The 54,266-nt window shown below is 62.2% G+C and carries 59 protein-coding genes and 1 pseudogene (2 of these 60 running past the window's edge); 35 read left to right on the plus strand and 25 right to left on the minus strand.

Going from position 1 to position 54,266, the window contains the following annotated elements; all coding sequences use genetic code 11:
• Positions 1-330, minus strand: partial view of an outer membrane protein gene (locus AB4Z43_RS15190; protein WP_441938155.1) — the beginning only. 336 nt of this gene lie to the left of the window's left edge; only the first 330 of its 666 coding nucleotides appear in the window; the start codon lies at positions 328-330; its stop codon lies off the left edge, out of view.
• Positions 331-523: 193 nt separating this feature from the next.
• Between AB4Z43_RS15190 and AB4Z43_RS15195 the strand changes: the two genes are divergently transcribed.
• Both AB4Z43_RS15195 and ade read left to right on the plus strand, forming a co-directional pair.
• Complete coding sequence (locus tag AB4Z43_RS15195) at positions 524-910, plus strand: SecDF P1 head subdomain-containing protein (protein WP_069092023.1); 387 nt, start codon at positions 524-526, stop codon at positions 908-910.
• Positions 911-991: 81 nt separating this feature from the next.
• Complete coding sequence (gene ade, locus AB4Z43_RS15200; protein ID WP_441938157.1) at positions 992-2,809, plus strand: adenine deaminase; 1,818 nt, start codon at positions 992-994, stop codon at positions 2,807-2,809.
• Between the two features lie 25 nt (positions 2,810-2,834).
• Here ade and AB4Z43_RS15205 read toward each other — a convergent pair whose 3' ends face one another.
• The 3 genes from AB4Z43_RS15205 to AB4Z43_RS15215 all read right to left on the minus strand — a co-directional run bounded on the left by AB4Z43_RS15205 (position 2,835) and on the right by AB4Z43_RS15215 (position 6,719).
• Positions 2,835-3,998: an alpha/beta hydrolase gene (locus AB4Z43_RS15205; RefSeq protein WP_202360071.1), complete on the minus strand. Its 1,164-nt coding sequence runs from the start codon at positions 3,996-3,998 to the stop codon at positions 2,835-2,837.
• Between the two features lie 142 nt (positions 3,999-4,140).
• Complete coding sequence (locus AB4Z43_RS15210; protein ID WP_019857868.1) at positions 4,141-5,247, minus strand: alpha/beta hydrolase; 1,107 nt, start codon at positions 5,245-5,247, stop codon at positions 4,141-4,143.
• 68 nt (positions 5,248-5,315) lie between these two features.
• A complete protein-coding gene (locus AB4Z43_RS15215) occupies positions 5,316-6,719 on the minus strand; it encodes an aminopeptidase P family N-terminal domain-containing protein (RefSeq protein ID WP_441938160.1) in 1,404 nt (467 codons plus the stop codon).
• Positions 6,720-6,904: 185 nt separating this feature from the next.
• Here AB4Z43_RS15215 and ilvA point away from each other — a divergent pair, with 185 nt between their 5' ends.
• Both ilvA and AB4Z43_RS15225 read left to right on the plus strand, forming a co-directional pair.
• A complete protein-coding gene (gene ilvA / locus AB4Z43_RS15220) occupies positions 6,905-8,161 on the plus strand; it encodes a threonine ammonia-lyase IlvA (RefSeq protein WP_441938162.1) in 1,257 nt (418 codons plus the stop codon).
• Positions 8,158-8,715 (plus strand): DUF1697 domain-containing protein, encoded by a 558-nt coding sequence (locus AB4Z43_RS15225; RefSeq protein ID WP_038646544.1) that lies wholly within the window; start codon positions 8,158-8,160, stop codon positions 8,713-8,715. The genes ilvA and AB4Z43_RS15225 overlap by 4 nt, the downstream gene beginning before the upstream one ends.
• Positions 8,716-8,766: 51 nt before the next feature.
• Here AB4Z43_RS15225 and AB4Z43_RS15230 read toward each other — a convergent pair whose 3' ends face one another.
• Positions 8,767-9,063, minus strand: a complete 297-nt coding sequence (locus AB4Z43_RS15230; RefSeq protein ID WP_064982826.1) for a DUF2218 domain-containing protein — start codon at positions 9,061-9,063, stop codon at positions 8,767-8,769.
• 132 nt (positions 9,064-9,195) lie between these two features.
• On the minus strand, positions 9,196-9,636 hold the full coding sequence (gloA, locus tag AB4Z43_RS15235; RefSeq protein WP_010909179.1) for a lactoylglutathione lyase: 441 nt from the start codon (positions 9,634-9,636) through the stop codon (positions 9,196-9,198).
• A gap of 216 nt (positions 9,637-9,852) precedes the next feature.
• Between gloA and AB4Z43_RS15240 the strand changes: the two genes are divergently transcribed.
• Genes AB4Z43_RS15240 through AB4Z43_RS15250 form a run of 3 tightly spaced genes read left to right on the plus strand, consistent with a single transcriptional unit; the run spans position 9,853 to position 11,821 of the window.
• Positions 9,853-10,449 (plus strand): cold-shock protein, encoded by a 597-nt coding sequence (locus tag AB4Z43_RS15240; RefSeq protein WP_032920553.1) that lies wholly within the window; start codon positions 9,853-9,855, stop codon positions 10,447-10,449.
• A 24-nt stretch (positions 10,450-10,473) separates the two neighbouring features.
• Positions 10,474-11,034, plus strand: a complete 561-nt coding sequence (locus AB4Z43_RS15245; RefSeq protein WP_038646547.1) for a DUF192 domain-containing protein — start codon at positions 10,474-10,476, stop codon at positions 11,032-11,034.
• A 19-nt stretch (positions 11,035-11,053) separates the two neighbouring features.
• A complete protein-coding gene (locus tag AB4Z43_RS15250) occupies positions 11,054-11,821 on the plus strand; it encodes an alpha/beta fold hydrolase (protein ID WP_038652582.1) in 768 nt (255 codons plus the stop codon).
• A gap of 185 nt (positions 11,822-12,006) precedes the next feature.
• Here AB4Z43_RS15250 and AB4Z43_RS15255 read toward each other — a convergent pair whose 3' ends face one another.
• Entirely contained in the window at positions 12,007-12,609 is a 603-nt protein-coding gene (locus AB4Z43_RS15255; RefSeq protein ID WP_083246966.1) for an HD domain-containing protein, read from the minus strand.
• Between the two features lie 120 nt (positions 12,610-12,729).
• Between AB4Z43_RS15255 and AB4Z43_RS15260 the strand changes: the two genes are divergently transcribed.
• From AB4Z43_RS15260 to AB4Z43_RS15270, 3 genes are all read left to right on the plus strand, one after another.
• Positions 12,730-13,374, plus strand: coding sequence for a VOC family protein (locus tag AB4Z43_RS15260; protein ID WP_064983528.1), 645 nt, complete (start codon positions 12,730-12,732; stop codon positions 13,372-13,374).
• A 259-nt stretch (positions 13,375-13,633) separates the two neighbouring features.
• The gene (cysE, locus tag AB4Z43_RS15265; protein ID WP_038652588.1) at positions 13,634-14,482 is read left to right on the plus strand and encodes a serine O-acetyltransferase; all 849 of its coding nucleotides are present in this window, start codon (positions 13,634-13,636) and stop codon (positions 14,480-14,482) included.
• 153 nt (positions 14,483-14,635) lie between these two features.
• On the plus strand, positions 14,636-14,839 hold the full coding sequence (locus AB4Z43_RS15270; protein ID WP_019857879.1) for a DUF3126 family protein: 204 nt from the start codon (positions 14,636-14,638) through the stop codon (positions 14,837-14,839).
• A gap of 48 nt (positions 14,840-14,887) precedes the next feature.
• Here AB4Z43_RS15270 and AB4Z43_RS15275 read toward each other — a convergent pair whose 3' ends face one another.
• Positions 14,888-15,619, minus strand: coding sequence for a hypothetical protein (locus AB4Z43_RS15275; protein WP_202360065.1), 732 nt, complete (start codon positions 15,617-15,619; stop codon positions 14,888-14,890).
• 117 nt (positions 15,620-15,736) lie between these two features.
• Here AB4Z43_RS15275 and AB4Z43_RS15280 point away from each other — a divergent pair, with 117 nt between their 5' ends.
• Positions 15,737-16,072, plus strand: a complete 336-nt coding sequence (locus AB4Z43_RS15280; protein WP_038646551.1) for a DUF6949 family protein — start codon at positions 15,737-15,739, stop codon at positions 16,070-16,072.
• Between the two features lie 19 nt (positions 16,073-16,091).
• Positions 16,092-16,619, plus strand: coding sequence for a gamma carbonic anhydrase family protein (locus AB4Z43_RS15285; RefSeq protein ID WP_441938168.1), 528 nt, complete (start codon positions 16,092-16,094; stop codon positions 16,617-16,619).
• 52 nt (positions 16,620-16,671) lie between these two features.
• Here the strand turns inward: AB4Z43_RS15285 and AB4Z43_RS15290 are convergent, their stop codons facing one another.
• The 4 genes from AB4Z43_RS15290 to AB4Z43_RS15305 all read right to left on the minus strand — a co-directional run bounded on the left by AB4Z43_RS15290 (position 16,672) and on the right by AB4Z43_RS15305 (position 19,718).
• Positions 16,672-17,229, minus strand: a complete 558-nt coding sequence (locus AB4Z43_RS15290; RefSeq protein WP_441938170.1) for an ankyrin repeat domain-containing protein — start codon at positions 17,227-17,229, stop codon at positions 16,672-16,674.
• Between the two features lie 216 nt (positions 17,230-17,445).
• Complete coding sequence (locus AB4Z43_RS15295) at positions 17,446-18,054, minus strand: transglutaminase-like cysteine peptidase (protein WP_019857886.1); 609 nt, start codon at positions 18,052-18,054, stop codon at positions 17,446-17,448.
• Positions 18,055-18,348: 294 nt separating this feature from the next.
• Entirely contained in the window at positions 18,349-18,966 is a 618-nt protein-coding gene (locus AB4Z43_RS15300) for a PilZ domain-containing protein (protein ID WP_010909193.1), read from the minus strand.
• Positions 18,967-19,085: 119 nt separating this feature from the next.
• A complete protein-coding gene (locus AB4Z43_RS15305) occupies positions 19,086-19,718 on the minus strand; it encodes a PAS domain-containing protein (RefSeq protein WP_027046791.1) in 633 nt (210 codons plus the stop codon).
• Positions 19,719-20,107: 389 nt separating this feature from the next.
• On the opposite strand from AB4Z43_RS15305, the gene AB4Z43_RS15310 reads away from it, so the two are divergent.
• Together AB4Z43_RS15310 and AB4Z43_RS15315 are read left to right on the plus strand one after the other, a co-directional pair.
• Complete coding sequence (locus tag AB4Z43_RS15310; RefSeq protein ID WP_019857888.1) at positions 20,108-20,866, plus strand: rhomboid family intramembrane serine protease; 759 nt, start codon at positions 20,108-20,110, stop codon at positions 20,864-20,866.
• 88 nt (positions 20,867-20,954) lie between these two features.
• Positions 20,955-21,386, plus strand: a complete 432-nt coding sequence (locus tag AB4Z43_RS15315; protein WP_010909196.1) for a CBS domain-containing protein — start codon at positions 20,955-20,957, stop codon at positions 21,384-21,386.
• Between the two features lie 48 nt (positions 21,387-21,434).
• On the opposite strand, the gene AB4Z43_RS15320 is transcribed toward AB4Z43_RS15315, so the two are convergent.
• Complete coding sequence (locus tag AB4Z43_RS15320; protein WP_013895772.1) at positions 21,435-21,692, minus strand: YjhX family toxin; 258 nt, start codon at positions 21,690-21,692, stop codon at positions 21,435-21,437.
• A gap of 283 nt (positions 21,693-21,975) precedes the next feature.
• On the opposite strand from AB4Z43_RS15320, the gene gatB reads away from it, so the two are divergent.
• The 4 genes from gatB to AB4Z43_RS15340 all read left to right on the plus strand — a co-directional run bounded on the left by gatB (position 21,976) and on the right by AB4Z43_RS15340 (position 25,336).
• Positions 21,976-23,475: an Asp-tRNA(Asn)/Glu-tRNA(Gln) amidotransferase subunit GatB gene (gene gatB, locus AB4Z43_RS15325; RefSeq protein WP_019857890.1), complete on the plus strand. Its 1,500-nt coding sequence runs from the start codon at positions 21,976-21,978 to the stop codon at positions 23,473-23,475.
• Positions 23,476-23,479: 4 nt separating this feature from the next.
• Positions 23,480-23,971 (plus strand): GNAT family N-acetyltransferase, encoded by a 492-nt coding sequence (locus AB4Z43_RS15330; protein WP_019857891.1) that lies wholly within the window; start codon positions 23,480-23,482, stop codon positions 23,969-23,971.
• Between the two features lie 157 nt (positions 23,972-24,128).
• A complete protein-coding gene (locus AB4Z43_RS15335) occupies positions 24,129-24,827 on the plus strand; it encodes an AIM24 family protein (RefSeq protein ID WP_019857892.1) in 699 nt (232 codons plus the stop codon).
• 164 nt (positions 24,828-24,991) lie between these two features.
• The gene (locus AB4Z43_RS15340) at positions 24,992-25,336 is read left to right on the plus strand and encodes a hypothetical protein (RefSeq protein ID WP_019857893.1); all 345 of its coding nucleotides are present in this window, start codon (positions 24,992-24,994) and stop codon (positions 25,334-25,336) included.
• An 89-nt stretch (positions 25,337-25,425) separates the two neighbouring features.
• Here the strand turns inward: AB4Z43_RS15340 and panC are convergent, their stop codons facing one another.
• Entirely contained in the window at positions 25,426-26,277 is an 852-nt protein-coding gene (panC, locus tag AB4Z43_RS15345; RefSeq protein ID WP_019857894.1) for a pantoate--beta-alanine ligase, read from the minus strand.
• Complete coding sequence (panB, locus tag AB4Z43_RS15350) at positions 26,274-27,134, minus strand: 3-methyl-2-oxobutanoate hydroxymethyltransferase (protein ID WP_019857895.1); 861 nt, start codon at positions 27,132-27,134, stop codon at positions 26,274-26,276. The genes panC and panB overlap by 4 nt, the downstream gene beginning before the upstream one ends.
• Before the next feature lie 229 nt (positions 27,135-27,363).
• Between panB and AB4Z43_RS15355 the strand changes: the two genes are divergently transcribed.
• From AB4Z43_RS15355 to AB4Z43_RS15365, 3 genes are all read left to right on the plus strand, one after another.
• Positions 27,364-27,762: an NADH:ubiquinone oxidoreductase subunit NDUFA12 gene (locus tag AB4Z43_RS15355; RefSeq protein WP_010909204.1), complete on the plus strand. Its 399-nt coding sequence runs from the start codon at positions 27,364-27,366 to the stop codon at positions 27,760-27,762.
• A gap of 159 nt (positions 27,763-27,921) precedes the next feature.
• Positions 27,922-28,518 (plus strand): DUF2155 domain-containing protein, encoded by a 597-nt coding sequence (locus tag AB4Z43_RS15360; RefSeq protein WP_441938177.1) that lies wholly within the window; start codon positions 27,922-27,924, stop codon positions 28,516-28,518.
• A gap of 75 nt (positions 28,519-28,593) precedes the next feature.
• Complete coding sequence (locus AB4Z43_RS15365) at positions 28,594-28,980, plus strand: hypothetical protein (RefSeq protein WP_441938179.1); 387 nt, start codon at positions 28,594-28,596, stop codon at positions 28,978-28,980.
• 24 nt (positions 28,981-29,004) lie between these two features.
• On the opposite strand, the gene AB4Z43_RS15370 is transcribed toward AB4Z43_RS15365, so the two are convergent.
• The 7 genes from AB4Z43_RS15370 to AB4Z43_RS15400 all read right to left on the minus strand — a co-directional run bounded on the left by AB4Z43_RS15370 (position 29,005) and on the right by AB4Z43_RS15400 (position 34,506).
• Entirely contained in the window at positions 29,005-29,187 is a 183-nt protein-coding gene (locus tag AB4Z43_RS15370) for an RNA polymerase sigma factor region1.1 domain-containing protein (RefSeq protein ID WP_019857899.1), read from the minus strand.
• Positions 29,188-29,200: 13 nt separating this feature from the next.
• On the minus strand, positions 29,201-29,818 hold the full coding sequence (gene aat / locus AB4Z43_RS15375; protein ID WP_038646560.1) for a leucyl/phenylalanyl-tRNA--protein transferase: 618 nt from the start codon (positions 29,816-29,818) through the stop codon (positions 29,201-29,203).
• 12 nt (positions 29,819-29,830) lie between these two features.
• On the minus strand, positions 29,831-31,174 hold the full coding sequence (accC, locus tag AB4Z43_RS15380) for an acetyl-CoA carboxylase biotin carboxylase subunit (RefSeq protein WP_019857901.1): 1,344 nt from the start codon (positions 31,172-31,174) through the stop codon (positions 29,831-29,833).
• Positions 31,175-31,184: 10 nt separating this feature from the next.
• Entirely contained in the window at positions 31,185-31,643 is a 459-nt protein-coding gene (gene accB / locus AB4Z43_RS15385) for an acetyl-CoA carboxylase biotin carboxyl carrier protein (RefSeq protein WP_441938182.1), read from the minus strand.
• A 26-nt stretch (positions 31,644-31,669) separates the two neighbouring features.
• On the minus strand, positions 31,670-32,104 hold the full coding sequence (aroQ, locus tag AB4Z43_RS15390; protein WP_019857903.1) for a type II 3-dehydroquinate dehydratase: 435 nt from the start codon (positions 32,102-32,104) through the stop codon (positions 31,670-31,672).
• A gap of 145 nt (positions 32,105-32,249) precedes the next feature.
• On the minus strand, positions 32,250-33,050 hold the full coding sequence (locus AB4Z43_RS15395) for a DsbA family protein (RefSeq protein ID WP_019857905.1): 801 nt from the start codon (positions 33,048-33,050) through the stop codon (positions 32,250-32,252).
• A 64-nt stretch (positions 33,051-33,114) separates the two neighbouring features.
• Positions 33,115-34,506 carry a tetratricopeptide repeat protein gene (locus AB4Z43_RS15400; RefSeq protein ID WP_027046793.1) on the minus strand — a complete coding sequence of 464 codons (1,392 nt, stop codon included), beginning with the start codon at positions 34,504-34,506 and terminating at the stop codon, positions 33,115-33,117.
• A 147-nt stretch (positions 34,507-34,653) separates the two neighbouring features.
• Here AB4Z43_RS15400 and AB4Z43_RS15405 point away from each other — a divergent pair, with 147 nt between their 5' ends.
• A complete protein-coding gene (locus tag AB4Z43_RS15405; RefSeq protein ID WP_038646566.1) occupies positions 34,654-35,802 on the plus strand; it encodes a pyridoxal phosphate-dependent aminotransferase in 1,149 nt (382 codons plus the stop codon).
• Positions 35,803-35,807: 5 nt separating this feature from the next.
• Positions 35,808-36,755, plus strand: a complete 948-nt coding sequence (locus AB4Z43_RS15410) for a glutaminase (RefSeq protein ID WP_038646568.1) — start codon at positions 35,808-35,810, stop codon at positions 36,753-36,755.
• 107 nt (positions 36,756-36,862) lie between these two features.
• On the opposite strand, the gene AB4Z43_RS15415 is transcribed toward AB4Z43_RS15410, so the two are convergent.
• Positions 36,863-39,817: an Rne/Rng family ribonuclease gene (locus tag AB4Z43_RS15415; protein WP_441938185.1), complete on the minus strand. Its 2,955-nt coding sequence runs from the start codon at positions 39,815-39,817 to the stop codon at positions 36,863-36,865.
• 651 nt (positions 39,818-40,468) lie between these two features.
• On the opposite strand from AB4Z43_RS15415, the gene AB4Z43_RS15420 reads away from it, so the two are divergent.
• From AB4Z43_RS15420 to AB4Z43_RS15455, 8 genes and pseudogenes are all read left to right on the plus strand, one after another.
• Positions 40,469-41,731: an N-acetylmuramoyl-L-alanine amidase gene (locus AB4Z43_RS15420; protein WP_019857911.1), complete on the plus strand. Its 1,263-nt coding sequence runs from the start codon at positions 40,469-40,471 to the stop codon at positions 41,729-41,731.
• Between the two features lie 213 nt (positions 41,732-41,944).
• The gene (locus AB4Z43_RS15425; protein ID WP_019857912.1) at positions 41,945-44,401 is read left to right on the plus strand and encodes a penicillin-binding protein 1A; all 2,457 of its coding nucleotides are present in this window, start codon (positions 41,945-41,947) and stop codon (positions 44,399-44,401) included.
• Between the two features lie 127 nt (positions 44,402-44,528).
• Positions 44,529-45,660, plus strand: a protein-coding gene (gene prfB, locus AB4Z43_RS15430) for a peptide chain release factor 2 (protein ID WP_141700923.1) whose coding sequence is annotated in 2 segments (ribosomal slippage) — positions 44,529-44,594 and positions 44,596-45,660 — 1,131 coding nt in all. Because the reading frame shifts where the segments join, the coding sequence is not laid out codon by codon here.
• Positions 45,661-46,071: 411 nt separating this feature from the next.
• A complete protein-coding gene (locus AB4Z43_RS15435) occupies positions 46,072-46,344 on the plus strand; it encodes a hypothetical protein (RefSeq protein ID WP_441938234.1) in 273 nt (90 codons plus the stop codon).
• Between the two features lie 108 nt (positions 46,345-46,452).
• A complete protein-coding gene (locus AB4Z43_RS15440) occupies positions 46,453-46,821 on the plus strand; it encodes a GFA family protein (protein ID WP_027046796.1) in 369 nt (122 codons plus the stop codon).
• A gap of 127 nt (positions 46,822-46,948) precedes the next feature.
• Positions 46,949-47,599, plus strand: coding sequence for an OmpA family protein (locus tag AB4Z43_RS15445; protein ID WP_441938188.1), 651 nt, complete (start codon positions 46,949-46,951; stop codon positions 47,597-47,599).
• Positions 47,600-47,844: 245 nt separating this feature from the next.
• A complete protein-coding gene (locus tag AB4Z43_RS15450; protein WP_027046797.1) occupies positions 47,845-48,453 on the plus strand; it encodes a hypothetical protein in 609 nt (202 codons plus the stop codon).
• A 16-nt stretch (positions 48,454-48,469) separates the two neighbouring features.
• Positions 48,470-48,625: pseudogene (locus AB4Z43_RS15455) on the plus strand (OmpA family protein); the annotation flags it as partial.
• Between the two features lie 60 nt (positions 48,626-48,685).
• Here the strand turns inward: AB4Z43_RS15455 and AB4Z43_RS15460 are convergent.
• Positions 48,686-49,813 carry a DegT/DnrJ/EryC1/StrS family aminotransferase gene (locus tag AB4Z43_RS15460; RefSeq protein WP_019857920.1) on the minus strand — a complete coding sequence of 376 codons (1,128 nt, stop codon included), beginning with the start codon at positions 49,811-49,813 and terminating at the stop codon, positions 48,686-48,688.
• Positions 49,810-51,480 carry a radical SAM protein gene (locus AB4Z43_RS15465; RefSeq protein ID WP_083246731.1) on the minus strand — a complete coding sequence of 557 codons (1,671 nt, stop codon included), beginning with the start codon at positions 51,478-51,480 and terminating at the stop codon, positions 49,810-49,812. Before AB4Z43_RS15465 ends, AB4Z43_RS15460 begins: the two co-directional genes overlap by 4 nt.
• Positions 51,481-51,591: 111 nt before the next feature.
• Here AB4Z43_RS15465 and AB4Z43_RS15470 point away from each other — a divergent pair, with 111 nt between their 5' ends.
• The 4 genes from AB4Z43_RS15470 to AB4Z43_RS15485 all read left to right on the plus strand — a co-directional run.
• The gene (locus tag AB4Z43_RS15470; RefSeq protein WP_208863823.1) at positions 51,592-52,224 is read left to right on the plus strand and encodes a class I SAM-dependent methyltransferase; all 633 of its coding nucleotides are present in this window, start codon (positions 51,592-51,594) and stop codon (positions 52,222-52,224) included.
• Between the two features lie 63 nt (positions 52,225-52,287).
• Positions 52,288-52,956 (plus strand): acetyltransferase, encoded by a 669-nt coding sequence (locus tag AB4Z43_RS15475; RefSeq protein WP_441938191.1) that lies wholly within the window; start codon positions 52,288-52,290, stop codon positions 52,954-52,956.
• Positions 52,956-53,906 (plus strand): hypothetical protein, encoded by a 951-nt coding sequence (locus tag AB4Z43_RS15480; protein WP_441938193.1) that lies wholly within the window; start codon positions 52,956-52,958, stop codon positions 53,904-53,906. Before AB4Z43_RS15475 ends, AB4Z43_RS15480 begins: the two co-directional genes overlap by 1 nt.
• A 10-nt stretch (positions 53,907-53,916) precedes the next feature.
• A protein-coding gene (locus tag AB4Z43_RS15485) for a hypothetical protein (RefSeq protein ID WP_441938195.1) crosses the window boundary here: on the plus strand, positions 53,917-54,266 show its beginning. The gene runs 589 nt beyond the window's last position; the window shows 350 of its 939 coding nt (coding positions 1-350); the start codon lies at positions 53,917-53,919; its stop codon lies beyond the right edge, outside the window.

Below are 54,266 nucleotides of genomic sequence, written 5' to 3' on the forward strand. Positions count from 1 at the left end.
GTTTCCGGGTTCCGCTTCCGCCGTGCCGTTGACCGAGGAATAGTTGAGGTCGGCCTCGGCGCCGATCACCGCCTGGTCGAACTGCCATAGCCCGGCGACGTGCCCGCCGACAAAACCGCCATTTATGTCGGGCGAGACGGAAAATGGCTCGCCTTCCGTTCCTGAGATGTCCGACCGGCCCCAGCCGTAGCCCGCCTGCAGGCCGGCATAATATCCGGTCCAGTCGAAGCCGGGCGCGGTCATCGGCACATCGACCGTCGGGTCGGCCGCGAAAGCCGGCATCGACAGGACGGCAAGAAGACCGGCACTTGCGACGACAAGGCGATACATTCGAACTCCCCGGATGAAGAGTCGGAAGAAATCTTGGCGGCCAGGCTAGACCGATTCACGACAAAACGGAATCCTGTTTCTGGATGCGGCCGTGTGTCGCTTGCAGAAGCACGGCCTGCCAGCCGAGAACAGCTAGGCATTGCCCGAGGGATGTTCGAGTGCAAAATGGCCGTCTTGCGGGGAAAAAATCCTGATGAACAGCCTGGTTCGTCTCATCGCTGGAACAGCCATGGTGCTGCTAGCCTGCGGCCTCGCTGTGGCCGAGCCATTGGCGCTCGCCATCGCCACGGCAGCGGTCGTATCCGATCAAGCGTCGGGACAGAGGGCGCTCAACCTGAAGATGACACCGGACAGCGCGAAGGCGTTCGCCGACTTCACCAGGGCGAATGTCGGGAAGGTGGTCGACCTCAGCGTCGACGGTGCCGTGGTGGCGTCGCCGCGCCTGGTCGAACCCATCCTCGGCGGCGAGGTGATGCTCAGCGGCAGCTTCGCCCCGGGCGAACTCCAGCGCCTGGCGGAACGGATTTCGGCGGGCGGTCCGAAAGTCACGGTCGAGGTAAAGGCTGAACAGCCATTGTGAAGGCTGGACGGGTCTGTCCGCTGTTTGGCGCTGGTCAAAACCAGGCAGGCTTGGCACAGTCGCGCAAACAGGAGTCCCTTCATGGCAAAGAAGCCGGCGGCGCATGCGACGAAACCCAAGCCCTGGACCGAGATGGCGACGCATCTGGTCGACGTCGCCATGGGCCGCAAGCCCGCCGATCTCGTTGTCCGCAACGGCCGCTGGGTAAACGTTCACTCCGGCGAGATCATTGCCGGCACCGACATCGCCATTGCCGGCGGCCGCTTCGCCTATTGCGGGCCGAATGCCAGCCACGCTATCGGCCAGGGCACCAAGGTGGTCGATGCCGGCGGGCGCTATCTGGTGCCTGGCCTCTGCGACGCGCACATGCATGTCGAGAGCGGCATGGTGACGGTGACCGAGTTCTGCCGTGCCGTCATCCCGCACGGCACCACCTCGATGTTCATCGATCCGCACGAGATCGCCAATGTGCTGGGCTTGCCGGGCGTGCGGCTGATGCATGACGAGGCGGTGGCGATGCCCATCAACGTGCATGTGCAGATGCCGTCCTGCGTGCCGTCGGCACCGGGGCTGGAACATGCCGGCGCCGAGCTGACGGTCGCCGATGTTGCCGAGGCCATGACCTGGGAAAACATCATCGGGCTCGGCGAAGTGATGAATTTTCCAGGCGTCGCCGCCAATGATCCTGTCATGTCCGGCGAGATCGCCGCGACGGTTCGTGCGGGCAAGACGGTTGGCGGCCACTATGCCTCGCGCGACCTTGGCTTGCCGTTCCACGGCTATGTCGCCGGCGGACCCGAGGATGATCACGAAGGCACGCGCGCCGAGGATGCCATCGCCCGTGTCCGGCAGGGCATGAAGGCGATGCTGCGGCTGGGCTCGGCCTGGTACGATGTCGCCTCGCAGATCAAGGCGGTGACCGAGGGCGGCATCGATCCGCGCAACTTCATCCTGTGCACCGACGACAGCCATTCCGGCACGCTGGTGCATGAAGGCCACATGGACCGGGTGGTGCGCCACGCCATCCAACAGGGGCTGAAGCCGGTGACGGCGATCCAGATGGCGACGATCAACACTGCCCAGCATTTCAGGCTGGAACGCGAAATCGGTTCGATCGCGCCGGGACGGTTGGCCGACCTGCTGATTGTTTCCGACCTCGCCGCAATGACCATCGATGAGGTTTATGCGCGCGGCGCCAGGCTGGCCAAGGGCGGCAAGCTCGACATCGACATTCCGGCCTATGATTACCCGAAGACGGCGAAGAACACCGTCAAGTTGGGCAAGAAGTTCAGGGCTGGCGATTTCGACATCACGGCTCCCAAGGGCGCCAACGAGGTGCGGGTGCGCGTCATCGGCGTCATCGAGAACCAGGCACCGACGCGGGCGCTGGAGGCCGATCTGCCGGTCGAGGACGGTCTGGTCGCCATGGACCGCCGCAACGACGTCTGCCAGATCGCGCTGGTCGAGCGGCACCGGGGCACGGGCGGTGTCACCAACGCTTTCGTCTCCGGCTTCGGCTATATGGGCGATTGCGCCATGGCCTCGAGCGTTGCCCATGACGCCCACCACATCATCTGCGTCGGCACCAACAAGCAGGACATGGCGCTGGCGGTCAATCGACTGGGCCAAGTCGGCGGCGGCGTCGTGCTGTTCTCCAAGGGCAAGGAATTGGCACTGGTCGAAATGCCGATCGCGGGCCTGATGTCGGACGAGCGCGCCGAGATCGTCGCCGCCAAGGCCGAGAAACTGACCGAGGCGATGCGCAAGATGGGTTGTTCCCTGAACAACGCCTACATGCAGCACTCGCTGCTGGCCCTGGTGGTCATTCCGGAGCTGAGGATTTCAGACGTCGGGCTGATCGACGTGACGACTTTCCAGAAGGTCGACCTGTTCGTCTAGGCGAAACCCGACGCGGGTGACTCGCTCACCCGCCGGTGACGATGGTCAGCACCTTGAACGGCGTGGTGATGACGACCTCGGCGACCGAACCAACGGCCTTGCCGAGGCCCTGGCCGAGATTGTTGAGCTGCGCCGGATCGGGTTCGTCCGAGGCCAGGCCGGCGGGGGTGCGCAGGCGGTCGCCGAGCAACTGCACTAGGATCGGATTGTCGGCGAATTTCGCATGGTTGAGGCCACCGTCGCCGCCCTTGATCTTGGTCAGGTCGACTACGGACACGCCGTAGCTGGCGAGATCCGCGGCATTGCCATAGTCACCGACACGCGGCTTGTCGCCGGAGATAAGTGAAGACAATTTGAGCGCCCGGTCATCGCTTGAAAGCAGCACGGCAAACGGCTTGTCCGGCTTGCCGTATCGCATCATCTGCTTTTTGAATACGTCGACATCGATGTCGGGCGAAGCCAGGACGACATAGCCGAGCTTGCCGCCGAGATCGCGGTCGCCGGTGATGGCGAGCTGGCGCAGAGCCTCCATCGTCAACCAGGTTCCCATTGAATGGGCGATGATGTCGATGCTCTTGACCCGCGTCTTGGCGAGCATTCTGAGCGTCGCCTCGAGATCGTCACGCGCGGCGTTGGCGCTGTCCTTGTCGTAGATATAGCCCGTCGTCTTGGCGCTCGAAGCCCAGGAGAACAGCACCGGCGTGCCGGGATATTTCGTGTCGTGAGCGATCTGCGTCAGCCGGTAGATGCCGTCGTCGAAGCCATTGTTGAAGCCGTGCACGAACACCAGTGCCCGATCGCCGCGCATGGCAATGTCGGCGCCGACCGCCTTGGCGAATTGCGGAGCATCGCCGTAGTGGACCACTTTGGTGGCGGTGAATTGCTTTGCCGGGTTCGAGTTGGCCGAGCCCTTGGCCCGCTCGATGGCACCGACCTGGTGGACCTTCGGCACGGTGACGTCGACACGGGCGTAGCTGGTGGTCAATGAGCGATCGCCGTCAAACACCTGCCGCGGATCCTTGGTCGCCTGCTGGCGGGTGGTGGCGACGAAAATCTCGTGCGTGGCCGCGATGTCGGAGGCTGGCGCCGAGACGGTCGTCTTGTTGAGCAGATCATGCGTGTTCTGGCCAGCACAGCCGGCAAGGGCGAGCGCCAACGCCACGACGAAACTTTTCAAGCGCAAGCTCAAGCGCCGGCTCCCGTAGAGGGGGACGTCAAAAGCATGACGTCACCGCTATTCCGATAGAGCCAGAGACCGGCGCGGTCCAGTTCAAAGTGGCCTGACACCTCGTGAATGGTGAACAGGCACGGCGAAATTCGCGGCGCTGCATTTACTGCCCGAGCAGGCTGATGCGGTCGGTCACGTCCCTGTCGCTGGCAAAGCCGTCATCTTCGCGCAGTCGCTGGCCGATCATCTTCACCAAGGCCGGATTGTCGGCGAATTTCGTATGATTGAAGCTGTCGCTGCCCTTGACCTTGGAGAGATCGACCACCGTCACGCCGTAGGAGGCAAGATCGGCGGCATCCTTGTAATCGCCAACGCGTGGCCGTGAACCGGCGATCAGGCCGGAAAGCCTCAGCGCGCGGTCGTCGTCGGACAACAACAGGATGAACGGCTTGTCGGGCTTGCCATAGCGGCGCATCTGGCTCTTGAACACGTCGACATCGATGTCCGGCGACGCGAGCACCACGTCGCCGAGCTTGCCGCCAAGGTCACGGTCGCCGCTGATGGCCATCTGGCGCAGGGTTTCCATGGTCACCCAGGTTCCCATCGAATGCGCGACAATGTCGATCCGACGCGCGCCGGACTGCTCCAGCATGCGCAAAGTCACTTCGAGCTGGTCGCGGGCGGCGCTGGCACTTTCCTTGTCATAGACATAGTCGGTGGTCTTGGCGCCCGATGCCCAGGAAAACAGCACCGGCGTGCCGGGATAGCCGGAATCGTGGACGATCTGGGTGAGACGGTAGACCGCATCGTCGAAGCCGGTGTTGTAGCCGTGCACGAAGACCATGACGCGGCCGCCGCGCGCCGCGATATCGGCGTTGAGCGCGCTGGAGAATTTCGGCTGCGTGTCGTAGCCGACAACCTCGGAAGCCATGAAATATTTGGCCGGATCATCCGACTTGCCGCGGGAGCGCCGTTCGATCTGACCGGTCGTGTGGATGCCCGGAACGGTGACGTTGACGCGCGCATAATTCAGCGTCGCCGAGCGCTCGCCGTCGAAAACCTTGTTGGGATCGTCAGACTTCTTGCGTGTCGTGGCGATGAAGATCGAGTGGTTGCCGGCGATTTCCGTCACCGGCGCGGCGACGATGGCGCTGCCAAGCAATTCCTGCGTTTGCGGGCCGGCGCAGCCGGCGACGAGCAAGGCGAGACAAACAGTAACTATCTTCTTCAAAGGCACGTCTGAAATTTCCACTCCGGCCAAAAGGCCCATCTACCCCCGCTGCACCTCCCGGACAGGGAGAGTGCGGCAGAACTAAGTCGTGTCCAGTCGAAATGTGGTCAGCGGCTGGTTACAGCCATCGCACTGTTGCGCGAAAGCCAAAATGGCGGAAGGAATGCCGGAATGTTTGAGAAGGGCAGCACCTCCGGCCTGAGGCGGATGCCAAGCACATCCGCCATGAAGGCGCGGCGCGCTTCAATACGGCTCCAGGTTTCGGGATAGCGCGCTGCGATCTCCTCGCGCAGTGCCTCGTCGGCGAGTGCGATGCCATCCTCGATGTTGGTGGTGAAATAGTCGCTGCCGGTTGCCGGGATGATGTCGACCTGCAACGCCATGCCGGATCGCAACTTGATGTCTGAGCCGGAAAACACCGGCGAATGCATCCACTCGTCGATATGGACGAGATGGCCGGGATTGAGGGATACGCCAAAGAACGGGTCGCCGATGCGATCATCCACCGCTTTCCACAGAGCGCCACCGGTCGTGCCGATACCGATCGCCTCGTACCAGTCGACAACCGCGGCGAAATAGGGCGCGACGAGCTTTTCGACGTAGTCGCGGACGGCGGGTGGCAACTCTGATGCATCCTCGGCCAAAAAACCGGCGCGGGCGTTGAGCGCGCCCTGGATGCCATAGGCCATGGTGATCGGATCACCACGCCGGATGATGTCGAGGCGGGGGCTGGGCAAGCCATAGGCGGCGCGCTTTCCCGCCGACAACATGGGATGGCAACCATGCGGCAGGCCGTTCATGCCCATCAGCCGCGCCGCCTGCAGTTCGGTCATGCCGGGCTCGATGCCTTGCAGGACATTGCGCAGCCCTTGCGAGGTGAAGGTCGCGGCAAATTCAAAGCTGGCCAACTGATCGGCCTCGTTGAGGGCGCGCAGGCCGTCGGTCGGGTTCATCAGCAGATTGGCGGCATTCACAACTGCGCCCTTGTTGCCGACAAGCGTGCGCAGCGTATCGGCAACGAAGGAGGGCAGGTCGAGCGTCGTCTCATCGAAACCGGCATCGCCGGCGCCAAAAGGCTTCCAGCCGATGGCGCCGATCCTGTGGCCGGGCTTCAGGCCGCAGCCGGCAAGGATGTCAGGCAGCGCATCCGAGCGGTCGCGCGGCTGCGCCGGCAGCGAGAAGGTCTGGTAGAGCACGCGCTCGTAGGGCCCATCGCAGATTTCGGCATAGCCCCAGCCCTCATTGCCAACGAGAAGCCTTGGCTGGCTGCCGGGAACGATGACCAGCAATGTCTCCTCGAAACGCGGATCGTAGCCTGAGAGATAGGCAACATTGGCTGCGTGTTCGCGGTCGCCATAGATCGCGAAGGCATCGAAACCGGACTTGGCGCCGCGCGCAATCAGCGCTTCGATGCGCGCTCCATAGGTGTTTTGTGCAACCAACGGCATCACCGTCGGTTCGCCGAATTCGGGCAGCGACATGGATTTCAGACCAACCGATGCGACAGGCATGAACAAACGCCCCCAAGTGCTTGCAAGGATTCTGCGAATGCCCTTTGCGCATTGGCATGAAGGGCCGGACAATGGCGTTGCGGGGCCGGATATGCAATAGGCAGGATCGGCCGCGACAGACAGAAGCTGTGCGGCCGGATCGATGGCAGGTCTGTACGAAACATGCGGCACAAGGTGGCTTTCCAATGAGCAGTTTTTCCTCCCGCGTCGCCGTCGCGGCCGCCGCGATCCGCCAGATCTTTCCGGAAACGCCGCTGCAGGAAAACGACTACCTGTCGAAGAAGACCGGCGCTCGGGTGCTGCTGAAGCGCGAGGATCTGAGCCCGGTGCGCTCCTACAAGATCCGTGGCGCCTTCAACTTCTTCCGCAAGGCGCTTGCCGCCGGTAACCAGGCCGAACTGTTCGTCTGCGCGTCGGCCGGCAACCATGCCCAGGGGTTTGCCTTCGTCTGCCGCCATTTCGGCAAAAAGGGCGTGGTGTTCATGCCGGTGACGACGCCGCAGCAAAAGATTGACAAAACCAGGCTGTTTGGCGGCGATTTCGTCGAGATCAGGCTGGTCGGCGACTTTTTCGACGACTGCTATCGCGCCGCCTTCGAATTCACCGAAAGCTCAGGCGCCCACATGGTGCCGCCTTTCGACCACAAGGACATTATCGAGGGCCAGGCAACGGTCGCCTATGAGATCACGGGCCAGATGCCTGGCGCGCGCATGCCCGACATCATCATGCTGCCGGTCGGCGGTGGCGGGCTCGCCGCCGGCGTGACGCATTATTTCGCCGACCAGGGCCGGGAGGCCCGTTTCGTCTTTTGCGAGCCGGCCGGCGCACCGAGCCTGCATGACAGCCTCGAGGCGGGAAAACGGCTGAAGCTCGCCAAGGTCGACAACTTCGTCGACGGCGCGGCGGTGGCCGAGATCGGCCGTGAACCCTTGCGGTATCTCAAGGAATTCGCGGCCGACACGGTGCGGCTGATCCCGGAAAACCGGCTCTGCGCGACCATGATCGAGATGCTCAATGTCGAAGGCGTCGTGCTTGAGCCCGCCGGCGCATTGGCCATCGACGCGTTGAAGGATTTTTCCAGGAAGGAGATCCGCGGCAAGACCATTGTCGCCGTGGTTTCGGGCGGCAATTTCGATTTCGAGCGGCTGCCGGATGTCAAGGAACGGGCCCTGCGCTTCGAAGGCCTGAAGAAATACTTCATCATCCGCTTCCCGCAGCGGCCGGGCGCGCTGCGCGACTTCCTCGAAATGCTGGGACCGGACGACGACATCGCCCGCTTCGAGTATCTGAAGAAGTCGGCGCGCAATTTCGGCTCGGTGCTGATCGGCATCGAAACCAAGGACCGCCGCAATTTCGACCTGCTGAAGGCAAATTTCGAGGCCGAGGGCGTCCAGTATCAGGACATCACCGACAACGAGACATTGGCAGGCTTCATCATATGAGCGCGAAGGTCTTCATCGCCCTGTTTTCCGGCATCAATGTCGGCGGCAACCGCATCGTCAAGATGGCGGAGCTGCGCTCGTTCTTCGAGGATCTCGGCTTTTCCGCCGTCGCCACCTATGTGCAGAGCGGCAACGTCGTGTTCCGAGCCGGCAAAGGCGACGCCGCCGCGCTGACCAGACAGATTGAAGCGGCCTTCGAGAAGAAATGGGGTTTTCGTTCCCGGATCATGGTGCGGGATGTCTCCTGGTTGGAACGGCTGGTGAGCGAAAATCCCTATCCGGAAGCGGCCGCCGACCACACCAAGCTCCACGCCTATGCGCTGGAGCGTGAGCCGACCGTCGAAGAGGTGGCGCGGCTGGCTGAAAAATGCACAGGCCCCGAACGCTTCGAAGTCAAGGGAGACGTACTTTACCTCAGCGCGCCGGACGGGCTCGGCAAGTCAGTCTTCGCCAACCTCATTCCGCGCGCTCTGAAGGTGCCGGGCACCGCGCGCAACTGGCGCTCGGTGCTGGCGCTGCAGGAGATGGCAGGGCAGACCGGCGGGAAAGCATGACCCCGAAAAGTGCGTGCCGGTTTTCGGAAACGGTCATGCTCGAACAAACACCTACGCTGCCGTCGCCGGCTTCCAGTCGAAGTTCAGTTCTTCGCGGAAGGCAAAGCGCTTGATGTGGTCGGCCACGACACTCTCCAGGCGCTCGAGCGATCCCGCTTCGTTGGTTGATACCACAATGTGCAGCGCTGCCGCGTCCGCATCCATGACGGTGCGGCCGAGCGACGTCAGGTCGATGGTGCCGTGGGTCGGGTTGAACTCGACGGGGAATTTGTGTGCCCAGTGCTTGCACAGCTGCTGCAGGTAGCGGCTGGCGTGCTCAGTGGCGACGTCGGCATGGCTGGATGGCATGAATGACTTCTCCTGGTCTGGGCGCTGGCCTGCCGGCCAGGCGTGATGACCGGTCAGATAGGTGGCGTGGTGCGAAACGGCAAAGGCGGCCGGCTTTTACCCCGGCCGCCTCGCTGAAAGATGGCGTGATTGCTACCAGCTTCCGGTGTTGGCCATCGAAGCCCAAGGTTCAGCCTTGGCTTTCGCGGGGCCCTTCTGCAGAAGCTCGATGGAGATGCCGTCCGGCGACCTGATGAAGGCCATGTTGCCATCGCGCGGCGGCCGGTTGATGGTGACGCCGTTGTCCATCAGATGCTGGCAGGTGGCGTAGATGTCATCGACCTCGTAGGCGAGGTGGCCGAAATTGCGCCCGCCCTTGTAGTCTTCCGGATCCCAGTTGTAGGTGAGTTCGATCAGCGGCGCCTTGTCGTTGATGCCGCTCTGCTCGTCTTCGGAGGCGGCGAGGAAGATCAGCGTGAAGCGGCCCTGCTCGTTTTCGTAGCGGCGGACCTCCTTCAGCCCGAGCTTGTTGCAGTAGAAATCGAGCGAGGCATCGACATCGGCGACGCGGACCATGGTGTGCAGATAGCGCATGAGTTTTCCTCGATCTGTTGGGGTGCGGCGCAACATAGGGTCGCCCCGGTGAAAGGGCAATCTCCTGCGCTTGGCGATGCCGGCAAAGAACAAATCCGGTATTCCCGCAATGAACCGTGAAAAAAGGCAGGGAAGGTCTTGCACACACCGGAAGCCGCGGTGTTAATCTGGTGTCAAGAATCAGTTGCGGTGTTCTTGAAAAAAGGGGGCATTCTTATGGGGGAAAAGGCCTCTTTAACGGGGCGGGCCGGAACCCTTGGCGACGCCTTGAAGCGCGACGAAGGCGGCGACGCCGCCGACCTGACCGAAATTGCCGGCGCCATCAAGTGGTTCGATGTGGCCAAGGGTTACGGGTTCATCCTACCCGATGACGGTGTCTCGGGCGATATCCTCCTCCATGTGACATGTCTTCGGCGGGACGGTTTCCAGACTGCCTTGGAAGGCGCGCGCGTGGTTTGCCTTGTCAAGCAGGGCGATCGCGGTCTGCAGGCCTTTCGTGTGCTTTCCATGGATGTCACCACCGCCGTCCATCCCGCGGAAATGCAGGAACAGCGCACCCATGTGGCGGTGACGCCGGAGAGCGGGCTCGAACGCGCTTTGGTCAAATGGTTCAACCGCACCAAGGGCTTTGGCTTCCTGACGCGCGGCGAAGGCACCGAGGACATTTTCGTCCACATGGAGACCTTGCGCCGCTATGGCATCACCGAGCTTCGGCCGGGCCAGGTCGTGCTCGTCCGTTTCGGCCGCGGTGACAAAGGCCTTATGGCCGCCGAAATTCACCCCGATATGGGCACCTTGCCGGTTTCGCACTAGGACGATTTCGGCCGAGGATCTTGGATGACTCGCAGGAACTGGCTGACGGCGGGCGTGTTTTGCGCCATTGCGGCCGTGATCGTGGCCGCAGGTGCTTTCTTCTATTCGGAACGGCCGACCTCGGCAGACGGCCGGGCGATGATCCTTCCGGTCGACCCGACGCCGCTGGTCGTGGTGACGAAAGATGGGAATCGCTCTTTTTCCATCGAAATCGCCGACACCGATTTGGAGCGCGAGGCCGGCCTGATGTTTCGCCAGGACATGGCGGACGATCACGGCATGCTGTTCGTCTTCGAGATACAGCAGCAGGTCAGTTTCTGGATGCAAAACACGCCGATGCCGCTTGACCTGATCTTTGTCGGCCAGGATGGCAAGATCCGCGCCGTCAAGCATGGCGAACCGCAATCCCAGGCCATCATTTCACCTGGCGTGCCTGTGCGCTTCGTGCTCGAGCTCAAGGCCGGCACCGCCGCCAAATACGGCATCGGGTATGGCGACCTGTTGCGCCACCCGGCAGTCGGCACCGTATCCGGACCCGGCATGCCACCGCCGGACAATGGCGATGCACCCAACGGCGGCGGCTGAACGCGAGGTGGGGCAGCCGATGCAGTTCTTCTCTCATGACGGGTTCGATCTTGCCTTCCTCGACCGCCAGCCGGCATCGGGGCAGGGCGATCCCGTGCTCATGATCCACGGCTTCGCCTCGAGCCACTACGTCAACTGGGTGTCGCCCGGCTGGTTCAAGACGCTCAACGATGCCGGGTATCGCGCCATCGCCTTCGACAATCGCGGCCATGGCTCGTCATCGAAGAGCTATGACGAGGCCGACTATACGCCAGCGAAAATGGCCTCGGATGCCGCCGCCTTGCTCGACCATCTCGGCATCGAACGGGCCCATGTCATGGGCTATTCGATGGGTGCTCGCATCGCGGCGTTTCTGGCTCTGTCCGATCCGCACAAGGTGGCGACGCTGGTCTTTGGCGGCCTCGGCATCGGCATGATCGACGGCGTCGGCGATTGGGATCCGATTGCCGCGGCCCTGCTTGCCGACGATCCGGCGGCGACCAGCCATCCGCGCGGCCGCTCTTTCCGCGCCTTCGCCGACCAGACCCGCAGCGATCGCCGGGCGCTTGCCGCCTGCATCGCCACATCGCGGGAGCTGCTGAGCGAGGATGATATTGCCCGCATCGCCCAGCCGACGCTGGTCGCGGTCGGCACCACGGACGACATTGGCGGCTCGCCGGACGAACTCGCCGCCCTGATGCCGAACGCCAGGGCTTTCCACATCGGGGGCAGGGATCATATGCTGGCGGTCGGGGACAAGACTTTCAAGCAACGCGTTCTGGAGTTTTATGCCGAATATCCGCTTTGAGCGGTCCGCCGGGGAGCAACAGCGGTACAATGGGGAAGAAGCACGGCCGCCATGCCCGGCGCGTCGCTCGAGCGACAATCGCGTCCTTGGAGTGCTGGGGATCGTTCTCAACGGGCTGTCGGTGGCGGCGGCTGGCCATCCTCGCGGCAATGGCGTCGACCATAGGCGCCTTTACCTGATCCCCGCTAGCCTGTAGCGAGGGCCGCCAGCGACCGCGCCATGTTCAGCCTGGCCTGCGGCTCGAAGCGCCGGCGAAATTCCTCGGTGAGGAAAATGCGCGGGCGGGCAAGGAAATCCTTCAGCACGGCACCCCGCCCGGCACGCCACATCGGCTCTTCCACCCAGTCATATTCGCGGCGCACCGCGCGTTCATAGGCGTCGAACACGTCAGGCACGGCACCCAGGATCGACAGATCCATGTCGAGGAAAAGACTGGCGTCGCGCGTGGCCTTCGCATCGTCGAACTGGGGCAATTGGTGCGCAGCCGTGGCCAGGATCATCGCGCCGATGCGGTCCAGGCGCTCCGCGTCGGTGCGGCCCGCGAGCTTTTGCGCGGCAAGCGCGGCACTTCTGGCCTCATTGTCCTTGGCCTTGCTGTCATAGATGGCGTCGTGGAACCAGATCGCCGCTTCGACGGCCTGGGGATCACCGAGCAGCGCTCGATAATCGCCGGCCAGCGCCAGCATCGCCTCGATATGGGCAAGGTTGTGATAGTGACGGCTTTCGGCGCGGTAGAGCGCCGCGAGTTCCTGTTTCAGCGGTTTGTCGACCAGGGGCTGGTCTTCCATGTTCGTCATCCGTCCAGCTAATCGATCTCAGCCTCTTCGAGCCAGTCACTCCGAACCTTGCATAGGCCGGAGCTCTGGGGAATGCTGCCATTCCCGGAATACCCGACCCAGGAGGCCGACATGACCAATACGCCAGGCAGCGAGAACCCCAGACCGGGGACGATCGACATGAAGCTGGAGGCCGTCATCATCGCCGTTGCGGATGCCGATCGGTCCAAGCGCTTCTACAGCGGCCTGGGTTGGCGGCTCGATGCGGACTTCGTCGTCGGCGATGCGTTTCGCGTCGTGCAGTTTACGCCTCCCGGGTCGCCGTGCTCGATCCATTTCGGCAAAGGGCTGACATCGGCCGCGCCGGGCTCGGCGAAGGGACTTTATCTCGTGGTGTCCGATATCGAGGCGGCGCATGCCGAACTCGTGGCACGCGGCATCGAGGCGAGCGAGGTGTTCCACCGCACGGGGCCTGGGCAGCCGGCGATCAGTGGCCGGCATCCGGAGGGGCGCAGCTATTCATCCTATGTCACGTTTGCCGATCCGGACGGCAACAGCTTCATACTGCAGGAAATCACCCAGCGACTGCCTGGACGCGTGGATGCCAGCGACACGATATTCACGTCGTCGGGCGAGCTTGCCGCGGCGCTGCGCCGTGCGGCGGCGGCACATGGCGAACACGAGAAACGGACCGGCGGACAGTATGATGTGAACTGGCCCGACTGGTATGCCGAATACATGGTGGCCGAACAGGCTGGCACCTCGCTGCCGACTTGAAATGAGATCCATCGCAGCGCGGCGTCATTGGCGCCGCGCCGGCCTTGAGCCCGCCATCAGATCGTTCCGGCAGTGGGCGCGGCAGGCCGCCTCCAGCAGCACGGCGATCAAGGGTTCGTTTTCCATGGCCGCTTGAATTCCTGCGAACCAAATCCATTTGACACAGCACTAAGGAAAATTGAGTTCAATCGTGCTATGATCTGGCCTATATGTGCGGCCGGACAACAGGCAAGCCAGCAGGACGCAGGACGAGACGTCGATGAACAGCATCAGCATTTCCCGCCATAGCGCGTTGCAGCCGGTCGATCCGATCTGGCGTTCGATCCGCGACGAAGCGATGGACGCCGTCAACCGCGACCCCCTGCTCGCTGCCTTCCTCTATTCGACGATCCTCAACCAGGAGAGCCTGGAAGAGGCCGTCATCCACCGCATCGCCGAGCGGCTTGCCCATCAGGATATCGGCTCCGATCTCATCCGCCAGACCTTCAAGACCATGCTGGCTGACGACAAGGAATGGCCGACCACCGTGCGTGTCGACATCCAGGCCTATTACGACCGCGACCCCGCTTGCGACCGCTTCATCATGCCTGTGCTCTATTTCAAGGGCTTTCACGCCATTCAGACCCATAGGCTGGCGCATTGGCTGTGGAGCCAGGGTCGCAAGGATTTCGCGCTCTATCTGCAGAGCCGCTCGTCCTCGGTCTTCCAGACCGACATCAACCCGGCCGCGCGCATCGGCAAGGGTATCTTCATCGATCATGCCACCGGCCTCGTCGTCGGCGAGACCGCGGTCATCGAGGACGATGTGTCGATCCTGCACGGCGTGACGCTGGGCGGCACCGGCAAGGCCGGCGGCGACCGCCATCCCAAGATCCGCCGTGGCGTGCTGATCGGCGCCGGCGCCAAGATTCTCGGCAATATCGAGATCGGCCATTGCTCCAAGGTCGCCGCCGGATCGGTGGTGCTGTCGCCCGTTCCGCACAACAAGACGGTTGCCGGCGTGCCGGCCCGCGTGGTCGGCGAGACCGGCTGCGACCAGCCTTCGCGCCAGATGGACCAGCTGCTGCCGTCGCAATCGATGGACCAGGTGATCAGCTTCGACATCTGATTTCCGCGCCGGCGCGCCGTCCGGCGCGATTGCGATTTTGTCCGGCGGCGCTGCCGCTTCCGGTGCAATACGGCCGGCTTGCCTTTACATCGCCATTGTCGACGTGCCAGAAGCGCCCTTCAAACCAGCAAGCCCGATGATCGGAGAAGACTGTTGAAGCCGGACGAAATCAGAAAGCTGGACGCCTATTTCAAGCGCGTCTTCCAGAACCCCAAGCTTGAGGTCAAGGCACGGCCGCGCAAGGAAGATTCCGCCGAAGTCTATGTCGGTGACGAGTTCCTCGGCATCGTCTTCAAGGACGAGGACGACGGCGACTACAATTTCTCGATGGCGATCCTCGACATCGATCTGGGTTGAGCCCGCATCAAATGGCAGGCCGCGTCTGGCGCGGCCTGCCATTGTCCCTCAATGTCCGCTCTTCAGCATTCGCCCGGCCTCCGCCGCCATCGCCGCGTCGAGTGCCTGCCAGTCGCCAAGGAATTCCTTGGGAAAGCGGTAGGTGAGGCTGAGATCGTCACCGACATGCACGTCCCGTTCGCACGGCGCCAGTGATTGACCGGCACTCGGCCCGCTCAGGCAGCGGGCCACGAAAGGGTCCTTTCCCCCGCGCTTGCCGACCACCAACACCTCGTTCAGATAGCCTGATTTCTCGTTGAAACCGTAGACCGTCGTGCCACCCGGTCCTGGAACGCCGGGCTGGACGATCAGCGCGCTGTAGATCGGCGCGAACCGGCCGCTCATGTCGCGCGACATCATCTGCTGTTCGAAGGACAGGAAGATGATCTTCCCATTGGCTTCCGAGTGGTTGAAATCGTCGCGGGCCGCCTCGCTGTAACCGTCCATCTGGGGATAGCGCAGATAAAGGTCGAGACGCGAAGCGATGCCGTCGCGCCGGGCCTGGTCGAAACGGATGAAATTGGCCGGCACGGAAATCACATTGTTGCCGATCACCACCCGGCGCACCGTCGGGTCGTCGGTATATCCGGCCATGGCGATGCTATGGCCGAACCATTTGCCGCCAAGGCTTATCGCGACCGACAGCAAGGCAAGTGCGGCGAAGGCATAGAACACCCGCTTCATCAGCATGGAATCGACCACGGTGAGTTCAGGGCCGTCGGCGGTCGCTGCCTGCTTCATCTCGGTCCTCATCCCAGCCGCCATTCCCAGTGTCCCTCGGCGGCACACATCGCGCGGCACGGCTCTTGCAGCCTTCCTGAAACGACTGTGCGATTTCATGGTAAATGGAAGGTTAAGATGGCTCAGATGGAACTCTTCCTGTTTGCTTTTGTCGTCGGGCTGACGGTGTGCGGGCTGACGGGCTCGACGATGGAGCTGGTGTCGGGCCGAAAGGTCGCCTTCACTGAGCCCTATGTGTCGCCCGCCCATGTGCTGCGCTCGCTGGCGGCCACCGCTGGCGCCGGGCCGTTCATGCTGGTCAACGACGCCCTCGATGCCCGCCGCGAGAAGCGCATTTCGACGATGGCACTCCTGTCATGCGGCTGCACGGCGATTGCCTGGTCCCTGGCGCTGGGCATCGTCGTGCTTGCCATTGCCTCTTGGACGATCGGTCTCTTAGGGTCCGGCGTCTGAGACGATTCGGAGGCCGACAATGCCGCTTTATGCGATCGACGGAACGCAGCCCAGCTTCGCGGATGCTGACACAAACTGGATCGCGCCCGATGCGACGCTGATTGGCGACGTGCGCGTCGGCCGCAATGCCGGTTTCTGGTTCGGCGTCGTCATTCGCGGAGACAATGAGCCGATCACTATCGGCGCCGACACCAATGTGCAGGAACACACGGTCATGCACACCGATCCCGGCTTTCCGCTGACCATCGGCGAGGGCTGCACGATTGGCCACCGGGCCATGCTGCATGGCTGCACGATCGGCGACAACAGCCTGATCGGCATGGGCGCCATCGTGCTGAACGGCGCCAGGATCGGCAAGAATTCGCTCGTCGGCGCCGGCGCGCTGGTCACCGAAGGCAAGGAATTTCCGGACAATTCGTTGATCGTCGGCTCGCCGGCCAAGGCGATCAGGGTGCTGGACGACGCAGCCGTCGCCAGGCTGCGCGGCTCGGCCGCACACTACGTCGCCAATGGCAAGCGCTTCAAGGCAGGGCTGAAGAAGGTTTGAGGCCAGTTTCGGCCGATCCCGGTCGCCGACGGTTCTATCGTGGGCCGAGCCATTATCTATAAGAGCCGCGCCTTGCCATGGCATCACGCAGCAATGAAGCGCCGGCTTCAAAGCCGGCATTGTCGGCTTCCTCGATGGCTGTCGTATAGTCATCGATGCGGGTTGCGAGAGTAGGGTCGGCGCCAGCAGCCAAAAGCGGACGGATCGCTTCGGCGCTGCGGATAGCCACCGAATAGTGAAGAGGCGTCCAGTCGTTCACGCCCCGCATATTGGGATCGGCGCCGGCCTCGATCAACATCTGGATGATTTCCAGTCGGTCGGCCCGGTCGGTGGACAGCGCGGCAATGATTGCCGGAAACCCACCGTGATCCCCGTAATTCGGATCCGAGCCTGCATCCAGCAACGTCGAGATGAAGCCGACCGGGCTCCAATAGATCGCGTATTCCAAAGGATGTCCGAGGCCGAATTCGAACGGCATACGTTCGTCAAACCAGCGGGGCGAACCGCCCAGCGCTTTGCCAAGGCCATCGAAGTCACCGGCCTTGAAGGCATCGTCGATCGCCTTGAACAGACGATGACGCTCGCATCGATCTTCCGGGATTTCCAGCATCGCCGTGATCCAGAGGACGAAACCAACAGCCTATGATGCCTCGATCCGCTGTCCGTGCAAAGGAGGCGGTGGATAGTCGGATGCGCCTGCCCAACCCTGATTGGGTTTCGAGCATCGCCAGAAATGGCGGAGCCGGCCCGGGGACGGGGCCGGCTCCTTAGACCCGGTCGTTGGGGACGGGGAGGGTGGGGACTCGACCGGGTTTCTCGTCACGTCCTAGCGGACGCTGGCGACCGCGTCGGAGCGGCCGTCATTGATCGTCACCCAAACGCCCGAATTCTCCGTCGATTGACGCTTGAGATAGGTGTAGTCGGTGTCCGTCCAGGACAGCACCTTGGTTTCCAGATTGTCGAGGATGAACTCGCCGAGGCTGGTGCGCACGGTCAGCACGGCGTGGCCGTCGCCATTCGGCTGGCGCGCAACCGTCATCAAGAGATCGCCCGCCGGCACGCCCGCGTCCATCAGTTCGCGGCGCTTCTCCAGCGCATAATCCTCGCAATCGCCATAGCCATTGTCGGGATACGCCCAGTACTCCTCGACACCGTAGTTTTCCATGTCGGTGCGCGGCTTGATGCGGGTGTTGACCGTATTGTTGATGTTGACGATCGTCGCCCAGAGCTTGCGGGTCAGGTCGACAGGCGCGCCCTTGGGCGTCTTCTCGTTGCATTCGCCAGGGATGCGCTGGCAGAATTCATAGTGGCCGACAGGCTGTGTGGTACGGCCGCCAGTGTGCATATAGGCCGGTCCCGCGGCATATGCTGATCCCCAAGCGGAAAGCTGCATCGCCATTGCCATAAGCAACAGCTTGCCCCTCGTTTTTTTCATTTTCTAGTCTCCCCGTTCGAAGGAGACATTGCCACGACTGGATTTATTTGACGCAAAAGCGCGAAGCAGACTTTAAGTAAAACGCCAATAGAATAAACATAAAATTTGAATCATTTGAGTATTGAATTGTTTGGATTGCCCGGGCTGGCATCGGAGCGCATGCCCGGCGCCTCGAATGGCAGCCTGCCTGTTGGAAGACAATCCGGCCACTTGCGAAGGGACAAATCGCTGTCGCCCGGAAACAAAAAACCGGCCACGCAGGGCCGGTTTGCTTGCAGCGTCCGTTGGACCCGGTCAGGCGCGTGGCGTGTTGAATTCGGAATCGAGCGTCTCAGGGCGCTGGATGACGGCGAATTCGATGGCGACGCCATCCTCGAAATGACGAACGATCTGGCCGCGCATGGTGCCGAGCATGACCTGGACGCCTATCGCCGGCTTCACGTCGATCTCGATCGCGGCGCCCGACAGCGACAGGTCGATGATCCGGCACTGGTATTGGCGGCCATCGGTGAGCTGCAGCACGCTGGTCGGGTTGCGCGGCGCGACGCGCTCGTGGCGGCGGTCTTCCGGCAGGTCGAGTTCGTGCTTGTTGGCAAGCCAGGTCAGTTGCGCCGCCAGCTTGTCCTTCTTGCGGTCGGACGCGATCACCGTCATGGCGAAGCCGTCCTGCAGCGTGCGCGTAACGACGCCTTCGATGCGGCCGATATGGTCGATATAGGCGATCACCTTTTCACCGGGCATGCCGATGCGATCGGTGCGGAACGCGACATTGCCGGGCGACATGTCGACAACCTGGCAAGGATGCTCGGTGCGGTCTTCCAGCATGAATCGCCCGTATATCTTGACCCGGACGCGCTGAAAGTTACGCCTTTCAGCTTGGGACGGCGCGTAGTCGACCGCCGCTGACCTCATGACTGCCTACACCCCGTTTGGCATTCCCGCGCGTCAATGCGAGGGACTTCATCACAGAAGTACAACAAAGCGGGTTAACAAAGGGGAAAAACGAGCCTGCGAGACCGTGCGATCATCAACTATTCGTCGCGCCCGCCGTCGAAGACGACGAGATGGCGGATGCGGCGCGCCCGGCCAAGCGCCGAGATCGTATCGGGCGCCTCGAGTTCGGCTGGAACAAGCGAGGGAACGTCGATCGCCGGCCGGTTGTTGAGCATCTCTTTCTCCGGATCGATGACACGAATCGAATCGATCATTGCGTCCGTGATTGGGTCGGCGCCCAGCCAGAACGGCTTCTCCGCGGCACTGATCACGCCAAGGCAGCGCGGGTTCTCGATGCCGCCGTCGAGCGGCAAGGCAAGCAATTCGAACTTGTTGGAGCGGCCATTGCGACTGAAGCCCTCGAAATTGATCAGCACCACCGATTTCTGGTCGAAAACCCCGTGAATCAGCCGTGAGACCAGACGCTGATCCTTCTCGCGCCACAGCGACGGGAAGGAGAACCCCTTGAGTTCGCGGCCATAACAGGCGCAGAGCCTGGTGCCGGCTAGGCGGAAGATGGGTTGGCCGCGCGTGTCTCTTTCCAGGATGAACGTGTCGGCCAAAAGCGACTTGATATCGGCCGGCTCGACTTCCGAACGCTTCGGAGCGGGGCGTCCGTCACGCAGGCGGTTCCAATAATGGAACAGCGTGATCGATCCGTTTTGGTTCATGGTATGCTGCTCCGCGCATTCTGTCGTCTGATGTCCCATCGGTGAACAGAAGGGCGCCCTCCGATGACCTACATGCGTTGCGGAGCAGGAAGCGTGCCAGCGTCGTTAACACTTGTTCACGGGTCGGGGGCGTTAAGGTTAACAACTGGTTTACGTTGCTCCCAAGCAGGCCCTGTGGCACATCAAAACCACTCCAGAAGCGGTCGTTTCGCGACGATCGGCAGCACTTCAGTCAAGAGTTTTAGGGGAGCAGGGGGCTCGACCGGCCGTTCAGGGGAAACCTTGGACGGCTTCTTTTTTGATTCGCACTGGGGCGATTCGCCGTTTGCGGTTCCAATGGCCGTGATCTAGATGCTCGCCAGATCGAACAGCACCGAGTGCGATTGCAGATGAGCGAACAGCAAAATCCAACCGAGGCCGAGCCGGCCGAAAGCCTGCCGCCGCCTGCGCGCGAACCGGTGTTCAATCTGCCGCCGATCGTGCTGGCGGTGATCGGCATTTGCGCGGCCGTCTTCCTGCTGCAGCAATATGTGCTGAACGACGCGCAGCAGATGACGCTGCTCTACGATGGAGCCTTCATTCCCGTCCTCTATACCGGGCAATACGGCTTCGACTGGTTCCTGTTCACGCGTCCCTTCACCTATGCCTTCATGCATGGGGGCTTTGCCCATATCGCCATCAACATGGTCTGGCTCGCCGCCTTTGGTTCGCCGTTGGCCAATCGCCTCGGCGGGCTCCGGTTCGCTCTGTTCTTCGCCGTCACCGGGCTGGCTTCCGTCGCGCTGTTCTGGGCCATGCACCCCTATGGCGAGGCACCGCTGGTCGGCGCCTCCGGCGCCATATCGGGCATGATGGGTGCTGCGGCGCGTTTCGGTTTCCGCACCGACCGCTCTGCCGGCACGGCGGCCTTCGCCGGCCCTGTGCTGCCGATCGCGACTGTCTTGCGTTCGCGCGGTGTCGTGATTTTCCTTGCCGTGTGGATGATCATCAACCTCGCCACCGGCCTGCTCGGATTTGCGCCTGGAGCAGATGGGCAGATCGCCTGGGAGGCGCATATTGGCGGCTTCGTCGCCGGCTTTTTCGGCTTGCGCTGGTTCGATCGGCGATGGCAGCAGCCGGAATGGGAGAGCACCGACCACCGCACTTGAAATGCAACCGATCACGGCGCACGATGTTCACTCTTACGTGAAAGCCGGTCTGGGCAGGGAACCGGCAGGCGAAGCAGAGGAGGACGCCATGACGGTTAAGGCAATTCTGGAAAAGAAGGGCCACGACGTGTTGACGCTCGGGCCGAACGAAAAGCTCAGCGAAGCCATCCGCATCCTGGCCGAACACAAGATCGGCGCGCTGGTCATCACCAATGGCGATCACAAGATTGTCGGCATCCTGTCGGAGCGCGACATCGTGCGGGTTGTCGCCAAGGAAGGTGCCGCCGCGCTCGATATCGCCGTGCGTTCGGCAATGACGCCGAAGGTGAAGATCTGCAACGAGAACCACACCGTCAACGAGGTGATGGAGATCATGACCAGGGGCCGTTTCCGCCATCTGCCGGTGGAAAAGGACGGCCTGCTCGATGGCATCGTCTCCATCGGTGACGTAGTCAAGCGCCGCATCGAGGATGTCGAGCGCGAGGCGGACGAGATCAGGGCCTACATCGCCACCGCCTGAGCGGTGAAAGGAACCGCCGGCCGGAAACCCAGCCGGCGGAACCGTAGCCTATCGATTGTCGAGTTCGGAGCGGACGAGTTCGAGGCCGCGCCTGGTGATGCGGTAAGGGCCACCACCCGACGACGAAACCGCCTTCTTGCGTTTCAGCTTTCGAAACAGGTCGAGATCGACGCCCGGATAGTGCCAGCCGTCGCGGGTCAGGCATTTGACGGAGGCGATCCGTTTCTTCTGGTTCTTTTCGATTTCAATGCGTCCGCCCTGCGCAAGCAGGTGCAGGATGCGCTGTTCAGTGCGCGAAATATCCATGAGGAGAAATTCCCGGGAAAACGAAAACAGCCGCCGCCGCAAAGCTTCGCGGCACGGGGTTTCAGGTCTTCTTGCCCTGCCTCGCTACGAGGTCAGGGCCTTACCGGGACTGAGCGTAAGTGGACATCCACTCTCCATTGGGATGGGCGTCCTATAGGCGAAAGCGGCTGAAAAGGCCAGCCTGCGGCTTTGCGCTTGTCTCTTTTGGCGGTTTGCACTAGCGAGAATGCACATCAAAATATGCATTTTTGCATATTCCGCAGTTTCCAATTTGCAGGCCCCCATGTCTCTGATCGATACCCGCACGCCCGACGCAAAACGCCTGATCCCCGGCGCCACCGGTGACTGGGAAATCATCATCGGTCTCGAAGTGCACGCGCAGGTCATCTCGGAAGCAAAATTGTTTTCCGGCGCTTCGACCGCTTTCGGTGCGGCCCCCAACGCCAATGTCAGCCTGGTCGATGCGGCAATGCCCGGCATGCTGCCTGTCATCAACGAGGAGTGCGTCAAACAGGCGATCCGTACCGGTCTCGGGCTGAAGGCGCAGATCAACCACAAGTCGGTTTTCGACCGGAAGAACTACTTTTATCCCGACCTGCCGCAGGGCTACCAGATCTCGCAGTTCAAGCAGCCGATCGTCGGCGAGGGCACGGTGATCGTGTCAGTCGGCCCCGACCGCCAGGGCGAATTCGAGGACATCGAGGTCGGCATCGAGCGGCTGCATCTGGAACAGGATGCCGGCAAGTCGATGCACGATCAGCATCCGACCATGTCCTATGTCGACCTCAACCGCTCCGGCGTGGCTCTGATGGAGATCGTCTCCAAGCCTGACCTGCGTTCCGGCGATGAGGCCAAGGCCTATGTCACCAAGCTGCGCACCATCATGCGCTATCTCGGCACCTGCGACGGCAATATGGATGAAGGCTCGCTGCGCGCCGACGTCAACGTCTCGGTACGCCGGCCCGGTGGCGAGTTCGGCACCCGCTGCGAGATCAAGAACATGAACTCGATCCGCTTCATCGGCCAGGCCATCGACTTCGAGGCGCGCCGCCAGATCGCCATTCTCGAGGACGGCGGCAAGATCGATCAGGAAACGCGGCTGTACGATGCCGTCAAGGGCGAGACGCGCTCGATGCGCTCGAAGGAAGAAGCGCACGATTACCGCTATTTCCCCGATCCCGATCTGCTGCCGCTGGAATTCGATCAGGCCTATGTCGATGCTTTGGCCAAAGGGCTGCCGGAACTGCCCGACGACAAGAAGGCGCGGTTCATCTCCGCGCTTGGCCTCTCGACCTACGACGCTTCGATCCTGGTGTCGGAAAAGTCGGTCGCCGATTATTTCGAGAAGGTGGCCGCCGGCCGTGACGGCAAGCTCGCTGCAAACTGGGTCATCAACGATCTGCTCGGCCAGTTGAACAAGGTGGGCAAGGACATTGAAAATGCGCCGGTTTCGCCCGATCAGCTCGGCGCGATCATCGACCTGATCAAGGACGGCACCATTTCGGGCAAGATCGCCAAGGACCTGTTCGAGATCGTTTGGAATGAAGGCGGCGACCCGCGCCAGCTGGTCGAAAGCCGTGGTATGAAACAGGTCACGGACACCGGCGCCATCGAGAAGGCGGTCGACGAGGTGATCGCGGCCAATCCCGACAAGGTGGAACAGGCGCGCGCCAAGCCGACCATGGCCGGCTGGTTCGTCGGCCAGGTGATGAAGGCGACGGGCGGCAAGGCCAACCCGCAGGCGGTCAACGACCTCGTCAAGGCCAAGCTCGGCATCGAGTAAGGCCATGTTCGTCCGCACCGCAGGCGAACGCGATCTCGCTGCCATCCGCGCACTGTTGGTTGAAACCTGGCACGCGACCTATGACGCGCTCTATGGCGCTGCCAAGGTCACCGAAATCACCGATGCGTGGCACTCGATCGCCTCGTTGAAGGCGCGGCTGAGCAAGCCGAACAGCGAGTTCCTCGTCGCCGATGACGGCAAGCGTATTGGCGGCGTGGCCTTTGCCGAGGGCATTGGTGGCGGAGAAGAAGTTGTCCTGAAACAGCTCTACGTGCTTCCAGCCCTGCAGGACAGGGGCATCGGCGGCATGTTGCTGGACGAGATCATCGAGAGTTTTCCGGAAGCCCGCGCCATCCGCCTGGAAGTGGAGGCGCAGAACGCCCGCGCCATCGCCTTCTACGAAGCCAACGGCTTCGTGCGATCCGGCGATGCCGGCGAGCACGCGGGTGCCTCCGGCGAGCCGACACTGGTCTACATCAGGCCTCTTGCCGGCTGATTCCTTCGAAGTCGACCTCTCTTGATCACCTTCGCGCGAGCGGCGCTGGGTGCGCCCGTTTTCGTTTGACGGCCTGAGGGCTCCTCACCAAAGCTGTCGGTGCTGAACGCGCGGAAGCCGGAATGGACCGGCACGCCGGGTAGCGCTGGGGGAAACCATGCCAAGCTTGCCGGAACTGATGCCGACGCAGGTGTCGGACGAAACTTTTGGTGGCGTCACCTACCACATAGCGGGCGAACTGGTGCCCGTGCTTTCGGTCGATGTGACGCAAATGCCGGTCTATTTCGAGCATCACATCCTGTTGTGGAAGAACTCGACCATCACCATCGGCCTGAAATCGCTGAAAGGCGCCCTGAAGCGCATGATGGCCGGCATGCAGATCTTCGTCACCGAGGCGTCGGGAGCGGGCATCATCGCCTTCAGCCGTGATGGACCCGGCCACATCGTGCCAATCCATCTCAGGCGTGGCGAGGAGATCCAGGTGCGCGAACACCAGTTTCTCGCCGCCACCGGCAATGTCGACTACACATTCGAGCGTGTGCGCGGCCTGGCGACGATGCTGTTCGGCCAGAGCGGCTTCTTCATCGACCGCTTTCGCGGCGATGGCGGCGATGGCATCGTCTGGCTGCATGGCTACGGCAATGTCTTCGAAAAGACGCTTGCCGCCGGCGAGACCATCGACATCGAGCCGGGCGGCTGGCTGTTCAAGGATGCCTCCGTCAGGATGGAAACCAAGATCGACCGCCTTTCGAGCGGCTTCTTCGGCGCCAATATGAATTTCATCGTCAACCGCTTCACCGGTCCGGGTCGGGTCGGCATTCAGTCGATGTATCTGCATATGCCGACGGAGGAATAGGCTCGAGGAGGATATGGATCAGCGCTGGCGAACCGCCGCAGTCGTACCAGCCGGCGCGGCATAACCGACGGGACTCCGCATCGGCGGCGAAGTCCCTATCGGTCCATTCGGGCATGCGTCATTGTCGCATTTGCTGCGCCGGCTCACGACGGATATTCAGGGACATGACCAAACTGTCGCGCATTGTAGCCCTGGCGCTGCTCGCCATCATCGTTTTTGCAACCTTGTCGCCGATCCAGGTGCGACCGCACATAGCCGATGCGAATGTTGAGCGCGCCTTGGCTTATGTGTTGCTTGGCCTCGCCGTGGCACTCGGCTTCCCCAATCGCCTGTATCAAGCCGTGATCTTCGTAGTTGCGACCGCAGGCATACTGGAATTGCTTCAGATCATCGATCCCAGCCGTCACGCACGTCTCATCGATGCCCTTGTGAAGGCCTTTGCCGGAGTGGCTGGCATCGTGGCGGGACAACTGCTCGTCAGGACCGGCGGACGAAAGAGCGAGAGCTAGCGCAATTCCAGGAAAAGTGTGAGCGGTTTTCCGTCCGGAATTGCGTCAAAACAAAGAGTTAGCGCGGCGGCAAACCGCCGCATTGTCACCTAGACGGTGGGAACTTCCACATTGTCGATGAGCCGCGTCTTGCCAAGCCAGGCCGCGGCAAGCACACGCCCGGCGTGGTCGCGGCGCCAGGGCGCAAGCGTCAGGCTTTCGCGGGCCTCGACATAGTCGATCTTCTGGAAGCCGGCAGCGATAAGGGCTCGGCCGGCTTCTCCAGTTGCGTCGTCCTGGTGCGTGCCGGCCGCCAGTGCGGCTGCCGCCCTGCGCAGGATCGCGTTGAGCTGGCGAGCGACAGCGAGTTCAGCCTCGTCGAGATAGGCGTTGCGTGATGACATGGCCAGGCCATGCGCGTCGCGTATGGTCGGGGCGCCGATGATCTCGACGGGAAGGTCGAGGTCGCGGCAGAGCTGTCTGACGACGCAAAGCTGCTGGTAATCCTTCTCGCCAAAGACCGCACAGTCAGGCGTCGCCTGCAGAAAAAGCTTGGCCACCACGGTGGCGACGCCCTCGAAGAAGGTGGGGCGGAAGTCCGATTCGAGCCCGGCGGACGGGCCGCCGACCGAGATCCTGGTGGCGAAGCCGGAGGGATACATCGCGCCGACCGTCGGCGTGAAAGCGAGATCGGCCTTGACCGTCGCCAGCAGGTCGAGGTCGCGGGCGAGCTGGCGCGGGTACTTGTCGAGATCTTCGCTCGGCGCGAACTGCGCCGGGTTGACGAAGATCGACACCACGCAGCGCTCGGCTTTTTCCCTGGCGATCCTGATCAGGGAGAGATGACCCTCATGCAGCGCGCCCATGGTTGGCACCATGGCGACGCGCAGGCCGTCGCGCCGCCAGTCACTGACCTGCGCGCGAAGTGCAGCGACGCTGTCGACGACCTCGGGACGGCTCATGATTCGTCCCCGCCGTTTAAGCCCGAAGAGGCTTTTGAACCCGAAAAGACATGGCCAGGGCCGGGGAAAGTCCGGTCTCGCACCTCCGCTGCGTAGCGCTCGGCGGCGTTCGCGATCACGCCGCGCAGGTCGGCATATTCCTTGACGAATTTCGGCACGCGATCGACGGTCAGCCCGACCATGTCGTCGATGACCAGGATCTGGCCATCGCAGTCGCCGCTGGCGCCGATGCCGATGGTTGGAATGGCGATGCGGCGTGTGATGTCGGCGGCGACCGCCTCGATGGTGCCTTCGATGACCACGGAGAACGCGCCGGCCTTTTCGACGGCACGCGCGTCCGCCATAAGCGCCACGACAGTCTCGTCCGTGCGGCCCTTGATCTTGTAGCCGCCATCCTTCTCCACCGATTGCGGCAGCAGGCCGATATGACCCATGACCGGAATGCCGGCGGCGACGATTGCCGCAATCTGCCCGGCCATGTCGACGCCACCTTCAAGCTTCACCGCTTGGCAGCCGGTCTCGTCAACGATGCGCTGCGCGCAGGCCACGGCCTGTGCCGCCGAATCCTCGTAGCTGCCGGCCGGCATGTCGACGACCACGCAGGCCCTGGCCGAGCCGCGCATCACCGCTTGCCCATGCGCGACCATCATCTCCAGCGAGGCGCCGAGCGTCGTCTCGTGACCATGCAGGACCATCGCGACGCTGTCGCCGACCAGAAGCAGGTCGACATGCGGGTCGAGCAGGCGGGCGACTGGATAGGTGTAGGCGGTCAGGCAGACCAACGGGATGCCGCCCTTGCGGCGGCGAATCAGCTCGGTGCCGATGCGAATGTCGGTGGTCGGCAGTTTCGTGGCCAATCGTCACCTCCCTCGGCCCATGGCTGGATTGGATATCCGCATGGGCGCGCTGAGCTTTAGAAAGAGCCGAAAGGCTTGGCAAGCGCACATCCTGTCGCCTCTCGGGATCAAAGGCCTGTGTCGGTACCCCGGCGTGCCATTTGCGCGCTCCCGTGGCAAAACCCTTGCCTTCCCGAAGGCCTGACGCCATAAGCAGGAAACAGGCGCCGCCAGCGCAAAGGGCTCTGAGATGAAGACTTTCCTGACGCAGTTTTTCACCTGGTGGAACAGCCAGACGCTGGGAACACGTCTGCACACCTGGCGGTACGGCAAGAGGGTCGGCCAGGACGAGGTCGGCAATGTCTATTACGAAGGTGGCATCGATTCGGAAGGTCGCACGCGCCGCTGGGTCATCTACCGGAACTATTCGGAAGCTTCGGCCATACCGCCCGGCTGGCATGGCTGGATCCACCACCGCGTCGATCTCGCTCCGGCCAGCGAGGACTACAAGCCGCGCGACTGGCAGAAGCCGCATCAGCCCAATCTGACCGGCACGCCGGCGGCCTACCGCCCGAAGGGCTCGGTGCTGACCAATCAGCATCGCCCGCAGGTTACCGGTGACTACGACGCTTGGACGCCCGGGTCGTAACGCCCCCGGCTTGTACGACGCCCCGACTTTGTCTCAGCACGAAGTGCAGGCCGGTCCTTTATCGCCACAATTGGTGTTTAGCTGCTTGCTGATCAGAAAACGGCGACTAGCCTTGGCGATCGACGGAATCACCCGGGCGCGAACCACCGGTACCCCTATATGAGCTTTTTCAATCGGATATCGACGGGCGGTATGACGCTAGCCGCCGGCCTCGTCGTCAGCACCGCGGCCTTTGCGGCTTCGCCCGCACCGGCGACACCCGCCGCTCCCGCACCGGCCGCGCCCGCGGGATCGGATCGCATCACCAATCCGGTCGCCGAGTTCGCCGGCATCGACAAGATCACCGGCCGCATCATCACCTTCGACGTCTACATCGATGAGACCGTGCAGTTCGGCGCTTTGCAGGTGACGCCGCGCGTCTGCTATTCCCGGCCGCAGAACGAGGAGCCGAAGACCGATTCCTTCGTCGAGGTCGACGAGATCACGCTCGACCGCAAGATCCGCCGCATCTTCACCGGCTGGATGTTCGCCGAAAGCCCGGGCCTCAACGCTGTCGAGCATGCCGTCTATGACGTCTGGCTGAAGGAATGCAAACAGAAGTCCGATGTGCCGGCGCCGGATGCGACCAAGGCCGACGCCACCAAGGCTGACGCTTCGAAGCCGGCCGCCACCAAACCAGCCGCGGCCAAGCCTGCGGCCAGCCCGGATGCGGAACAGTCCGATCCCACGCAACCGGATACCTCAGACTCCAACTGATCCCTGGGAACCGTCGTGGCCACCATGCGTTGGACCACAGACGACCGCGCATCGACGCGCCCGGAGGATATTTCGATGTCGGACAGCAAGCGAATCACCGCCAGCAAGAAAGAACTGCTGGAACTCGAAAAAGGGTTCTGGACCGGCGATGCGGCCTATTACGCCGCCAATGCCGATACGGAATGCCTGGTGGCCTTTCCGCGAATGGCGAAGGCGATGGACAATGCCGACTTGGCCAAGACCGCGACCAAACCCAACCGCTGGCGCGATCTCGATATCGAGCTCAAGGGAATAATCGAGCCTGGCAGCGACATCGTCATGCTGACCTACGAGGCGCACGCGACACGCGAGAACGGCGAACCCTACGCCGCGCTGGTCAGCACCGGCTATGTCCATCGCGTCAACGGCTGGAAGATGATGTTCCATTCGCAGACGCCGCTGGAGACTGCAGCGAAGAGCTGATCCTCTGGTGGTCCGATGGATAGTTCACTCGGTGATGTGTATTCCATGCTCGGAGAGAGCAGCCATTATGTCTTCGATCTCGGCTGAACTGAATTCGCGCTTGGGAAGCAGTTGGTTGAGCTGACCCATTGTGACGTCTCTGCCATTTTCGATCAGCGCTTGAACAATTGGCCGCATATCCGCTCGAAGGTGGTTTTCGCTCGACATCGAAGCTCCCCAGTCACGGAAAGAAGATCGCCTCGCCCTTCAACGCATCGGCGAGCATTCTCTCATACTTGCCGCGTGGCACGTCGACAGCCCCGAAGCGCTTGAGGTGCTCGGTGGTGAATTGCGTATCAAGTAGAGCGAAGCCGCGTGCCTTCAAGCGCTCGACCAGATGCACGAGGCAGATCTTCGACGCATCCGTCTCCTTGGAAAACATGCTTTCGCCGAAGAAAACCCGTCCAAGCGACACGCCGTAGAGACCGCCGACCAACTGGTCCCCGCGCCAGGCCTCGACCGAATGGCAATGGCCCATGCGGTGCAACTGCACATAGGCCTCGCGGATCGGCGCGTTGATCCAGGTCGATCGCCGCTCCTCGCGCTTTTCGGCACAGCCGTCGATCGTCGCTTCGAAATCGAAGTCGAAACGGATGTCGAACAGGTTTTTGCGGATCGTCTTCCTCAGGCTTTTGGGCGTGTGGAACCCGTCGAGCGGGATGATGCCGCGCGTCTCCGGCCGCACCCAGAACACTTCTGGGTCGCTGGCGCTTTCGGCCATCGGGAAGACGCCCGAAGCGTAGGCCTTGAGCAGAAGGTCGGTGGGAATGCGATAGCCGGGCGCGTAAGGACGGGTCATCGCGTCCCCGGACTACTCTTCCTTGGCCAGGTATTTTTCCAGCCAGTGGATGTCATAGTCGCCGTTGGCGATGTCGGCATTGCCGACCAGATCGCGAAACAGCGGCAACGTCGTCTTGATGCCGTCGACGACGAATTCATCCAGCGCCCGGCGCAGCCGCATCATGCATTCGACGCGGTTGCGCCCATGCACGATCAGCTTGCCGATCAGGCTGTCGTAGTAGGGCGGGATCTTGTAGCCGGAATAGACGCCGGAATCTACTCGGATGCCGAGACCGCCTGGCGTGTGGAAATGCGTGATTGTGCCGGGCGAGGGGGTGAAGGTGCGCGGATCCTCGGCATTGATGCGGCATTCGATGGCGTGGCCATTGAACTTGATGTCTTCCTGCCTGACGGAAAGGCCGCCGCCGGAAGCGACGCGTATCTGCTCATGCACGAGATCGATGCCGGTGATTGCTTCCGTCACCGGATGCTCGACCTGCAGGCGTGTGTTCATCTCGATGAAATAGAACTCGCCATTCTCGTAGAGGAACTCGATCGTGCCGGCGCCGGAATAGCCGAGATCGGCAATGGCCTTGGCGCAGATGCCGCCGATGCGGGACCGTTCCTCGGCGTTGAGCGCCGGCGAATTGGCCTCTTCCCAGACTTTCTGGTGGCGCCGTTGCAGCGAACAGTCGCGCTCGCCGAAATGCACGCCGCGGCCAAAGCCGTCGCCGAACACCTGCACTTCGATATGGCGCGGCTTCTGCAGATACTTCTCGATGTAGACGGCGTCGTCGCCGAAAGCGGCGCCTGCTTCCGAGCGCGCCGTCTGCAGAGCGACCTCGAGGTCGGCCTCGGAGTGCGCGACCTTCATGCCGCGTCCGCCGCCGCCGGCGGAGGCCTTGATGATCACAGGATAGCCGATTTCGGCGGCAATTCGCTTGGCTTCCTTCTCCTCGGTCACCGCGCCGTCGGACCCGGGCACGACCGGGATGCCGAGGCGCTTGGCGGTGCGCTTGGCCTCGATCTTGTCGCCCATGACGCGGATATGGTCGCCGGTCGGGCCGATAAAGGTGATGTTGTGCGCGGCCAGTATGTCGGCGAACTTGGCGTTCTCGGACAGGAAGCCATAACCCGGATGTACCGCGTCGGCGCCGGTGATCTCGCACGCCGCGACGATCTGATGGATGTTGAGATAGCTGTCGCGCGATGGCGGCGGGCCAATGCAGACGCTCTCGTCGGCAAGCCGCACATGCATGGCGTCGGCGTCGGCGGTCGAATGCACCACCACCGTCTGGATGCCGAGTTCCTTGCAGGCGCGCAGCACCCGAAGCGCGATTTCGCCGCGATTGGCGATGAGGATCTTCTGGAACATCCGGCCCGCTCTACTCGATCACGACGAGCGGCATGCCGTATTCGACCGGCGTCGCATCCTCGAACAGGATCGCCGTTACCGTGCCGGCGCGCGGCGAGGGGATCTGGTTCATCGTCTTCATCGCCTCGATGATCAGCAGCGTCTGGCCTTCCTTGACCGTCTGGCCGACCTCGATGAACGGCTTGGCGTCGGGCGACGGCGCCAGATAGGCGGTGCCGACCATTGGCGAGGCCACCGCGTTCTTCGACACGTCGACCGTGGCCGGGCCGGCCGCGACCGCGGGCTGGGCTGCTGCCGGCGCATAGCTGGGCTGGGGCGCCGCGATCGCATGGATGGCAGGGGCCTGCCGCGACACGCGCACCTTCAGGTCGCCCAGTTCAACCTCGATCTCGGTCAGGTTGGTGTCGTTCAGTATGCCCGCCAGATCGCGGATCAGTTGCTGGTCAACACCGGTCTTCTTTATCGACATTTTCGAGCCTTCTGTTTGTTGGCCGGTCATAGGCGTGCGGCCAGCGCCTGTAGCGCCAGCGTGTAGCCGAGCGGCCCAAAGCCACAGATCATGCCGACGGCGACCGGCGCGACCATGGAGACGTGGCGGAATGATTCCCGCGCATGGATGTTGGAAAGGTGAACTTCGGCGACCGGCAGCGGTGCGACGGAACGGATGGCGTCATGGATGGCGATCGAGGTGTGGCTGTAGGCGCCTGGATTGATGACGATGCCGGCAGCCTTGTCGCCGGCTTCCTGGATCCAGTCGACAAGGTCACCCTCATGGTTCGACTGGCGGAAATCGATCTCGAGCCCGAGCGACGCGCCGGCCTGCTTGCAGTCGTCGGCGATCGCGGCAAGCGTCTTGCCGCCATAGATGCCCGGCTCGCGCTTGCCGAGCGCGTTGAGATTGGGACCGTTCAGCACGAAAACCGTTTTCAAAAAAACCGACCTTTTCCCGCGCCGGTATCAAACCGGCGCGCTGGGCCTCTATACCGGGCATAGTCGTCCGCGAAAAGAGCGCAAGTGCGTTCTTTCACTGTCCACAACAGGCAGAAATGCGCCCGTGAAGAAAACCGCGGGCCGATCAAAGCGCGGCTTTCGCCGCCTTTATCTTTTCCGCCAACACGTCCTGCCCGAGAGCCCCGAACACGACCTCGTTGCCGACGACGTAGGACGGCGTTCCGGTGATCGCCAGCTTGTTGGCAAGATCGTAGGTCTTGGAGAACGCCTCGGGGATCGAAGCATCCTTCATCTTCTCGCGCAGCGTCGCCTCGTCGGCGCCCAGCGAAAGCGCGACCTTGATCGCGGCCGCCTCGGTGGCGCGTCCCTGGCCGCCGAGCAGCGCATTGTGGAACTCGCCGTACTTCTCCGGCATCATCAGGTGGAACGCCATCGAAACGACGCTCGCTTTCTGCGAATCCGGGCCGAGGATCGGGAATTCCTTGAGCACGAAGCGCAGATCCGGATCGGATTTGGTCAGCGCCCGCATGTCCTCGATGGCGCGTTTGCAGAAGCCGCAATTGTAATCGTAGAACTCGACGATCGTCACCTTTCCGTTCGGATTGCCGACGACGCCGTCGAAGGCGGAGTTGAAGATCTGGTCCTTGGCGCCCTTGATGACGCCGAGCGAGGCGATGCGCTGCTCTTCCTTCTGCTTGGCCTCGAGCGCGTCCTGCACTTCGAGCAGCACCTCGGGGTTCTTCAGGAGATAGTCACGGATGATCCCCTCGACCTCGGCACGGTCGATCTTGGTATCGGCGATCGTCTGGACAGGCTGCGCCGTACCGGCCTTGGCCATCTGTGGGCTGCCGGCCACGAAACCGAAAGCCAGCATGGCAAGGACGACAGCGACCCCCGTGGTGCCCAGCAGCAGTGCCTTTTTCATCGTTCTCGTTCCTTTTGCCTGTTTCCTGGTCCGGCTGTGTCGCAGTGCGTGACCGGAAGGTTCACTAGATTTTGTTTGACGATTTGTAGTTTATGATGTCCTGGGCGCGTATCCAGCGCGGCTCGCCGCGCTTCATCTGCTGCTGCGCCCGCATGGCGAAGATCTTCGCATCCTTGTAGTTACCGGAATAGAAATGACCTTCCGCGGTGGCAAGCTCGGCGCCCGGTATGTCACCCAGCTCGCCATAAGCCTGCGCCAGGTAGCGATAGCCGGCGGAATTTTCCTTGTCGCGTCCCAGGCCATTGTTGATCTGCACGACGGCTTTTTTCAGCGAGTCAGGCGTGCCGACCGCCATCAGCGCCTGGCCGAGCGAGACAGGCAGCAAGCCGGACCGCGCCGGATCGAGGCTGACCGCCTTGGCGTAGGCTTCCGCCGCGTCCTTGGGCTTGTTGGCCTTCATCAGGATGTCGCCGCGCAACTCCTGGAAATAGGCATTCTTCGGCTGCGCCTTGATCAGGGCATTGGTCTTGGCGAGTGCGCCGGCGATGTCGCCGTAGAGGTAGGTCGATTGGGCGTCGCCATACTGCCCGGCGAGGCTGCCTCTCATCTTTTGCATGAGCCGCGCGGCGGTGGCCTGGCCTTCCATGTAGACGGCGATCTTCACCCGCATCATGTCATGGCGCTGCTGCAAGGCCGGCGGGTCGGGCTTGTCGACATTGGGGCTCTGCTTCACCAGCACTTCGAGATTGGCGATGCGCTCCTGCGGCATCGGATGGCTGATCCGATAGGGATCGACTTGCGCACCCGACAGCGACAGCGCGGTCTGGAAGCGCCGGAACGTCTTCAGCATGCCCATGCCGGACTGGCCGGTGGCGTTGAGATAGGTGATGGCGGAGCGGTCGGCCGTTATCTCCTCGGTGCGCTGGTAGGCGAGGATGCTGCGCTGTGCCATCTCGCCGCCGCCGGCGGCCACGCCCATGCCGGCGCCGGCAAGGCCGCGGCTGTTGGTGGTCGCGCCAGCGACCATCGCGCCCGCGCCGAGCAAGGTCGCAATGATGGCCATCGTCTTGGCGCGCTCGAGCTGGTCACGCAGTTTCTGCTGGTGGCCGCCGGCGATATGGCCGGCCTCGTGCGCGATGACACCGATGATCTCGTTGGGTGTTTCCGCCGTCATCAGCGCGCCGGTGTTGATGAACAGCCGTCGCCCGGTGACGAAAGCGTTGAAGCTGGAATCATTGACCAGGACGATGTCGATGCCGTCATTCGCCAGCCCTGCCGCCTTGAAGATCGGCCGCGCATAGTCGCGCACCAAAGCCTCGATCTCGGCATCTCGCACCACCGGAACGCTCTGGGCGAAGGCGGTGACCGAACTTGCCACGCCAACGGCAAGGCCAAGCGAAAGCGTCGTGAAAACACGCGCAATCCTGGCAATCGTCGATCTGGGTCGGCTCAACATGACGTGTCCACTGGTAGACGAGCGGGCGAAAGATGAAAAGTCGGCACCGGAAAACTTCCTCAACTTGTGATCCTCACATCAATCGGGCATTTGTGCGGCGCATGTATTTGGGGGCGTGGCGCGCCAAACCGTCGGGATAGGGATAAAATGGTCGTTTCACTCTCGCGTCGTGGCAATGTCGAACCATTCCACGCCATGGATGTGCTGGCCGAAGCCAACCGGCTAAAGGCGCAAGGCGTGCCGGTGATCTCCATGGCGGTCGGCCAGCCGTCCGACCCGGCGCCCGCGCGGGTTCGCGCCGCCGCGGCCGAAGTCTTGCAGGTCGGCCGCATCGGCTACACCGACACGCTGGGGCTGGCCGGCCTGCGCAAGGCGATCGCCGCGCATTACGCGGATCACTATCAGCTCGAAGTCGAGCCCGCCCGGATCGCGGTGACCACGGGTTCGTCGGCGGCCTTCAATCTCGCCTTCCTGGCGATGTTCGATCCGGGCGATCGCGTTGCCATCGCGGCACCCGGCTACCCCGCTTATCGCAACATCATGGCGGCACTCGGCATCGATGTGGTCGAGATCGAACTTGGCGACGCAGCCTATCTGCATGCCGGTCATCTGGAGGCCGCGCATCGCGAGAAGCCGTTGAAGGGTGTGCTTTTCGCGAGTCCCGCCAACCCGACCGGTGCCGTCATACCGGCCGACGAACTGTCAGCGCTGGTCGATACGGCGGAGGCACTGGGCATCGCCGTCATTTCCGACGAGATCTACCACCGGTTGGCCTATGGCGCGCCGGACACCACCGCACTTGCCTTCGGCAACAGCGTCACGGTGATCAATTCCTTCTCGAAATACTATTGCATGACCGGCTGGCGCATCGGCTGGATGGTGTTGCCGGAAGCGCTGGTGCGGCCGGTCGAACGCATCGCCCAGAGCCTCTACATTTCGCCCCCCGAACTGTCGCAGATCGCCGCTATCGAAGCCTTTGCCGCGACCGAAGAGCTGGAAGCGATCAAGGGCCGCTATGCCTGGAACCGTGAACTGCTGATGAAACGCTTGCCGGAACTCGGCTTCCCGCTGGCCGCGCCCATGGACGGCGCCTTCTATGCGTTTTGCGATGTCACCCGCCACAGCAATGACAGCATGGCCTTCGCGCGCAAGATGCTGGCCGAGGCGCATGTCGCGGCGACGCCCGGCCGCGACTTCGACACCCAGGCCGGACATCGCACGATGCGGTTTTCCTATGCCGGCAGCCACGACGACATGGTCGAGGCGATGGCGCGCATCGAACGCTGGTTGAGGTAGCCCCGATGCCGGAACTCGAACAGGCTCCCAAACTTGAGCAGGCATTGGCCGAAGTCGCCGCCGAAATGGCCGAACGCACCGATCGCGGCGATGTCGCCACCTACATTCCCCAATTGGGCAAGGTCGACCCGAGGAAATTCGGCATTGCCGCCGTCACCAATGACGGCCGCGTGCTGATGGCGGGCGATGCCGACCAGGCTTTTTCGATACAGAGCATCTCCAAGGTGTTCACCTTGACGCTGGCGCTCGGCAATGTCGGCGACGCGCTGTGGAAAAGGGTCGGGCGCGAGCCTTCGGGCAACCCATTCAACTCGATCGTCCAACTCGAGCACGAGAACGGCATCCCGCGCAATCCGTTCATCAATGCAGGCGCCATCGTCATTTCCGATATCCTGCTTGCCGGCCATCAGCCGCGCGAGGCGATCGGCGAGATCCTGCGCTTCATCCAGTTTCTCGCCGACGACGAGACCATCATCATCGACCGTGAGGTCGCGGCGTCCGAACGTGCCACCGGCTATCGCAACTTCGCGCTCGCCAACTACATGAAATCCTTCGGCAATCTTCATCATGCTCCGGAACTGGCGCTGGGCGTCTATTTCCACCATTGCGCCATAGCCATGAGTTGCCGGCAATTGGCGATGGCCGGCCGCTTCCTCGCCAATGGCGGCAAGAACCCGGCGACCGGCCATTCCGTGGTGTCGGCGGAGCGGGCGCGGCGCATCGGCGCCATGATGCTGACTTGCGGCCACTATGACGGCTCCGGCGATTTCGCCTTCCGTGTCGGCATACCCGGCAAGAGTGGCGTCGGCGGCGGCATATTGGGCATTGTGCCGGGTGTGGCGTCGCTTGCGGTGTGGTCGCCCGGCCTCAACGCCAACGGCAATTCCAAGCTGGGTTCGATCGCGCTGGAAAAGCTGGCCAGGATGATGAACTGGTCGATCTTCGCGCCTTAGCCAGCGCGTCGCCACCTGTTGGAACGCGCAATGTGAAAAATCCCGCGCCGTCTTTCGATCGGCGTGGGATTTTTTTATTAGAAAGTCACTTCAACCAGTTGAAATGATTAGAAAAAGCCCTTCCGCTGCCACCAGCCGGCGCGCTTCGGCTTTTCTTCGGTCTTGGCTTCCGGCTCATCGGCGACGGTCGAGGACACCACCGGCACCACGGGCGCGTCGATGGCCGCCGGCTTGCGTCGTGACGGCCGGGCCTTCGAAGACTCTTGCGCAACGGGTGCAACCACCGCCTCTTCAGCAGCCGCCACCGGAGGCTCGACTGGCGCTTCTGCGGCCGCTTCGACAACAGCGGTTTCAGCGACCGCTTCGGCGGCTGCCTTCTTCGGCTTGGCTGCGCGACGCGGCTTCTTGGGCTTCTCGGTGCTTGGCACCTCTTCGCCCGCCGCGGCCACCGGTTCTTCCGTCACCGCGGCAACAGCCACCGGTTCGATCGAGGCAGGCTCGCTTTCGGAAGCATCGGCTTCCGAAGCCTCGGTCGCCTCGCCGGCGCTTGCCTCGCTCTCGCCTTCACCGTCTTCGCGACGGTTGCGCTTGCCGCCGCGCTTGCCGCGCCGGCGCTTCTTGCCCTGGCTGTCATCCGCGGCCTGCACCGCCTCGTCGGACGCGCTGGCAGCGATCGGGGCGGCATCGTCCTGTTCGCCATCGTCATCGCCTGCCGCGTCTGCCGCGCCGGCGAAATCGCCGGCCTGAGTGGAGATGGATGAGCCGTCCGCCGGAGCGCCATGCTCGCGGTCGCGATCCCTGCCGCCGCGACGTCTGCGGCGCTTGCGACGCTTGCGGTCGCGGCCTTCGCCATCTTCGCTGCCGGCAGGCCGCGGCTGCTGGTTCTGCTGCGGCTGCTGGCGTGGCTGCTCGGCCTGGACCACGACCTCATCGTCTTCCTCGACGACGGCAATCTCGTCCTCGGGCTCCTCAGGCTCGACATAGGCCGGCAGGCTGCGGACCTCGACGAAACCCTCGGGCTTCTCGGCCAGCGCGCCGCGGAAGATCGCGTAGTGCTGCGCGCCAACCGTATCGTCGGCCTCGATGGTGATGGTCAGGCCGAAGCGGCTTTCCAGTTCCACCAGCGTGCCGCGCTTGTGGTTGAGCACGTAGAGCGCGGTTGCCGCCGGCGTGCGCACGGTGATGTGGCTGCGCGAATCCTTGAGCAGGAATTCCTCGATCGCCCGCACCACCATCAGCGCCACCGACGAATCGGACCTGACATGGCCGGTGCCGCCGCAATGCGGGCAGGGCTTCATGGTCGATTCCAGCACGCTGGCGCGGATGCGCTGGCGTGACATCTCCATTAGGCCGAAATGCGAGATTCGGCCGACCTGGATGCGCGCACGGTCGTTCTTGAGGTGATCCTTCAGCCGCTTCTCGACGGAGCGGTTGTTGCGGTTCTCCTCCATGTCGATGAAGTCGATGACGATCAGGCCGGCGAGATCGCGCAGCCTGAGCTGACGGGCAACTTCTTCGGCCGCTTCCAGATTGGTGTGGAGCGCGGTGTCCTCGATCGAGTGCTCCTTGGTGGAGCGGCCCGAATTGACGTCGATAGCGACCAGCGCCTCGGTCTGGTTGATGATGATGTAGCCGCCGCTCTTCAGCGTCACCTGCGGCTGCAGCATGCGGTCGAGCTGCGCCTCGATGCCGTTGCGCACGAAGATCGGCGTCGTGTCGCGGAACGGCTGAACCACCTTGGCGTGGCTCGGCATCAGCATGCGCATGAAGTCCTTGGCTTCGCGGTAGCCTTCCTCGCCGGAGACAAGGATCTCGTCGATATCCTTGTTATAGAGGTCGCGCACCGAACGCTTGATCAGGCTGCCTTCTTCATAGACGAGGGCAGGGGCGGTGGACTGGAGCGTGAGATTGCGCACGTTTTCCCACAGCCGCATCAGATATTCATAGTCGCGCTTGATCTCGGCCTTGGTACGGCTCTCGCCGGCCGTGCGCAGTATGACGCCCATGCCTTGCGGCACTTCGAGATCGGCAACGACCTCCTTCAGGCGCTTGCGATCGACCGCGCTGGTGATCTTGCGCGAAATGCCGCCGCCGCGCGCCGTGTTCGGCATCAGCACCGAATAGCGGCCGGCAAGCGACAGATAGGTGGTGAGTGCGGCGCCCTTGTTGCCGCGCTCTTCTTTGACGACCTGAACCAGCAGGATCTGCCGGCGCTTGATCACTTCCTGGATCTTGTACTGGCGGCGCACCGGTTTGCGACGGTTGCGCACTTCTTCCAGAGCGTCCTCGGCGCCGACCGATTCGACCTCGTGATCATCGGGATGCGAGGACTGTACTTCCTCCAACATGCCACGATCATTGTCGCTGGATGTGGTTTCAGTGGCCTGTTCCGTCTGCGAGACAGGTTCGGAAATCACATCGCCTTCGACCGCGGCGGCGATCGATGTCGGACCACCCTCGCGGGTTTCGGTTTCGTCCTGATCGGCGGAACCTTCATCATGGCCTGATGTATCGGCATGCCCCGAGGTCTCGGAATGTTCCGATGTATCGGCTGCGTGTTCGATGATCTCGGAGGTGTGGGAAATCTCCTCGACAACGATGTCGCCGCTGTCGTCGCCTTCGCTTGGCTCGCCGGAGCCTTCGCCTGCCTCGCCGGTATCGCGCTTGTGCTCACCGCGCTCGCGGCTCTTGCCGCCGCGCCGGCGTCCGCGCCGACCGCGATCGCGGCTCTGGCGGTCATCGCCGTCACCATCCTCGTCCTCTTCGTCCTCGGCCTCCTGCGCTTCGGCGCGCAGCAGTGCCTGACGGTCGGCGACCGGGATCTGGTAGTAGTCGGGGTGTATTTCACTGAAGGCGAGAAAACCGTGACGGTTGCCGCCATATTCGACAAAGGCTGCCTGAAGGGAGGGTTCGACGCGCGTTACGCGGGCGAGGTAGATATTTCCTTTGAGCTGCTTCTTGTCCTGGGATTCAAAGTCGAATTCTTCGATACGGTTACCGCGTACGACGACAACGCGTGTTTCCTCCGGGTGGGAGGCGTCTATCAGCATTTTGTTGGGCATTATTTCGTTTCCCCCCGGCAGCCGTCAGCCGCAGCTGGCGGGGCAAAGCCCGCTGCTGTGTGTCTGGAGAGTGGGTGCCGGATAATTGAATGTCCGCCGGACGGTGCCTGCGTGTCATGGCGGTGCCGCCCGCTGCCATACTGGCGCGGTTTGATGCGGACCTTTCCATGATTGCGCTTGAAGCCATCGTCACCAGCGGAACCTTTTGAACCAAAGCCCGGAAACCGGACCAGCTTGTTTGCTCATACAGAGCCGGCACGGGGACAAACCCGGCCGTTTTCCTCACGCAGGTGATTCCCCCGCCACGGGAGCACACCTGCGAAATTCGTCGCAATCACCTGAAGCCTTTTCGCGTGAAGCGAAAGGAGCCGCCTTTCATCTGACCCTGTAGCAGGAAGCTGCGGAGGAGGGCGGTTCCAGGATTGCAGTGATCCACTATCGCTTTTATGATTTGACGGGTTGGAAGGCAACCCCGATTTCCGATGCCGGCAAAAAGCAGTTCCGTAACGTAAGCCTGGGGTCCAATCCTTGCGTGAAAAGGCTTGGTTAACCTTCTCTGGATACCAATCGTTAATCGAGTTCGCGGCCTAACCGGCACTTCGACGAAACGAGCGGGCGCCTGGCGCCAAACCGGGAGCGACTGGAAGAGAGATGGGACTGGCGGACTTCACAGACAAGGGATGTCGTGTTGGCGGCCGGATTCTTGCCGCTCTATGTCTGTCGCTGCTGGTGGTGATTTCCCAGGCCTTTTTTTCCGTTGCCGACGCCGCCGATGCGCCGCTGGTGGCAAAGGGCTACAAGATGGCGGGCGATGCCACCAAGATGCGCATCGTCATGGATTTCGATCGCGAGCCTGATATCAAATGGTTCCTGCTGCGCGGACCCAATCGTCTGGTCATCGACCTGGCGAATACCAGGCTGGCCATCGACGCCAAGGATTTGAAGCCACGCGGCCTGGTCAAGGGCGTGCGCCTGGGCGCACTCGGCGACGGTGTCTCGCGGCTGATCCTTACCGGCAAGGGGCCGTTCGCCGTCGACAAGCTGGATGTGCTCAAGAATGAGGACGGAACCGGCTACCGCATTGCCGTCGACATGTCGGCGGCCTCCGAACGGGAGTTCGACGCCGCCCTTGCGAACCAGGCACTGACCACCGGCTCGACGGTTTCGACCGACAAGGGCGGGCGGGTTGGCACCGGGCCGGTCTCCAATCCCGGCCACCGCTTCACCGTCGTCATCGATCCCGGCCATGGCGGCGTCGACGGCGGCGCCGAGGGTCTGAACGGCACCATCGAGAAGAACGTCACGCTGGCCTTCGCCACGGAACTGCGCGACAAGCTCGCGGCCATCGGCAAATATGATGTCTTCATGACCCGCGACACCGATGAATATCTGCGTCTGGACGACCGCGTGCGCATTGCCCGCCAACATGAGGCCGATCTGCTGATTTCGATCCATGCCGACACGATCAGCGTCAAGGGCATCCGCGGCGCCACGGTCTATACCGTCTCCGACAAGGCGTCGGATCCCGAGGCGCAGGCGCTCGCCGACCGAGAAAATCTCTCCGATCAGTTCGCCGGTATGGTCATCAAGGACGATAACAAGGAAGTGACCGATATCCTGATCGACCTGATCCGCCGTGAGACACACACCTTCTCGATGAGTTTCGCACACACGTTGGTCGGCCAGCTTTCGACCAGCGTCGGTCTCATCAACAATCCGCAGCGTTCCGCGGGCTTCAAAGTATTGAAAGCGCCGGACGTGCCATCCGTGCTGGTCGAACTCGGCTATCTCTCGAATGCCAAGGACGAGGCGCAACTGCTTAACGCGGAATGGCGCGGCAAGGCCGCACAAAGCATCACCAACGCCGTTGCGCTGTTCGCGTCCGCCAAGGCCGGGGCTGGAACCGGAGGTTGACATGCCTTGCGGCGCCTGCAACCAGAGGCGGCGTTGCTGGATGACAACACCCGGTGCCTTTATTTGCGGCGGGCGGTCACGAAATCAGGCCTTGCCGTATTTTGTCCACATGGTGGCGACATGGGTTTTCGAATACGGATTGGGACCGGCTCGAAAGCTTGCGTGGAAGGCGGCTTCGTTTAGGAAATTCCCGAACCAAGGACTGGAGCGGGTATGATTCGTCTCATTGGCTATTTCTTCGGCATCGGCACGACGCTGGCCCTTCTGGTCGCGGCGGGCGTTGCCATTTACATCAGCCATCTGTCGAAGGATCTGCCCGACTACGAGGTGCTGGCCAAATACGAGCCGCCGGTGACCACGCGCATCCACGCCTCGGATGGCTCGCTGATGGCCGAATACGCGCGCGAGCGGCGCTTGTATTTGCCGATCCAGGCTATCCCGGATCGCGTCAAGGCGGCCTTCCTGTCGGCGGAAGACAAGAACTTCTACAACCACCCCGGCATCGACGTGACCGGCCTTGGCCGCGCCATCATCGTCAACTTGCAGAATTTCGGCTCGGGCAGGCGCCAGGTCGGCGCTTCGACGATCACCCAGCAGGTGGCCAAGAACTTCCTGTTGACCGCGGACCAGACCTACGAGCGCAAGATCAAGGAAATGATCCTGGCCTTCCGCATCGAGCAGGCCTATCCCAAGGATCGTATCCTCGAGCTCTACCTCAACGAAATCTTCTTCGGTTTCGGCGCCTATGGTGTCGCCGGCGCGGCGCTTACCTATTTCGACAAGTCGGTGAACGAACTGACCGTGGCCGAGGCCGCCTACTTGGCGTCGCTGCCGAAAGGCCCCAACAACTACCATCCCTTCAAGCATGCCGATCGCGCGATCGAGCGCCGCAACTGGGTCATCGACCAGATGGTCGAAAATGGCTACGTCACGCGTGAGGAAGGCAACAAGGCCAAGGCCGAGCCGCTCGGCGTGACGCCGCGCCGTACCGGCACCTATCTGTTCGCCGGCGAATACTTCACCGAAGAGGTGCGCCGCCAGATCATCGCCCGTTACGGCGAGAACGCGCTCTACGAAGGCGGCCTGTCCGTCCGCACCACGCTTGATCCGAAAGTCCAACTCATCGCCCGCAAGGCGATGCAGAACGGCTTGATCAAGTACGATACGCTGCGTGGCTATCGCGGGCCGGTGACGTCAATCGACGTGTCCGGCGACTGGGGCGTCCCGCTGGGCGCCGTCAAGGGATTGGAAGACGTCCCTGAATGGTCGCTGGCCGTCGTGCTCGACTCCTCCGCATCAGGCCTCTCGATTGGCCTGCAGCCCGCGCGCCAGGCGTCGGGCGACATCGTCAAGGAACGCGTCGAAGGTACCGTCAGCAAGGACGACATGGGCTTTGCCATGCGCCATATGGTCGACGGCAAGACGGTCAAGGCCAAGTCGCCGGCCGACGTGCTCAAGCCCGGCGACGTCATCTTCGTGCAGAAGAACGAAGGCTCCGACAATACCTACAGCCTGCGCCAGGTTCCCGAGGTGGAAGGCGGCCTGATCGCCATGGATCCGCACACCGGCCGTGTGCTGGCCATGGTCGGCGGTTTCTCCTATGCGCAGTCCGAATTCAACCGTGCCACCCAGGCGATGCGTCAGCCGGGCTCCTCGTTCAAGCCGATCGTCTATTCGGCGGCGCTCGACAATGGCTATACGCCGGCCTCGGTGATCATGGACGGACCGATCACCATACAGAGCGGCAACACGACCTGGACGCCCAAGAACTATGACGGCACCGTCGCCGGGCCGGCAACCCTGCGCTCCGGCATCGAGAAGTCGCGCAATTTGATGACAGTGCGGCTTGCCAACGACATGGGTATGAAGCTGGTCGTCGAATATGCCGAGCGCTTCGGCGTCTACGATCATCTGGCGCCGTATCTGCCGATGGCGCTGGGCTCCGGCGAGACCACCGTCATGCGCATGGTTTCGGCCTATTCGATCATGGCCAATGGCGGCAAGTCGATCAAACCCTCGCTCATTGACCGCATCCAGGACCGCTACGGCAAGACAGTATTCAAGCAGGATGAGCGTGGCTGCGAAGGCTGCAACGCGAGCGAATGGAAGAACCAGCCGGAGCCGGAACTGGTCGACAATTCCGAGCAGGTGCTCGATCCGATGACCGCTTACCAGATCACCTCGATGATGGAAGGCGTGGTCCAGCGCGGCACCGGCGCCACTATCGGCGAACTCGGCCGCCACATTGCCGGCAAGACCGGCACCACCAACGACGAAAAGGACGCCTGGTTCATCGGTTTCACGCCGAACCTCGTGGTCGGCCTATACATGGGCTACGACACGCCGCGCGGCCTTGGCCATGGCGCCACCGGTGGTGGTCTCGCCGCTCCGATCTTCAAGGATTTCATGCGCGTGGCGCTGGACGGCACGCCCAATGTCGACTTCAAGGTTCCGGAGGGCATGAATCTGATCGCGATCAATCGCAAGACCGGCATGCGTGCCGCGTCGGGCGATCCCGGCACCATCATCGAGGCCTTCAAGCCGGGCACCGGTCCCGCCGACAGCTATTGGGTGATCGGAATGGGCGCCGACGGCTCCAACGCGTCGGGCGGCGCACTGTCGCCGCAGGCCAACCAGGCCATCCAGGACGGCGGCGGCGGGCTCTACTGACGGGGCCGGATGCGGATCGCTGGGCTGGCCTTGGGGCCGGCCCATTTCGCTTTACACATGGCGGCGCCGTCCCTATGTATCGCGCCGACCGAAGTGTCACTTCAGCAACAGGACAAAATACCAGGCCATGCGCGCGGAAACGCAGAATATTGTCGACGAGATCAGGCAGGCGATCACCCTGCTGAGGAGGCATCTTTGACTGGGACCAGGCCATAAAGCGGCTTGAATACCTCAATGTGCGGGCCGAGGACGCCAGCCTCTGGAACGAACCGCTGGAAGCGCAGAAGCTGATGCGCGAGCGCCAGGGCCTCGAGGAAGGCATTGCGGCGGTCAAGGGCCTGACCCAGGCGCTGGAAGACAATATCGGCCTGATCGAGCTCGGCGAGGAAGAGGGTGACGAAGGCGTCATCGCCGAGGCCGAAGCGGCGATCCGTTCGATGCAGGGCGAGGCCAAGGCCCGCCAGGTCGAAACGCTGCTGTCGGGTGAAGCCGACGCCAACGACACCTATCTCGAAATCCATGCTGGCGCCGGCGGCACTGAAAGCCAGGACTGGGCCTCGATGCTCTTGCGCATGTACACGCGCTGGGCCGAACGCCGCCGCTTCAAGGTCGAGGTGCTGGAAGTGCATGACGGCGAAGAGGCCGGCATCAAGTCCGCCACATTGCTGATCAAGGGCCACAATGCCTATGGCTGGATGAAGACCGAATCCGGTGTCCATCGCCTGGTGCGCATTTCGCCCTATGACAGCAATGCGCGCCGGCATACCTCCTTCGCCAGCGTCTGGGTTTATCCCGTTATCGACGACACGATCGAGATCGATGTTTCCGAATCCGACGTACGCATCGACACCTATCGCTCGTCGGGTTCCGGCGGCCAGCACGTCAACACCACCGATTCGGCCGTGCGCATCACCCATATCGCCACCGGCATCGCGGTCGCCTGCCAAGCCGAGCGTTCGCAGCACAAGAACAAAGCGAAGGCCTGGGAGATGCTGCGCTCGCGCCTCTACGAGGAAGAGCTGAAGAAGCGTGAGGCCATCGCCAACGCCACGGAAGCCTCGAAGAGCGACATCGGCTGGGGCCACCAGATCCGTTCCTACGTGCTGCAGCCCTACCAGCTGGTCAAGGATCTGCGCACCGGCGTCGAAAGCACCAGCCCGTCGAGCGTGCTCGATGGCGACCTCGACGATTTCATGGAAGCCTCGCTGTCGCAACGCATCGAAGGCGGCGCAGGCGAGGCCGTGGCGGATCTAGACTAGCACCGTCCGCCACTAGACCATAGCACCCGCTCGCACTTTCTTGGGGACCAAGCGGTCCATTGCTCACGGCAACCTGCCGTGGTCATGGAGGGCACGTTTGCGGCCTTGGGCGGCCAGCAACGGGCGCAGCCTCCACGCAGCAATTTCTTGCACCGACTCACATTTCGGCTCACCATTTGCGGCAGGAGGAGACAAAAGCATTTATGGCCGGTCGCGGCATATCTGCTGACGATTGGCCGCTGGGAAGACACGTTCCGGGAACGGGCAAGCGAAACGCTTGAAACCTCGTTTGAAAGGAGCGTTGCCATGTTTGCTGCCAGTTCCAGATCGGCGATCGCCGTTCCGTCGGTTGGCCAGCTTGTCCTTCCCCTTTGCGCGGCGTGTGTGATCGCGCTCCTGTCGGCGTCGGCCATGGCGCACGACGCCAAGCCGACCGCGGCCAAGCCGCAAGGCTGGAGTTATCCGTTCGCTTGCTGCGCGAATTACGACTGCCACGAGGTGTCGCAGACCTCGATCAGCGAGCGTCCGGAAGGCTATGTAATCAAGGACACCGGGGAGGTGCTGGCCTACAGCGACAGGCGCATCAAGAATTCGCCGGACGGCGAATACCATTGGTGCGCGCATGAGGCCGGGCTTGATGCCGGCAAGACGATCTGCCTGTTCGTGCCACCATCGTCCTACTGAGTTCGCGGCCTGCTGTTCAGGGGTAGAGCCTGCTGACAGACGGTTGTCAGGATCGCTTCTTTATGGTGCCCTGCCGCATGGGCGGCGGACAATGGAGAGGTGATGTTGATGACCATCAAGGGAAGCTGTCACTGCAAGGCGACGACATTCGAGGTTTCAGAGGCACCGGAAACGGTGACGCAATGCACCTGCTCGTTCTGCTCGAAACGTGGCTCGCTCTGGGCCTATTATACCCCCTCGCAGTTCAAGCTCATCACGCCTCTGAAAAACGTCACCTTCTATGAGTGGGGCTCGAAAACCGTGAAACATGGTTTTTGCGCCAACTGCGGCTGCGGCACGTTCACCGAGACGCCGGATTGGTCGACCGGCGAGCCGGATTTCGACAATCCGAAGATCAGCGTCAACTCGCGGCTGTTCGACGACTTCAATCTCGACAAGGTGGAAGTGGTGGTCATTGACGGCAAGAATCTCTGGTAACTGATCCCCGGAAAAGCCGTCGCGGGTGCTTTTCCCGTTCCGCTTTTCGCCGCAATTCATGGTACAAGTCGCGCGAAGGGCTGATTTGGCGCCGTCGAAAAAGGCGCGACTTGGAGAGGGACCATCTATGAAGAAGACCGTGCTCGTCGCCGTGGCGACGGCCTTGCTCGTGAGCGGCTGCACCACCACGGATCCGTATACGGGCGACCAGAAGATTTCCAACACGGCCGCAGGTGCTGGTCTCGGTGCCCTGGCAGGTGCCAGCCTCGGTCTGCTTGCCGGCGGCAATGACCGCCGCAACGCGCTGATCGGCGCCGGCATCGGTGCGCTGGCCGGCGGCGCCATCGGCGCCACCATGGATCAGAACGAAGCTGAACTGCGCCGGCAGCTCGAGGGTACCGGTGTCAGCGTCACTCGCAGTGGTGACCAGATCATCCTCAATATGCCGTCGGACATCACCTTCAATGTCGATCAGGATGCGGTGAAGCCAGGCTTCTATCCGGTGCTGAACTCGGTTGCGCTGGTGCTGAAGAAATTCAAGCAGACCACGGTCGATGTTTTCGGTCATACCGATTCGACCGGCGGCGACCAGCACAATTTCGATCTGTCGCAGCGCCGCGCACTGGCGGTTGCCAACTATCTGTCCGGTCAGGGCGTCGATCAGCGCCGCTTCGCCGTCACCGGCTTCGGCAAGACGCGGCCGATCGCATCCAACGCGACGGCCGCCGGCCGCGAGCAGAACCGTCGCGTCGAGATCCAATTGTCGCCGCTCACCTGACGATCTGTACCGCAACGAATGTGAAAACGGCCCCAATGCGGGGCCGTTTTTGTTTGAGCGGCCATCGCACCCTGCAGCTGTCGCGCTTAAGAATTAGCAACAGCTAAATAACTGCTTTCCTACAGTCACGGAAAGGAATAGCATCATCGCTGTTCCAGAGGGGATGAGGCGGTACAACTGGCCGCGTAACAAGCATTTTCCCGCCTCGGTCTTGCACGGCCAGATGAAATGTCTGGGAGGAATGCATGACAAGAACAACCTGCCTCGGGCGCTGCGGCGTCCTCGCTTTGACCAGTATTGCGGGTCTGTGGTTGGGGCTCGCCACGGCTCAGGCCGAGGACGCCAACAAGGCCGACATCGAAGCCTTGAAGAAATCATTGGCCAAGTATGAAGACTATACCGCAGCTGTCCGCGACCTCTATCTGTCGACGGTCGGCTGCGTCTTCTACAGTGGGGAAAAGATACCGGGCTCGATGGATTACCCGAAAGGCGCCATGGGCGTCCATTTCGTCAACGTCCCAAGCGTCGGCCAGAAGCTCGACCCGATGAAGCCCAACGTGCTGATCTACGAGCCGACCAAGAAAGGCCTGAAGTTGGTCGGCGTGGAGTGGCTGGTGCCGTTGACACCGAACGTCAAGGAAGTCCCCACACTGTTTGGCCAGAAATTCATGGGTCCGATGGAAGGACACTATCCGCTCATCCCGAGGGAGTTCGTCCACTACGATCTTCACGCCTGGCTGTTCAGGGACAATCCGAACGGCATGTTCAGTCCGACGAACCCGAACGTGAAATGCAGCAAGGCCGATTTTCCGATGCTGGAGAAGCCGACCAAGATGATGCCTGGGCCGATGTAGCGGCCGGCCAAGCCAATACATGTCGGCGCTGAATTCCGTTGCGTCGGTCCTGAAGAAGTTCCGCCGGACGACCGTCGACGTGTTCGGCCATGCCGATTCGAACAACAGCGACCAGCACAATTTCGATCTGTCGCAGCGCCATGCGCTGGCGGTCGCCAACTATCTGTCCGGCCACAAAACGGCCCCTCGCGTGGGGCCGTTTTTGTGTTGTGAGCCCACTTAAGATATTGCGTCAGCCCGCTGTCATCGCGTCGGTGAGAATGGAGCAGATACGCGAGATTGCTTCATCCGAAAGATCTGTCCAGCAAGGCAGGCCCAGTTGAGTCGCAACAAGCGTCTCGGTGACCGGCAGCGGTACTTTGGGAAAATGTTCGAAGGCTGTGTGCCGATGYAGGCCGCCGCCCCACCATCGACGGACACCAATTCGGGCTTGCGTCAGCACATTGAGTGCCGTTTCCATCGAATCCGACGGCAGGCCAACGGTAACGGTGGAGGATATCCAGCGTTCGCCAAATCCATCCTGCACGTTCACCCCGGAAGTCGAAGCAAGCGAGCGGCAATAGCCTCTGGCAACACGCTGGTAGGCGGCACGTGTAAGTGTCCAACCGTCCAGTGCGGCGAGGCCGACGGCCGCGCCATACTCACTGAGCTTGCCATTCAACGCCGGCGATGCCGCCTCGCGCGAATTTGCAAAACCAAAATTGGCCTTCTTCACAATTTCGTCGATCAGAGCGCCGTCGTCGGACGCAATGAAGCAGCCTTCGCCAACGCCGAGTGCCTTGGTGGCATGCAGGCTGACGACTGCCGGAACCCGCGATGGCGTCAGCGAGTCGAAGGCCGCGGCCGCGTCAATTGCCACGGCAAGACCGGTATCGCTCTTGAACCGGTCCCAGTTCGCGGCATCCATCGGGCCGCCGAACGGCATAACCGGCATGACGGCACCGACCTTGCCAGGAGCCTGCCTGAGGAGTTGTATCGCCGCCTCTGGCAACAATTGCTGGGTGTCGAGGTCGACGTCGACAAGCCAGGGAACGAGCCCTGCGAGGACCGCCGCGTGCGCGCTGGCGGCGAAGGTCCAGGACGGCATCATGCAGAGACTGCCCTTTGCCGGTTTCTGCGCCATCAGCGCCAGGGCCAACCCCAGCGTTGCGTTTGCCAGGCACACGACATGACCCACGGCGATGCGAGCCCTGAGACCTTCCTGGAAGCGCTGATTCAGCGGACCGTTGTTGCTGTACCAGCGGTTCGCGTCGATCTCGCGCAGATAGGGCAGAATGTCGTCCGCTGTTGGCAGGCGCGGGCGCGCGACCGGGACATCAGGCGTCGGATCGGGATCGGCATCCCATAATTTGCTTGTCATGAAGCTTTACGGCCGTCGGCAATCCTGAGGTATAAATCTTCATTGGCCGGCAATGGCCGCAAGGTTTCGGGCCGGCTGCTGCCGATCTGGAACCGGGTTGAGTTTTGCGAGACGGTATAGAAATGCCAATGATCGGCGCATAGAAATACGAAGCTGGCAAAGGATATAGCTTCCTGGCCACAGAGGCGACGGTTACGGCGCCAGTGCCTCACATACGCGCTGCCAAGCGACATCTCCTCTCGCTTGGCAATGATGGTTCGAGCAAGGCGTGCAGCCATCAGAGCCGCACCGGCCAACTCAGCGAGCCGGCTAAGGCTGGAATGTTTTCTTCCAGCCAGGGCCGCCTGGGACGCCCGGCTGCGGCGGAACCCTGGCGACCCCACGTAGCCATTCACCAGGCGATCGAAATAGGCATCCGGCTGGTACAGGCGCCGCACCAGCCTGTCGTAGCCGGCCTTGAGGACTTCGCGCGTCATGTTCTTGGGATGAAAGCTGACATGTGGGTCGCTGAGATCCAGCCGACCTTCGGTCTTCAGCCGATCGTAAAGTGGCGTCGTTGGAATTGGACACAGGACGGCGACCGACACCAGCGCGATGCCGCTTTGCTGAATGAATTCAAACTGCTCGTCGAAGATCGCTTCGTCGTCGGCGTCGAACCCGACGATGAAGCCGGCGTGGATCACCAGCCCCTTGTCGCGGATGCGCTGCAGCTTCTCAAGCATGGAGTCGCCGCGAACGTTTTGAACCTTCCTGGTTTCGGCCAATGACGAGGCGCGAGGCGATTCGATTCCGACAAAGACCTGGCGGAAATTGGCCATCCGCATCAGGTCGAGCATTTCCTCATCGTCGCCCAGATTGATGCTGGCCTCGGTGGAGAAGATCAATGGATAGTTGTTGGCCCGCTGCCAATCGATCAGCACGCGCAGCAACTCCTTGGCCTTGGCCTTGTTGCCGATAAAATTGTCGTCGACCAGGAAGCAGGTGCTGAATCCGGCTTTCACGATCGCCTCGAATTCGAGGACCATCTGCGCGGGTAACTTGAGACGCGGGCGGCGACCGAAAATGGTGATGATGTCGCAGAATTCGCACATGAATGGACATCCGCGCGAAAACTGCAGCGATGCTACCATATAGCGTCCGGGTTTCAGCAGGTCATATCGCGGCGTCGGCACGGTCTCCATGTTGGTTTTGGCGTCTTGCTCGTAACGCCGTTGCACCACCCCGTCTTGCGCGAAAGCCGTAAGGAATCGCGGCCATGTCTCCTCGGCTTCGCCGATGAAACGCACGTCGCAGCGATCGACAAACTCCGATTCAGCCACTGAAACGTAGGGGCCACCGACCACCGCGGTGACCGGAAGATCACGCAGCCTATCCAGGATCTCGAACATGCGGTCGCGCTGCACGATCATGCCGGTCACGCCAACGATGTCGAAGTCGCCAAGCTGCTCGAAATCGATGTCCTCGACGTTCTCGTCGACCAGGACGACATCGCAATGCTCCGGAGCAAGGGCCGCCAGCGCCGGCAACGAGCCCGTCACGATCCAACTGCGCTTGCTGCCTGGTAAAATGGAAAGGACTTCATCACGGGTCCAGATGGAAGGGTGGAAGCGCGGATTGATGAGACAAACGCGAAGCCGGCGCGGCGAAGGGATGTGCGAACTGTGCATCGTGTTGGGCCGATCTGACCAGAGGTACTGGGGCGCAGCGTTTCATGTCGTTGATGGCGTGATATACAGGGCCATGTCGAACGTATAGGGCAATTCCATGAGATATTACAATTGACTGATATAAATCCGTACAGCGCGCTTGTTGCGCATTATGAGGCGTGTTTTGCGCGACACGGAGACACATTTAAAGGAGTCGACTGGCCCGATGCCGAAGGGGCAGCGACGCGTTATCGCGTGATGGCAGAGGTGATGCGTGAGCGCGGCTCAGTCGACCTGCTCGACTTCGGCTGCGGCGCTGGTCATTTCCTCGACTATCTGCGCCAGACTGATCGCAAGGTGCGCTACCGGGGGCTCGATCTGTCGGCGCGGTTTGTTGACCTGTGCCGGCGCAAGTATCCCGGCGTGGCGTTTGACTGCCTGGACGTGATGCAGGACGGGGCAGCTGTGCCCGAGGCCGACTACATCGTCATGAACGGTGTCTTCACCGAGCGCTGCGGCATCGCCTACGAGACGATGTTCGATGCCATGACTGGATTGCTGGCAAAAATGTTCCCGTATGCACGCAAGGGAATGGCCTTCAACTTGATGTCCAAACACGTCGACTGGGAGCGAGAGGATCTCTTTCACGTGCCCTATGACCAGATCAGCCGCTTTGTCGTCGGTCAATTGTCGCGCCATCACGTCATTCGCGCCGACTACGGACTCTACGAATACACTGTTTACGTCTACAAGGCTGCCGCATAGCCGGACAATCCACGGTGATGACGAGCAGACCAGGGATGCAAGGCAAGGGCGCACGGGGGCGGCATGGCGGATGTGGTCATTTTTGGGGCAGGGCAGCTCGCTGAAGTTGCCAAGGCCTATCTCGACAGATTCGGCGAGGATCGTGTCGTTGGGTTCACTGTCGACGAAGCCTTCCTCACGCAACCCGAGTTCAAGGGCCTTCCCGTGGTCGCCTGGGAAAGGCTTGAGGAGCGCTTCCCGCCTGATGCCGTCAAGCTGCTCGGTCCGCTCAGCTACCAGAATCTCAACGAGTTCCGCAGGAATAGGCACGCGGAGGGCAGGGAGCGTGGATTCGGCTTTGCGCGCTTTATCCATCCCTCGACCCACAATATGGCGGAGACGGTTGGCGACAACTGCTTCATTCTGGAAAACTGCACGCTGCAGCCGTTTGTTCGCCTCGGCGAGGGCATCATCATGTGGAGCGGCAGCCATGTGGGTCATCACTCCATCCTCGAGGACTTCTGCTTCGTGTCGTCGCAGGTGGGCTTGGCGAGCGGCGTCCGTATCGGTACGTGCAGCCTGATCGGCGGCCAGGTCGGCGTCGACAACGGCATCACGATCGGCGCGGGAAGCTACATTGAGTCTCGTTGCATGATCCGGCGCGATGTGCCGCCCAACAGTGTGGTTCGTCATCCCTCGGATCTGCCGAAGCCCTATTCCAGCGCCCGTATCAAGTCGATGAAGTTCCGCTGATGCCCGACCATCAGAGGAAATGGACCCGGCGGGGATTGCTGGTGTCGGTAAAGGCGGGAGGGTGGTGGGGCAGTCACGCACAGTCCCCAACGGTTCTCGCCCTTTCGCCTCGGCTTTGGCGTATCTATTTCGCAGGACGCAACAGCGACAACCTGTCATCCATTCTGGCCGTCGACGTCGACCCGCAAGACGGCATGCGTGTGTTGGACGAGCATCTCGATCCACTCCTGGAGTGGGGCCCGCCAGGGAGCTTCGATAGCACCGGGCTGGGGCCGTCTTGTGCGCTGATGATCGGTGGGCGCGTGCACCTCTATTATTCGGGTGTTTATCCACGCAACGATGTCAGCTTCCAGATCGCCATCGGGCTCGCCATCAGCGATGACGGGCTGAGTTTCAAGAAGGCATTCGCCGGTCCGGTCCGGGGCATTGGTCCGGCAGATCCGTATTTCGTGTCGACGCCCTTCGTCGGAAAGACCAAGTACGGCTATCGCATGTGGTATGTGAGCGGCACCGGCTGGGCGCAGGTAAACGGCGTTTGGGAGCCTGAATATGTCCTGCGCAGCTGTGATTCATTAGACGCCATCGTGTGGGAAGCGGAATCGATCGCCGTCTCCGCTGACGACCTTGGTGACGGTATCAGTCAGACGCGCCCCTGGATCACGAATGAGGCTGGCGGCATGCGCCTGTGGTACAGCCGGCGCGGGCGGGACTTTCGCGCTGGCGGCAAAGAAGCTTACCGACTGTTTTCTCGTCGCATGGACACCCGGAACGGAACCGTCGGTGGAGCCGAGCCTGTGATTTTCAGCAATCCGCCGGCCGCCGGCGAATTCGACAGCTCGATGCAGGCCTATTGCTGCATCATGCAGCGCCCCTCCGGCGACGTGATGTTCTACAATGGCAACGGGTTTGGCGAGGCCGGCATCGGCTGGGCAACTCGCGATTTGACTTGAGCAGGCTCGAATGACTTTCGAATTTCGCATCCCGATCCTGCCCGAACAGGAGTTTTTTTCAAACGTCAAACTGGCTGCTTTGTCGCTGGCCAGTCTCGGCGGCGCCTATGCCACCGCCCCCATTTTGGTCTCCGTCGGGGGGCATGCCGACTTCAGTGAAATCAGTGCCGTCAATCGATGGTCATCGGCCTACCCGGTGACGTGGCGTCCCGTGCCTCACGCTGTCAGCGATCGGGGCTTTTCCTCGGGCTTCGACCGCTATGCCGAACCGCCAAGCGGCGATGTCATCATCCTTGTCGATGCCGATGCCTGCCTGATGCGGCCTATCGACGGCCTTCTGCAAAGCATGCGCGACGCCGA

The organism is Mesorhizobium sp. 2RAF45 (genome assembly GCF_052115225.1).
Classification (GTDB): domain Bacteria; phylum Pseudomonadota; class Alphaproteobacteria; order Rhizobiales; family Rhizobiaceae; genus Mesorhizobium; species Mesorhizobium jarvisii.

Bases quoted from the DNA above. Each gene is read 5' to 3' on its own strand.
- aat (WP_038646560.1), bottom strand. From the start codon at position 29,818: ATGACCCGTCCTTACGCGCCCGGCTATCGCATTCCCACCGACCTTCTG.
- ade (WP_441938157.1), top strand. From the start codon at position 992: ATGGCAAAGAAGCCGGCGGCGCATGCGACGAAACCCAAGCCCTGGACC.
- AB4Z43_RS15405 (WP_038646566.1), top strand. From the start codon at position 34,654: ATGGTCGTTTCACTCTCGCGTCGTGGCAATGTCGAACCATTCCACGCC.
- panC (WP_019857894.1), bottom strand. From the start codon at position 26,277: ATGAGCCGTCCCGAGGTCGTCGACAGCGTCGCTGCACTTCGCGCGCAG.
- AB4Z43_RS15210 (WP_019857868.1), bottom strand. From the start codon at position 5,247: ATGGGCCTTTTGGCCGGAGTGGAAATTTCAGACGTGCCTTTGAAGAAG.
- AB4Z43_RS15400 (WP_027046793.1), bottom strand. From the start codon at position 34,506: ATGTTGAGCCGACCCAGATCGACGATTGCCAGGATTGCGCGTGTTTTC.
- AB4Z43_RS15285 (WP_441938168.1), top strand. From the start codon at position 16,092: ATGCCGCTTTATGCGATCGACGGAACGCAGCCCAGCTTCGCGGATGCT.
- AB4Z43_RS15425 (WP_019857912.1), top strand. From the start codon at position 41,945: ATGATTCGTCTCATTGGCTATTTCTTCGGCATCGGCACGACGCTGGCC.
- AB4Z43_RS15225 (WP_038646544.1), top strand. From the start codon at position 8,158: ATGAGCGCGAAGGTCTTCATCGCCCTGTTTTCCGGCATCAATGTCGGC.
- AB4Z43_RS15465 (WP_083246731.1), bottom strand. From the start codon at position 51,480: ATGCACAGTTCGCACATCCCTTCGCCGCGCCGGCTTCGCGTTTGTCTC.
- gatB (WP_019857890.1), top strand. From the start codon at position 21,976: ATGTCTCTGATCGATACCCGCACGCCCGACGCAAAACGCCTGATCCCC.
- AB4Z43_RS15295 (WP_019857886.1), bottom strand. From the start codon at position 18,054: ATGAAAAAAACGAGGGGCAAGCTGTTGCTTATGGCAATGGCGATGCAG.
- AB4Z43_RS15415 (WP_441938185.1), bottom strand. From the start codon at position 39,817: ATGCCCAACAAAATGCTGATAGACGCCTCCCACCCGGAGGAAACACGC.
- gloA (WP_010909179.1), bottom strand. From the start codon at position 9,636: ATGCGCTATCTGCACACCATGGTCCGCGTCGCCGATGTCGATGCCTCG.
- AB4Z43_RS15300 (WP_010909193.1), bottom strand. From the start codon at position 18,966: ATGAGGTCAGCGGCGGTCGACTACGCGCCGTCCCAAGCTGAAAGGCGT.
- AB4Z43_RS15480 (WP_441938193.1), top strand. From the start codon at position 52,956: ATGCCCGACCATCAGAGGAAATGGACCCGGCGGGGATTGCTGGTGTCG.
- AB4Z43_RS15330 (WP_019857891.1), top strand. From the start codon at position 23,480: ATGTTCGTCCGCACCGCAGGCGAACGCGATCTCGCTGCCATCCGCGCA.
- AB4Z43_RS15315 (WP_010909196.1), top strand. From the start codon at position 20,955: ATGACGGTTAAGGCAATTCTGGAAAAGAAGGGCCACGACGTGTTGACG.
- AB4Z43_RS15340 (WP_019857893.1), top strand. From the start codon at position 24,992: ATGACCAAACTGTCGCGCATTGTAGCCCTGGCGCTGCTCGCCATCATC.
- AB4Z43_RS15305 (WP_027046791.1), bottom strand. From the start codon at position 19,718: ATGAACCAAAACGGATCGATCACGCTGTTCCATTATTGGAACCGCCTG.
- AB4Z43_RS15290 (WP_441938170.1), bottom strand. From the start codon at position 17,229: ATGCTGGAAATCCCGGAAGATCGATGCGAGCGTCATCGTCTGTTCAAG.
- AB4Z43_RS15435 (WP_441938234.1), top strand. From the start codon at position 46,072: ATGGCGCACGACGCCAAGCCGACCGCGGCCAAGCCGCAAGGCTGGAGT.
- accB (WP_441938182.1), bottom strand. From the start codon at position 31,643: ATGTCGATAAAGAAGACCGGTGTTGACCAGCAACTGATCCGCGATCTG.
- AB4Z43_RS15445 (WP_441938188.1), top strand. From the start codon at position 46,949: ATGAAGAAGACCGTGCTCGTCGCCGTGGCGACGGCCTTGCTCGTGAGC.
- accC (WP_019857901.1), bottom strand. From the start codon at position 31,174: ATGTTCCAGAAGATCCTCATCGCCAATCGCGGCGAAATCGCGCTTCGG.
- AB4Z43_RS15365 (WP_441938179.1), top strand. From the start codon at position 28,594: ATGTCGGACAGCAAGCGAATCACCGCCAGCAAGAAAGAACTGCTGGAA.
- cysE (WP_038652588.1), top strand. From the start codon at position 13,634: ATGAACAGCATCAGCATTTCCCGCCATAGCGCGTTGCAGCCGGTCGAT.
- AB4Z43_RS15420 (WP_019857911.1), top strand. From the start codon at position 40,469: ATGGGACTGGCGGACTTCACAGACAAGGGATGTCGTGTTGGCGGCCGG.
- AB4Z43_RS15245 (WP_038646547.1), top strand. From the start codon at position 10,474: ATGACTCGCAGGAACTGGCTGACGGCGGGCGTGTTTTGCGCCATTGCG.
- AB4Z43_RS15360 (WP_441938177.1), top strand. From the start codon at position 27,922: ATGAGCTTTTTCAATCGGATATCGACGGGCGGTATGACGCTAGCCGCC.
- AB4Z43_RS15335 (WP_019857892.1), top strand. From the start codon at position 24,129: ATGCCAAGCTTGCCGGAACTGATGCCGACGCAGGTGTCGGACGAAACT.
- AB4Z43_RS15440 (WP_027046796.1), top strand. From the start codon at position 46,453: ATGACCATCAAGGGAAGCTGTCACTGCAAGGCGACGACATTCGAGGTT.
- AB4Z43_RS15280 (WP_038646551.1), top strand. From the start codon at position 15,737: ATGGCTCAGATGGAACTCTTCCTGTTTGCTTTTGTCGTCGGGCTGACG.
- AB4Z43_RS15260 (WP_064983528.1), top strand. From the start codon at position 12,730: ATGACCAATACGCCAGGCAGCGAGAACCCCAGACCGGGGACGATCGAC.
- AB4Z43_RS15320 (WP_013895772.1), bottom strand. From the start codon at position 21,692: ATGGATATTTCGCGCACTGAACAGCGCATCCTGCACCTGCTTGCGCAG.
- AB4Z43_RS15450 (WP_027046797.1), top strand. From the start codon at position 47,845: ATGACAAGAACAACCTGCCTCGGGCGCTGCGGCGTCCTCGCTTTGACC.
- AB4Z43_RS15475 (WP_441938191.1), top strand. From the start codon at position 52,288: ATGGCGGATGTGGTCATTTTTGGGGCAGGGCAGCTCGCTGAAGTTGCC.
- AB4Z43_RS15395 (WP_019857905.1), bottom strand. From the start codon at position 33,050: ATGAAAAAGGCACTGCTGCTGGGCACCACGGGGGTCGCTGTCGTCCTT.
- AB4Z43_RS15310 (WP_019857888.1), top strand. From the start codon at position 20,108: ATGAGCGAACAGCAAAATCCAACCGAGGCCGAGCCGGCCGAAAGCCTG.
- AB4Z43_RS15410 (WP_038646568.1), top strand. From the start codon at position 35,808: ATGCCGGAACTCGAACAGGCTCCCAAACTTGAGCAGGCATTGGCCGAA.
- AB4Z43_RS15240 (WP_032920553.1), top strand. From the start codon at position 9,853: ATGGGGGAAAAGGCCTCTTTAACGGGGCGGGCCGGAACCCTTGGCGAC.
- AB4Z43_RS15215 (WP_441938160.1), bottom strand. From the start codon at position 6,719: ATGCCTGTCGCATCGGTTGGTCTGAAATCCATGTCGCTGCCCGAATTC.
- AB4Z43_RS15195 (WP_069092023.1), top strand. From the start codon at position 524: ATGAACAGCCTGGTTCGTCTCATCGCTGGAACAGCCATGGTGCTGCTA.
- AB4Z43_RS15230 (WP_064982826.1), bottom strand. From the start codon at position 9,063: ATGCCATCCAGCCATGCCGACGTCGCCACTGAGCACGCCAGCCGCTAC.
- AB4Z43_RS15370 (WP_019857899.1), bottom strand. From the start codon at position 29,187: ATGTCGAGCGAAAACCACCTTCGAGCGGATATGCGGCCAATTGTTCAA.
- ilvA (WP_441938162.1), top strand. From the start codon at position 6,905: ATGAGCAGTTTTTCCTCCCGCGTCGCCGTCGCGGCCGCCGCGATCCGC.
- AB4Z43_RS15255 (WP_083246966.1), bottom strand. From the start codon at position 12,609: ATGGAAGACCAGCCCCTGGTCGACAAACCGCTGAAACAGGAACTCGCG.
- AB4Z43_RS15275 (WP_202360065.1), bottom strand. From the start codon at position 15,619: ATGAAGCAGGCAGCGACCGCCGACGGCCCTGAACTCACCGTGGTCGAT.
- AB4Z43_RS15355 (WP_010909204.1), top strand. From the start codon at position 27,364: ATGAAGACTTTCCTGACGCAGTTTTTCACCTGGTGGAACAGCCAGACG.
- AB4Z43_RS15250 (WP_038652582.1), top strand. From the start codon at position 11,054: ATGCAGTTCTTCTCTCATGACGGGTTCGATCTTGCCTTCCTCGACCGC.